Origin of the sequence: Cohnella caldifontis, from assembly GCF_029360585.1 — a bacterium.
Taxonomy (GTDB): domain Bacteria; phylum Bacillota; class Bacilli; order Paenibacillales; family Paenibacillaceae; genus Cohnella; species Cohnella caldifontis.
This window is the reverse complement of the sequence record NZ_JAQZSJ010000008.1, coordinates 1-57,671: the sequence shown is the minus strand read 5'-3', so window position 1 is coordinate 57,671 and position 57,671 is coordinate 1. Positions and strand designations below refer to the sequence as shown.

The 57,671-nt window shown below is 60.3% G+C and carries 51 protein-coding genes (1 of these 51 running past the window's edge); 7 read left to right on the top strand and 44 right to left on the bottom strand.

Annotation, left to right across the window (positions count from 1 at the left end):
• Positions 1 to 177, bottom strand: partial view of an AraC family transcriptional regulator gene (locus PTZ19_RS13165; RefSeq protein ID WP_276355101.1) — the 5' portion only. The gene continues 2,130 nt to the left of window position 1, outside the view; only the first 177 of its 2,307 coding nucleotides appear in the window; its start codon is at positions 175 to 177; its stop codon lies off the left edge, out of view.
• A gap of 272 nt (positions 178 to 449) precedes the next feature.
• Between PTZ19_RS13165 and PTZ19_RS13160 the strand changes: the two genes are divergently transcribed.
• The gene (locus PTZ19_RS13160) at positions 450 to 1,640 is read left to right on the top strand and encodes an MFS transporter (protein ID WP_276355433.1); all 1,191 of its coding nucleotides are present in this window, start codon (positions 450 to 452) and stop codon (positions 1,638 to 1,640) included.
• Positions 1,641 to 1,667: 27 nt separating this feature from the next.
• Here the strand turns inward: PTZ19_RS13160 and PTZ19_RS13155 are convergent, their stop codons facing one another.
• From PTZ19_RS13155 to PTZ19_RS13070, 18 genes are all read right to left on the bottom strand, one after another.
• The gene (locus tag PTZ19_RS13155) at positions 1,668 to 2,996 is read right to left on the bottom strand and encodes an LLM class flavin-dependent oxidoreductase (protein WP_276355099.1); all 1,329 of its coding nucleotides are present in this window, start codon (positions 2,994 to 2,996) and stop codon (positions 1,668 to 1,670) included.
• Between the two features lie 16 nt (positions 2,997 to 3,012).
• Positions 3,013 to 3,549, bottom strand: a complete 537-nt coding sequence (locus PTZ19_RS13150; RefSeq protein ID WP_276355097.1) for a GNAT family N-acetyltransferase — start codon at positions 3,547 to 3,549, stop codon at positions 3,013 to 3,015.
• Positions 3,550 to 3,564: 15 nt separating this feature from the next.
• Positions 3,565 to 4,023: a DinB family protein gene (locus PTZ19_RS13145; protein WP_276355095.1), complete on the bottom strand. Its 459-nt coding sequence runs from the start codon at positions 4,021 to 4,023 to the stop codon at positions 3,565 to 3,567.
• 1 nt (position 4,024) lies between these two features.
• Positions 4,025 to 5,203: an N-methyl-L-tryptophan oxidase gene (gene solA / locus PTZ19_RS13140; RefSeq protein ID WP_276355094.1), complete on the bottom strand. Its 1,179-nt coding sequence runs from the start codon at positions 5,201 to 5,203 to the stop codon at positions 4,025 to 4,027.
• A 3-nt stretch (positions 5,204 to 5,206) separates the two neighbouring features.
• Positions 5,207 to 6,373 carry an amidohydrolase gene (locus tag PTZ19_RS13135; RefSeq protein WP_276355091.1) on the bottom strand — a complete coding sequence of 389 codons (1,167 nt, stop codon included), beginning with the start codon at positions 6,371 to 6,373 and terminating at the stop codon, positions 5,207 to 5,209.
• The gene (locus PTZ19_RS13130; RefSeq protein ID WP_276355089.1) at positions 6,370 to 7,380 is read right to left on the bottom strand and encodes an LLM class flavin-dependent oxidoreductase; all 1,011 of its coding nucleotides are present in this window, start codon (positions 7,378 to 7,380) and stop codon (positions 6,370 to 6,372) included. Before PTZ19_RS13130 ends, PTZ19_RS13135 begins: the two co-directional genes overlap by 4 nt.
• Positions 7,381 to 7,398: 18 nt before the next feature.
• Entirely contained in the window at positions 7,399 to 8,151 is a 753-nt protein-coding gene (locus PTZ19_RS13125) for an amino acid ABC transporter ATP-binding protein (RefSeq protein ID WP_276355084.1), read from the bottom strand.
• Complete coding sequence (locus tag PTZ19_RS13120; protein WP_276355082.1) at positions 8,148 to 8,858, bottom strand: amino acid ABC transporter permease; 711 nt, start codon at positions 8,856 to 8,858, stop codon at positions 8,148 to 8,150. The genes PTZ19_RS13125 and PTZ19_RS13120 overlap by 4 nt, the downstream gene beginning before the upstream one ends.
• Complete coding sequence (locus tag PTZ19_RS13115; protein ID WP_276355080.1) at positions 8,858 to 9,643, bottom strand: amino acid ABC transporter permease; 786 nt, start codon at positions 9,641 to 9,643, stop codon at positions 8,858 to 8,860. The genes PTZ19_RS13120 and PTZ19_RS13115 overlap by 1 nt, the downstream gene beginning before the upstream one ends.
• A 3-nt stretch (positions 9,644 to 9,646) precedes the next feature.
• Positions 9,647 to 10,555 (bottom strand): transporter substrate-binding domain-containing protein, encoded by a 909-nt coding sequence (locus PTZ19_RS13110; protein ID WP_276355077.1) that lies wholly within the window; start codon positions 10,553 to 10,555, stop codon positions 9,647 to 9,649.
• A gap of 142 nt (positions 10,556 to 10,697) precedes the next feature.
• Positions 10,698 to 11,270, bottom strand: a complete 573-nt coding sequence (gene ssuE, locus PTZ19_RS13105) for an NADPH-dependent FMN reductase (protein WP_276355075.1) — start codon at positions 11,268 to 11,270, stop codon at positions 10,698 to 10,700.
• A gap of 29 nt (positions 11,271 to 11,299) precedes the next feature.
• A complete protein-coding gene (locus tag PTZ19_RS13100) occupies positions 11,300 to 12,214 on the bottom strand; it encodes a LysR family transcriptional regulator (protein WP_339329328.1) in 915 nt (304 codons plus the stop codon).
• Positions 12,215 to 12,348: 134 nt separating this feature from the next.
• Positions 12,349 to 13,758, bottom strand: a complete 1,410-nt coding sequence (locus PTZ19_RS13095) for a DHA2 family efflux MFS transporter permease subunit (RefSeq protein WP_276355070.1) — start codon at positions 13,756 to 13,758, stop codon at positions 12,349 to 12,351.
• Positions 13,755 to 14,765, bottom strand: a complete 1,011-nt coding sequence (locus PTZ19_RS13090) for an LLM class flavin-dependent oxidoreductase (protein ID WP_276355431.1) — start codon at positions 14,763 to 14,765, stop codon at positions 13,755 to 13,757. Before PTZ19_RS13090 ends, PTZ19_RS13095 begins: the two co-directional genes overlap by 4 nt.
• Positions 14,766 to 14,802: 37 nt before the next feature.
• Complete coding sequence (locus PTZ19_RS13085) at positions 14,803 to 16,827, bottom strand: dipeptide ABC transporter ATP-binding protein (protein WP_276355068.1); 2,025 nt, start codon at positions 16,825 to 16,827, stop codon at positions 14,803 to 14,805.
• A gap of 1 nt (position 16,828) precedes the next feature.
• Positions 16,829 to 17,731 carry an ABC transporter permease gene (locus PTZ19_RS13080; RefSeq protein WP_276355066.1) on the bottom strand — a complete coding sequence of 301 codons (903 nt, stop codon included), beginning with the start codon at positions 17,729 to 17,731 and terminating at the stop codon, positions 16,829 to 16,831.
• On the bottom strand, positions 17,728 to 18,669 hold the full coding sequence (locus tag PTZ19_RS13075) for an ABC transporter permease (protein ID WP_276355065.1): 942 nt from the start codon (positions 18,667 to 18,669) through the stop codon (positions 17,728 to 17,730). The genes PTZ19_RS13080 and PTZ19_RS13075 overlap by 4 nt, the downstream gene beginning before the upstream one ends.
• Positions 18,670 to 18,689: 20 nt before the next feature.
• On the bottom strand, positions 18,690 to 20,357 hold the full coding sequence (locus PTZ19_RS13070) for an ABC transporter substrate-binding protein (protein WP_276355064.1): 1,668 nt from the start codon (positions 20,355 to 20,357) through the stop codon (positions 18,690 to 18,692).
• Positions 20,358 to 20,642: 285 nt separating this feature from the next.
• Here PTZ19_RS13070 and PTZ19_RS13065 point away from each other — a divergent pair, with 285 nt between their 5' ends.
• The 4 genes from PTZ19_RS13065 to PTZ19_RS13050 all read left to right on the top strand — a co-directional run bounded on the left by PTZ19_RS13065 (position 20,643) and on the right by PTZ19_RS13050 (position 23,941).
• The gene (locus PTZ19_RS13065) at positions 20,643 to 20,978 is read left to right on the top strand and encodes a winged helix-turn-helix transcriptional regulator (RefSeq protein WP_276355061.1); all 336 of its coding nucleotides are present in this window, start codon (positions 20,643 to 20,645) and stop codon (positions 20,976 to 20,978) included.
• Between the two features lie 301 nt (positions 20,979 to 21,279).
• Positions 21,280 to 22,167, top strand: a complete 888-nt coding sequence (locus PTZ19_RS13060) for a MetQ/NlpA family ABC transporter substrate-binding protein (RefSeq protein ID WP_276355059.1) — start codon at positions 21,280 to 21,282, stop codon at positions 22,165 to 22,167.
• 81 nt (positions 22,168 to 22,248) lie between these two features.
• Positions 22,249 to 23,277, top strand: coding sequence for a methionine ABC transporter ATP-binding protein (locus PTZ19_RS13055; protein ID WP_276355056.1), 1,029 nt, complete (start codon positions 22,249 to 22,251; stop codon positions 23,275 to 23,277).
• A 46-nt stretch (positions 23,278 to 23,323) separates the two neighbouring features.
• The gene (locus tag PTZ19_RS13050) at positions 23,324 to 23,941 is read left to right on the top strand and encodes a methionine ABC transporter permease (RefSeq protein ID WP_276355430.1); all 618 of its coding nucleotides are present in this window, start codon (positions 23,324 to 23,326) and stop codon (positions 23,939 to 23,941) included.
• 73 nt (positions 23,942 to 24,014) lie between these two features.
• On the opposite strand, the gene PTZ19_RS13045 is transcribed toward PTZ19_RS13050, so the two are convergent.
• The 3 genes from PTZ19_RS13045 to PTZ19_RS13035 all read right to left on the bottom strand — a co-directional run bounded on the left by PTZ19_RS13045 (position 24,015) and on the right by PTZ19_RS13035 (position 26,372).
• Positions 24,015 to 24,602: a Uma2 family endonuclease gene (locus tag PTZ19_RS13045; RefSeq protein WP_276355053.1), complete on the bottom strand. Its 588-nt coding sequence runs from the start codon at positions 24,600 to 24,602 to the stop codon at positions 24,015 to 24,017.
• Between the two features lie 125 nt (positions 24,603 to 24,727).
• Complete coding sequence (locus tag PTZ19_RS13040; protein WP_276355050.1) at positions 24,728 to 25,804, bottom strand: acyl-CoA dehydrogenase family protein; 1,077 nt, start codon at positions 25,802 to 25,804, stop codon at positions 24,728 to 24,730.
• 46 nt (positions 25,805 to 25,850) lie between these two features.
• Positions 25,851 to 26,372 (bottom strand): DUF4242 domain-containing protein, encoded by a 522-nt coding sequence (locus PTZ19_RS13035; RefSeq protein ID WP_276355048.1) that lies wholly within the window; start codon positions 26,370 to 26,372, stop codon positions 25,851 to 25,853.
• A gap of 136 nt (positions 26,373 to 26,508) precedes the next feature.
• On the opposite strand from PTZ19_RS13035, the gene PTZ19_RS13030 reads away from it, so the two are divergent.
• Positions 26,509 to 26,934 carry a winged helix-turn-helix transcriptional regulator gene (locus PTZ19_RS13030; protein WP_276355045.1) on the top strand — a complete coding sequence of 142 codons (426 nt, stop codon included), beginning with the start codon at positions 26,509 to 26,511 and terminating at the stop codon, positions 26,932 to 26,934.
• 51 nt (positions 26,935 to 26,985) lie between these two features.
• On the opposite strand, the gene PTZ19_RS13025 is transcribed toward PTZ19_RS13030, so the two are convergent.
• The 11 genes from PTZ19_RS13025 to PTZ19_RS12975 form a co-directional block, all read right to left on the bottom strand.
• Entirely contained in the window at positions 26,986 to 27,750 is a 765-nt protein-coding gene (locus PTZ19_RS13025; protein WP_276355043.1) for an ABC transporter permease, read from the bottom strand.
• Positions 27,751 to 27,755: 5 nt separating this feature from the next.
• Positions 27,756 to 28,742 (bottom strand): ABC transporter substrate-binding protein, encoded by a 987-nt coding sequence (locus tag PTZ19_RS13020; protein ID WP_276355041.1) that lies wholly within the window; start codon positions 28,740 to 28,742, stop codon positions 27,756 to 27,758.
• A 13-nt stretch (positions 28,743 to 28,755) separates the two neighbouring features.
• Positions 28,756 to 29,553, bottom strand: a complete 798-nt coding sequence (locus tag PTZ19_RS13015; RefSeq protein WP_422614999.1) for an ABC transporter ATP-binding protein — start codon at positions 29,551 to 29,553, stop codon at positions 28,756 to 28,758.
• A gap of 153 nt (positions 29,554 to 29,706) precedes the next feature.
• A complete protein-coding gene (locus PTZ19_RS13010; RefSeq protein ID WP_276355034.1) occupies positions 29,707 to 30,465 on the bottom strand; it encodes an SDR family NAD(P)-dependent oxidoreductase in 759 nt (252 codons plus the stop codon).
• Positions 30,452 to 31,219 (bottom strand): SDR family NAD(P)-dependent oxidoreductase, encoded by a 768-nt coding sequence (locus PTZ19_RS13005; RefSeq protein ID WP_276355031.1) that lies wholly within the window; start codon positions 31,217 to 31,219, stop codon positions 30,452 to 30,454. Before PTZ19_RS13005 ends, PTZ19_RS13010 begins: the two co-directional genes overlap by 14 nt.
• A gap of 21 nt (positions 31,220 to 31,240) precedes the next feature.
• The gene (locus PTZ19_RS13000; RefSeq protein ID WP_276355029.1) at positions 31,241 to 32,926 is read right to left on the bottom strand and encodes an ABC transporter substrate-binding protein; all 1,686 of its coding nucleotides are present in this window, start codon (positions 32,924 to 32,926) and stop codon (positions 31,241 to 31,243) included.
• A 62-nt stretch (positions 32,927 to 32,988) separates the two neighbouring features.
• Entirely contained in the window at positions 32,989 to 33,867 is an 879-nt protein-coding gene (opp4C, locus tag PTZ19_RS12995) for an oligopeptide ABC transporter permease (protein ID WP_276355028.1), read from the bottom strand.
• Between the two features lie 14 nt (positions 33,868 to 33,881).
• On the bottom strand, positions 33,882 to 34,832 hold the full coding sequence (locus tag PTZ19_RS12990; RefSeq protein ID WP_276355026.1) for an ABC transporter permease: 951 nt from the start codon (positions 34,830 to 34,832) through the stop codon (positions 33,882 to 33,884).
• 18 nt (positions 34,833 to 34,850) lie between these two features.
• A complete protein-coding gene (locus PTZ19_RS12985) occupies positions 34,851 to 35,837 on the bottom strand; it encodes an ABC transporter ATP-binding protein (protein ID WP_276355024.1) in 987 nt (328 codons plus the stop codon).
• Complete coding sequence (locus PTZ19_RS12980) at positions 35,834 to 36,838, bottom strand: ABC transporter ATP-binding protein (protein WP_276355021.1); 1,005 nt, start codon at positions 36,836 to 36,838, stop codon at positions 35,834 to 35,836. Before PTZ19_RS12980 ends, PTZ19_RS12985 begins: the two co-directional genes overlap by 4 nt.
• An 18-nt stretch (positions 36,839 to 36,856) precedes the next feature.
• Entirely contained in the window at positions 36,857 to 38,263 is a 1,407-nt protein-coding gene (locus tag PTZ19_RS12975) for an amidohydrolase (RefSeq protein WP_276355019.1), read from the bottom strand.
• A 349-nt stretch (positions 38,264 to 38,612) separates the two neighbouring features.
• Between PTZ19_RS12975 and PTZ19_RS12970 the strand changes: the two genes are divergently transcribed.
• Complete coding sequence (locus tag PTZ19_RS12970; RefSeq protein WP_276355016.1) at positions 38,613 to 39,101, top strand: cysteine dioxygenase; 489 nt, start codon at positions 38,613 to 38,615, stop codon at positions 39,099 to 39,101.
• 97 nt (positions 39,102 to 39,198) lie between these two features.
• On the opposite strand, the gene PTZ19_RS12965 is transcribed toward PTZ19_RS12970, so the two are convergent.
• The 11 genes from PTZ19_RS12965 to PTZ19_RS12915 form a co-directional block, all read right to left on the bottom strand.
• The gene (locus tag PTZ19_RS12965) at positions 39,199 to 40,440 is read right to left on the bottom strand and encodes an ABC transporter permease (protein ID WP_276355014.1); all 1,242 of its coding nucleotides are present in this window, start codon (positions 40,438 to 40,440) and stop codon (positions 39,199 to 39,201) included.
• A gap of 50 nt (positions 40,441 to 40,490) precedes the next feature.
• On the bottom strand, positions 40,491 to 41,210 hold the full coding sequence (locus PTZ19_RS12960) for an ABC transporter ATP-binding protein (RefSeq protein WP_276355013.1): 720 nt from the start codon (positions 41,208 to 41,210) through the stop codon (positions 40,491 to 40,493).
• Between the two features lie 234 nt (positions 41,211 to 41,444).
• Positions 41,445 to 43,505 (bottom strand): GxGYxYP domain-containing protein, encoded by a 2,061-nt coding sequence (locus PTZ19_RS12955; protein ID WP_276355011.1) that lies wholly within the window; start codon positions 43,503 to 43,505, stop codon positions 41,445 to 41,447.
• A 795-nt stretch (positions 43,506 to 44,300) separates the two neighbouring features.
• A complete protein-coding gene (locus PTZ19_RS12950; protein WP_276355009.1) occupies positions 44,301 to 46,346 on the bottom strand; it encodes a glutaminase family protein in 2,046 nt (681 codons plus the stop codon).
• A 12-nt stretch (positions 46,347 to 46,358) separates the two neighbouring features.
• Positions 46,359 to 48,542, bottom strand: a complete 2,184-nt coding sequence (locus tag PTZ19_RS12945; protein WP_276355007.1) for a hypothetical protein — start codon at positions 48,540 to 48,542, stop codon at positions 46,359 to 46,361.
• A 36-nt stretch (positions 48,543 to 48,578) separates the two neighbouring features.
• A complete protein-coding gene (locus PTZ19_RS12940; RefSeq protein WP_276355004.1) occupies positions 48,579 to 51,593 on the bottom strand; it encodes an alpha-mannosidase in 3,015 nt (1,004 codons plus the stop codon).
• 34 nt (positions 51,594 to 51,627) lie between these two features.
• Positions 51,628 to 53,103: an extracellular solute-binding protein gene (locus PTZ19_RS12935; protein WP_276355002.1), complete on the bottom strand. Its 1,476-nt coding sequence runs from the start codon at positions 53,101 to 53,103 to the stop codon at positions 51,628 to 51,630.
• Positions 53,104 to 53,218: 115 nt separating this feature from the next.
• Positions 53,219 to 54,142, bottom strand: coding sequence for a carbohydrate ABC transporter permease (locus PTZ19_RS12930; RefSeq protein WP_276354998.1), 924 nt, complete (start codon positions 54,140 to 54,142; stop codon positions 53,219 to 53,221).
• Positions 54,143 to 54,145: 3 nt separating this feature from the next.
• The gene (locus PTZ19_RS12925) at positions 54,146 to 55,054 is read right to left on the bottom strand and encodes a carbohydrate ABC transporter permease (RefSeq protein WP_276354995.1); all 909 of its coding nucleotides are present in this window, start codon (positions 55,052 to 55,054) and stop codon (positions 54,146 to 54,148) included.
• Between the two features lie 639 nt (positions 55,055 to 55,693).
• Positions 55,694 to 56,875 carry a GntR family transcriptional regulator gene (locus PTZ19_RS12920; RefSeq protein ID WP_276354992.1) on the bottom strand — a complete coding sequence of 394 codons (1,182 nt, stop codon included), beginning with the start codon at positions 56,873 to 56,875 and terminating at the stop codon, positions 55,694 to 55,696.
• A 327-nt stretch (positions 56,876 to 57,202) separates the two neighbouring features.
• Positions 57,203 to 57,671 (bottom strand): hypothetical protein (locus tag PTZ19_RS12915; protein ID WP_276354990.1); only part of this gene is annotated, 469 nt, incomplete at its 5' end.

The following is a 57,671-nucleotide window of genomic DNA, read 5'->3' as shown; positions in this document are numbered from 1 at the left end:
GCTGACCTGCGTCAGCATTTGCCGGGACGAGCGGTCCACCTCTTGCACCGCCCGCGCGGAGAACATGGCGTACAGAAGGCTGGACAGCAAAGAGATCGTCACGACGGACAGCAGCAAATAAGACAGCACCATCCGCCGGTAGACCCGGTATTGCCTTATGCGTCTTAGAAAAGTCATGGGGATCCGCCTTTCCGATGTCCGTTGACTTGCGCCTGACCGAAGCGGCCGGGTTCCATCTCCACAATTCGATGGAAGATGCCAAATTCCCTCCTCGATGGGAAATTCGCCGCTTCGGACTCAAAACCATCGGAGCGAGGAATGTTCTATAATTCCGATGAGCATAGTAGTATTAACAATGCATCTGCAGGATCGGGATGCCCTAGAGGTGAACCGCTGTGCAAGCCGGCCATAAAGGCGATTTATTCGCTCTCGCCTCCATTCCTTTGATCATGACGCTTGGCAATTCGATGCTCATTCCCATTCTTCCGGCCATCGAGAAACACCTGAACGTCAGCGGGCTGCAGTCCAGCATGCTGATTACGGTGTACTCCGTCATGGCGATTCTGTTCATCCCGGTTGCCGGTTACTTGTCGGACCGGGCGGGACGCAAGGCGGTCATCCTGCCTTGCCTCGCCCTCGCGGGAGCCGGAGGGGCTTTATGCGGCTTCGCTTCCGGATTCCATTCGAACGCTTACGGTTGGATTCTTGCCGGACGGATCCTGCAAGGATTGGGGGCCGCGGGAGCGATGCCGATCGTCATTCCGCTCGTCGGGGATCTGTACCGGGAGAAGGAGCAGGTCAGCGCCGGGCTCGGCATCGTCGAAACGGCCAATACGTTCGGCAAAGTGCTGAGCCCGATCGTCGGCTCCGCGCTGGCCTTGTGGGCGTGGTCCGTCCCGTTCTGGTCCATTCCCGTCTTCTGCGCGATCTCGATCCTGCTTGTCGCGTTCCTCGTCCGCAAGCCGAAGCGGGAGCAAGAGAAACCGTTGCCGTTCAAAACGTTCATCCGTTCCACGTTTCGCCTGTATCTCTCGAAAGTCCGCTGGATTACGGCCCTGTTCGCCATCGGGGGCATCGGGATGTTCGTGCTTTTCGGGACGCTTTTTTATTTGTCGGAGACGCTGGAGAACGAACATCATTTAAAAGGGATCCTCAAAGGCTGCGTCCTGGCCATTCCGCTCACGTTCCTCTGCCTGACCTCTTTCATCGTCGGCAAATGCATCGGCGAGCGCAAAAAGCTGATGAAATGGCTGATCACCTTCGGATTTTTCCTGGCGGCGGCCGCCATCGCCGGCTGCTTGGCTTTCCCGTCCGTCGTCGGGCGCATGGCCTGCCTAAGCGCGGCCGGGATCGGAATCGGCGCCGCGCTTCCCTGCTCGGACGCCTTGATCACGGAAGGAATCGAGAAGGAGCAGCGCGGCACGATCGGCTCCCTATACAGCAGCATGCGTTTCCTGGGCGTCGCGGCCGGCCCGCCGGCGGCATCCTTGCTCATGCGCGGGTCGACTTCCGCTTTGTTCTGGACCCTCGCCATCGCGAGCGCGGCCTCCTGCTTGGCCGCATTATTGGCGATTCGGCCCGGGCGGAAGCCGGAGCCGGAGAGCTCCCCGCGATTGCAAAGAGTCCAAGACCTTTGGTAAGGTCTTGGACTCCGGTAAACCGAGCATTTATTTACCCGCGCGCTGAAGCGCGTAGCGGTTCGCCGGGATCGGCAGCCCCAGGTTGCCGCGCAGCGTGTCCGACTCGTATTCCGTGCGGTAAATCCCTTTGCCCTGAAGAATCGGCACGACCCCTTCCACGAAATCCCGCAGCCCGCCCGGGGTCGCGGAGTGGATGATCAAGCCGTCGCACGCCTCTTCCCGATACCACCGTTCGATCAAGTCGGCGATTTTCTCCGGCGTGCCGAGAAACTCGGGTTTCGGCGTGGCCGCCCTCAAGGCGACTTCGCGCAGGGTCAAGCCTTGCTCCCTGGCGGTCCGCTTGATCTTGTCGGTACCGCTGCGGAAGCTGTTGCTGCCGAGATCGCCGATGTCCGGGAACGGCTCGTCGAGCGGATATCGGGAGAAATCGTGGTGTTCGAAAAACCGGCCTAAGTAATCGAGCGCTTTGTCGATGGAGACGAGCTCCGCGATTTCCCTGTACTTGCGCTCGGCCTCCTCCTCCGTCCGCCCGATGATCGGTCCGACGCCCGGCATGATCACGATGTCGTCGGGGGAGCGTCCGAGGGCCGCCGCGCGGGCTTTGACCTCCCGGTAAAACGCCTGCGCCTCCTCGATCGTTTCGTGCCCGGTGAAGACGGCGTCCGCGCTTTTGGCCGCCAGGTTTTTGCCGCTCTCCGAGGAACCGGCCTGGAAAACGACCGGATGCCCCTGCTTGGAACGCGCGATGTTGAGCGGGCCTTCGACGGAGAAGTACGTTCCTTGATGGTTCAGCCGGTGCATTTTCGACGGATCGAAGAACACCCCGGTCTTCTTGTCGCGGACGAAAGCGTCGTCCTCCCAGGAATCCCACAGCCCGCGCGTCACTTCCAGGTATTCCTCGGCGATCCGGTAGCGCTCGTCATGGGTCGGATGCTCCTTCTTCCCGTAATTGCGGGCCGACCCCTCCAGCGGAGACGTCACGACGTTCCACCCGGCGCGGCCACCGCTGATATGGTCGAGGGAACCGAATTGGCGGGCGACGGTGAACGGTTCGCTGTAAGAGGTAGAGAGCGTGCCCACCAGGCCGATCTTCGATGTAACGGCCGCAAGCGCAGACAAGATCGTCATCGGCTCGAACCGGTTCAGGAAATGGGGGATCGATTTTTCCGTGATATACAGTCCGTCCGCGATGAACACGAGGTCGAATAATCCCGCTTCGGCCGTCTGAGCCTGCTGCTTGTAGAACGGAAAGCTGACGCTGGCGTCCGCCGGGACCTCCGGATGCCGCCAAGCCGAGATGTTGCCGCCGACGCCGTGGATCATCGCGCCGAGCTTCAGTTTTTTCCGATTGGCCATGCCCGTCTCCTCCTTCTTATCCGTGCGTTTGCAGCAGATCGGCCTGCTTCAAATGGAGCCGATAGCTCTTCACCAGGTGCTCGCCGTTGTAAAACTCCTTGTCGTACGCCCGCTCGAACCCCAGCCGCTCATACAGGCGCACGGCGGACGCCATCATGTCGGACGTGTGCAGGTGCAGCGTCTCCGCTCCCCACGCCGCGGCGAGACGCGCGCCCTCCCGGAGCAGCGCGGTGGCGATGCCGCGGCCCCGCGCTTCCGGCTTGACCGCGAGGAGCCGGATGATCGGCGAATCGATCCCGATATCCGTTCCGTATGCGGAGAGCGAGGAATCGAACAAAAGCGCCGTTCCCGCCACGCGGCCGTCCCATTCGGCCACCAGCCTGACCTTGGGGCCTTCCTTCGTCACCGAAGCAACGATATCGTCCTTGTACTGCCGCCAGCGCTCCGCCGGCAGCACGGCTTCATATTGGCCGTACGCGGACAACAGAACGTCCCGGACAGCCTCCCGGTCCGAATCCCGCGCTTCCCGAACCGCGATTTCCCGTTCCCCCATCGCATCCACCTCATCTCATGCTTTTTTGATCCGTTCGATTTGCCCCAAGTGGCGCCCTACATGATCGATGAAGCCTTGAACGACCCCGGCCAGCGTCACGGTTTCCCCTTTGTAATTCACCCCGGGTTTGCTCCAATCTTCCGGATCCAAGCGCACGAACAACTGCGCGTTGTGCACGAGCAGCGCCCGGAACGCTTGCAGGAAGTCGGATGCATTGCCTTGATTCGCTTTTTGCCCGTCGATCCAAGGATCCTGGTTGAACGCCGGCAGGCGGACCCCGGAGCCCGACAAAATTTCCCGTATCCGGAAGGACACCACGATGTTGTGGTCGGCCAAATGCGCGATCACCTCCGTGATGCTCCAATGACCCGGGGCGGGTTTGCGTTTCAGTTGTTCCTCCGTCAGCCCTTCGATCGCGTCTTGCAGCCGATCGTACGTTCCCAAATATTCCGTCAAGTTAACGGCGCCGCTCATCTCATCCGGTACCTCCCGCGCTTTCCGCGCTTTTTGTCGTTTCCGTTCGAAAACGTTCCAGCGAGAACATGCCCACATCCAGCTCCGTCTTCCGGTCGATCGTCAATTCCGCGAGCAGCTCGCCGACGGCGCTGGCGAACTTGAAGCCGTGTCCCGAAAATCCCCCGGCCAGCAGCACGTTCGGATGCTCCGGGTGGCTGTCGACGATGAAGTGCTCGTCGGGCGACATCTCGTATTTGCAAGCCGCTCCGCGCAGCCGTCTGCCCGCAGCCCCGGGGAAGTAACGTTCCAACGCGTCCCGCAAATCGGCTTCGTCCTCCGGATAGGCTCCGAACGGGGCGAAATCCTCTCCCGGTTTCCATTCCCGTCCTCCGTCGTGCCGGCCGATTTTGAACCCCGCGCCGCCGATGTCGGGAAATCCGTAATACGCGCCGTGCGGCGTACCCAGCGTGAAACCCGGGAACGCGCCCTCGGCGTATTCCGCTCCGGCCTCGAACCAGCCGACCGTCTTGCGCAGCGCGCGGACGGGAACGGGCGCGAAAGACTGAAGCCGGCGAAACCACGCCCCCGCGCAAAGGATGACGTTGTCCGCTACGTAGACGTCTTGAACGGTGGACACGAAAGCGAGCGACTGGCCGGCGACCTTCACGTCCGTCACGAACGTGCCGGTCAGCAGCTCGGCTCCCGCCTCCAGCGCCAGGCGGCGATAGGCGGCCACGCATGACTCGCTGTTCAGGTAACCCGCGTTCGGTTCGTACATCCCCTCGTAGGTATCGGGCACCTTCACGCCCGGCCAGCGCTTGCGGATCTCCGCGGCGTCCAGCCGTTCCGCCGGCACGCCGAACAGCTTCGCTTCGCCGATACGCTTCTCCAGAGCCCCGTTAGACCGGGGAACCATGTTCAGCACGCCGGAACGCACGAGCAGCCGTTCGCCCGTTCTCTCCTCAAGCTCCCGCCACAACCGGTCCGCCCGGAGCGCCAAGCGGATATACGCCGGTCCGCCGCCGTACGCGTGCCGGATCAACCGGGGCTCCCCGTGATGGCTGCCATGGGCATGGGGAGGATCGAACGCGTCGATCAGCAGCGTTCTCGTTCCGCGCCGCGCCAAGTGGTATCCCGCGCTCATGCCCATGGAGCCCGCGCCGACGATGATGACGTCGTACGATTTGGATTTCCCCATGCGCTAACGCCCCGCCCCTTCGCCCGCCAAGCCGGCGATCGCATCGACGGCAACGGCGGCCAGCAGCTTGGCCGCGATCGGCAGCGCCCGTTCGTCCGCGTCGAAGGCGGGATGGTGCCACTCGTGCGGTCCCGAAGTGCCGAGGAAGAAGAATGCTCCGGGCACCCGCTTCAAATAGAAGGCGAAATCTTCGCCCGCCGGCGACGGGCGGGGTTCTACAACGGTCAGCCCTAGTCTTTCCGCAGTCCGCCCAACCCGCTCGGCCCAATCGGCGTCGTTATGGACGGGCGGAGGCCCCGGAATCCGCTTCACGGCCGCCGGCGTGCCGTACGCCTCGGCAATGCCTTGGACGACCCGCTCGAATTTTTCCAGCACGCGGGCCCGCACCGACTCGTCGAACGTCCGGATCGTGCCGTCGAAGGCCGCTCGTTCCGGAATGACGTTCCAGGCGGTGCCGGCATGGAACCGGGTGACGCTGACCACCGCGCTGTCCAGGGATGACACGTCCCGGCTGACGATCGATTGCAGCGCCGTCACGATGTGGGCCGCGCTCACGATAGGATCCCGTCCCGCTTCCGGCGAAGCGGCGTGGCTGCCGCGGCCCATGACTTCGACCGCGAATCCGTCGGCCGCCGCCATGATCGGACCGGCCTTCACCCCGACCGTGCCGACCGGCAGATCCGGTTTGTTGTGCAGGCCGAATATCGCCGACACGTCCTCCAGCGCCCCGCTCTCGATGACCAGCTTCGCCCCCGACGCCTTTTCCTCCGCCGGCTGGAAGAGGAATCGCACGGTGCCCGCCAGTTCCGATTCCCGTTCCTTCAGCAACAGAGCCGCTCCGAGTACCGCCGCCGTATGGAAATCATGGCCGCAGGCGTGCATGTATCCCGGGCGTTTCGAAGCGAACGGCAGACCCGTGGCCTCCTGGATCGGCAGGGCGTCGATATCGGCCCGCACGGCCACGATCGGCCCGCCCCGCTTCCCCCCGACCTCCGCGATCACGCCGGTCGGAAGCGGATAGTCCGCGATCCGGATCCCGGCCTCGAGCAGCCAGCCGCGGATCGTAGCCGTCGTGACGTATTCCTCGTGGGCGATTTCCGGCTGTTCGTGCAGCCGCCTCCGCATCTCCGACAGGCGCTGCTCCAGCTCCAATCCCGCGGCGCCGCTCATACCGCCAGCTCCTGGAAAGCTTCCTTCAGCAGCTCGAACGAGCGGATCCGGCGGCCGAAATCCTTCAGAATCGTGGTGAAAATGAATTCGTCGACGGCATATTCCCGCTGAAGCTCCAGGATCCGGGCGCGCACCGTCTCCTTCGTCCCTTTGGCGATGTCGGCGTCCCTCACCTCGGCCGTATACGTCTCTCCGGCCTGCCGCGCGAATTCTTCGGCCTGTTCCAGCGATCCGACGTTCACCGTCTTCCCGCTGGCCAGCGTGACCCGAACGGATTTGAAATCGCCCGCCAGCTCTAAGGCTTCTTCCTCCGTATCCGCGACGATGGCCGACAGGGCCAAGAGGGCGTACGGCCGCGTTCCCTTCCCCGCATTGAACTTCCGCCGGTAAACCTCGAACGCTTGCCGGGCCGTCTCATAGTCGCTGTTGAGGAACAGCGCGAACGCGTACGGGCAGCCGCGCTCCGCCGCCAGCTCCGCGCTCGAGACGCTGGTGCCCAGCAAGTAGAGGTCGGCGGGCTGATCCGGAACCGGCGTCGCCCGGATGCCCGCCAGCGGACCCGCTTCGACCTGCCGGCCGGCCAAATAACCTTCCAGCTCTTCGAGTTTGTCCGCGAGCGACCGCTCCTCCGTCACGCCTCTCTGCAGCGCTTTGGTAGACCGGGGAAGTCCTCCCGGCGCGCGGCCGATGCCCAAGTCCACCCGTCCCGGGGCGAGGCTGGCCAGCACGTTGAAGTTCTCCGCCACCTTGAAGGGGCTGTAATGCTGCAGCATGACCCCGCCGGAGCCGACCCGGATGCGCTCCGTACGGGCGAGGAGGTAGGAGACGAGCACTTCCGGAGACGAGCCGGCCGCGCCCGCGGAGTCATGATGCTCCGATACCCAGAACCGACGGAAGCCCAGCCGCTCCGCGAATTGGGCCAGCTTTACGGTATACTGCAACGCTTCGGCCGGGGTCTGGCCCGGATGCACGATGCTTTGATCCAAAATCCCGAACGGAATTCCCAATGTCCCCCACTCCTTTGGTCAGATGGAATACACGCCATCCGGCGTGATGCGTTTCAGAAATTGGCGGGTCCTCTCCTCCTTGGGCGACGAGAATAGCCGGTTCGGATGCCCTTCTTCCACGACTTTGCCCTCGTCCATGAAGACGACATGGTTCGCGACGTCCTGGGCGAATCCCATTTCGTGCGTGACGACGATCATCGTGATGCCCTCTTTGGCGATTTTGCGGATGACGGACAGAACCTCCCCGACGAGCTCCGGATCGAGCGCCGAAGTCGGCTCGTCGAACAGGATCACTTCCGGATTCAGCGCCAGCGCGCGGGCGATGCCGACCCGCTGCTGCTGGCCGCCGGACAGCTGGCTGGGGTACGCGTCCAATTTGCCCCCCAGCCCCACCTTTTCCAGCAGCTGTACGCTTTGCTCGCGCGCCTCGCGTTTCGGCAGCTTGCGGACGACCAGCAAGCCTTCCATCACGTTCTCCAGCGCCGTTTTGTGCCGAAACAGGTTGTATTGCTGGAACACCATCGCGGTCCGGAGCCGGAGCTGCTGGATCTCCTTCTTGCCCGCCGTCCGGCAATCGACCTCGTAATCGCCGACGCGGATTCGGCCCGCGTTCGGCTTCTCGAGGAAGTTCAGGCACCGAAGCAGCGTCGTCTTCCCGGATCCGCTCGGTCCCAAGATGACGACCACCTCGCCCGTGCCGATTTCGAGGTCGATTCCCTTCAGCATCGGATGGCGCCCGAAGCTTTTCTCGATGCCTTGCAGCCGGATCATGCGACCCCTCCTCGGTTGTACAATTGGATCCTTCGTTCCAGCAGGCCGGCCGCCCGCTCGATCAGCACCGTCAGCCCCCAGAAAATCAAGGCCGCCGCCAGGTAGGCGTCGAAGAACTTCCAATTCGTCGCCGCCACGATCTGCGCTTTGGCGTTGATCTCCACGACGGATACGGCGAACGCCAGCGTGCTGCCATGGAGCATCCCGATGAACAGCTGCGTGATATTGGGCAAGCTTGCCGCGAATGCCTGCGGAAACACGATTCGCCGCAGTGCCTGAGGCGTCGTCATTCCAATGGAATAAGCCGCTTCCAGCTGCCCCTTGCTGACGGCGATGAGGCCCGACCGCACGACTTCCGAAGCGTAAGCGCCGGCCGTAATGGAGAAGGACAGCAGCGCGAACGCGATCATCGGGATCGCGGAAGACCGGAACGGCCAGCCGAAAAAGGCGGAAACTCCGTCGACGATCAGCGGCATTCCGAAATAGATGAGCAGCAAATGCGTGATCATCGGCGTGCCCCGGAAGAAGGTGACGTACGCGGCGGCGACCGGATGCAGGACCGGCACCCGGAACGTGCGGATCAAGGCGATCGCCGTACCGATCAGGAGGCCGCAAGCGACCGAGACCACCGTGATGAGCAGCGTCGTCGGCACGACGGACAAGAGTTCCACGAACGCCTTCCAGATGAACGAGGGATCCAGCTTCATTACGCATCGCCCCCTTTGCTTCTCAATTTGAAGGCTTGCGGCAACCCGAACGGCAGCCATTTCGTCCGCCAGGATTCGAAGGATTTGGCCGGGACCGGCCGGGCTTCATGGCGAAGCAGCCTCCGTTCCAGCACGCGGAGCAAGCGCTCCAACACCAGGCAGACGGCCAAATAGATGAGCGCGAGCGAGAGATACGCTTCGACGAAATGCTGGGTCAGCGTCGTGAGCGAGGACGCCTTGCCCGTCATTTCCATCACGCCGAGCGTAAAGGCGAGAGAGGTGTCCTTTAGCAGCGCCAACAGCAAATTCGCGAAGACCGGCACCGCGATCGCGAGCGCCTGCGGGAGCACGATCCGGGTGAACGCCTGAACCCCGTTCATTCCGACGGAATAGGCGGCTTCGACTTGCCCCCGGTCGACGGATTCGACGGAAGCCCGGATCATCTCGGACACGTAAGCGGACACGTGAAGGCCGTAGGTGAGGATGACGAATACGAGAACGGGCGTCTTGGAGAGGTCGATGTCCGCTTGCTTGAGCAGCTCAGGCAGCCCGTAATACAGCAGGAACAGCTGGATCAGGATCGGCGTGCCCCGGAAGAACGAGACGTAGACCTGGCTGACCCGCCGAAGGAACGGGATTTTGTACAGCCGGGGCAAAGCGGCCAAGAGCCCGGCCGCAAGCCCCAGCACGAGGGAGCCGCCCACGATGGTCAGCGTCGTGCCCAGCGTGGACAGGATCTTCGGGATGAACTGCAGCACGTAGGTAAAATCGAACTCCTGCTCCATGATTTACTCCGTGAAGTCCTGACCGAGCCATTGTTTGCTAAGGTTAGCCAGCGTGCCGTCGGCTTTCACTTCTTTCAGCGCGAGGTCGATGGCGTCGGCCAACTCTTGGGAAGCCGGGTCGTTCTTGCGGAAGACGAACAGGATATCCGCTTCGCTGAGCGCGTCCCCGGCCGTCTTGAGCTTACCTTTCGGATCGAGGAGCGGCAGCGCGAAGTCCGCGCCGATCGAGGCGACGACGCGCCCCGTGGTGATTTGGCTGACCATGTCGTTGGCCGCCCCGCTCTGGTAGACGATGTTGATCTTTTTGTCGTGGGACTTGTTGTAATTCTCGAGGATCTGCGCCTCCGCGCTCGTCGCGCCGGTGAGCACCTTCTTGCCGACCAGATCGTCCAGCGTCTTAATGGAATCGTTGTCCTTGGCCACGATGATTTTGTTTTTCCAATGCGCGTAAGGCTCGCGGTTGAACAAATATTTCTCCGAGCGCTCCGGGTTTTTCTCGAACTCGTGCGCGCCGAAATCGATTTTCTTCGTCTCGAGGCTGAGCAGGATGTTGGAAAAGTCGAGCGTCTGGAATTCGAACTCGTACTGGGGCAGACGTTTGTCGATCTCCCGGACGAGCTCGACGTCGAACCCGGTCAGCTTGCCGTTCTCGTCGATGAAGCAGACGAGCGGGAATTGCGTGCCGGTGCCGACGACGATTTTCTTCGCTTCGGCCGGTGCGTTCGGCGACGCCGTGCCGGACGTGGCGGCGCTTGGCGATGCATCGCTCGGCGTTGCCGAGCTCGGGGATTCGGCGCTTGGCGTCTGGGCGGCCGAGGACGACGGGGGAGCCGATTCCGATTTGCTGCCGCATGCGGTCGCGATCAAGGCAATCGCGAGGACGGCGATCCACCATCCTGCTTTTTTTCTCATGGTTCTCTCCTCTTTCTTGCGGGGATTTAATTACAACAATTCCTACCTGTTAAGTAAGAATTATAGGTATGGCTTTACTTTACCATCCGCCGCAAGCGGGGGCTAATAGAGAAATTCGATTCCCGGATTCAAATTCCCGATCTTACTCCGCCGCGTGGGCAGGCTGTCTGCTTCTGCGGTATTCCAGCCATCTCAGCTCTTCCGCCAGCTCATCCGCCGCGCGGTCGAGCCGGCCTTGGAGTTCTTCCGACAAGGCGAATCCCCCGTCTTCGAGGCGATTGACCCATTGATCCACCGCGTAAACGCCGCCCAGCACGTGCCTTCCCCCCAGCGCCGAAATGACCGGTTTGAGCGCGTACTCCACGCTGAGCAGATGGGCGATCGTTCCCCCGATGAACAGCGGCAGCGCGATTTTCCCGGCCAAGCCCGTCTGCGGAAGCAAATCCAGGAACGATTTGAGCAGCCCCGAATAAGCCGCCTTGTACACCGGTCCCGCAATGACGACGCCGTCCGCCTGCTCGACGGCCGACACCGCCTCGGCGATCGCGGATTCCGCATAGCGGGCGCTCAGCAGCGCTTCCGCCGGCAATTCCGCGACTTGAATCGTTCCCGTTTCGATGCCGGCCTGCTGCCAGCGGCGCACCGCGCTTCCGATCAGTCCGTTCAGCCTGGATGCCGGATTCGGGCTTCCCGCAATCACGACGATTTTACTCATTTTCGATCTTCCTCCATTCGTTATTTTCGCTAAGATTGGGCCAAGCGGCGGAATGCACCGTTTCTCCGCAAATCGCGGCCGATTTGCAATAAGGCATCCAGAAGCGGCGTTTGTTCTCCATGGCGGTAAATGAGATTGGTTTGCAGGGAGATGCCTTCGATTTCCGGAACCGCAACGGGAAACAGCTTTTTGCCGAACACCTCCTGTTCCGCCGACAAGCCGGGCAAAAACGCGATCCCCGCTTTCTGGACGATCAATTTTTTCGCCATTTCCGAATTGTCCGTCTGGATGAGAATGTTCGGCGGACGGTTCAAGTTTTCGAAAATCCGGTGGATCCTTAACCAGTCCAACGCCCCGCATTCGAAAAAAACGAGGGGCTGCTCCGCGATCGCTTCCACCGTCACTTTTTTCTCCCGCAAGAAGGGGTGTCCTTGAAACACGTAGAGACGGATGGGATCCTCGTAGAATTTCTCGGACTGCAAATTCGGATGATCGACATAGCGGACGAATCCGATGTCGACCTCCCTGCCCAGCACCTTATCCGCGATCTCTTCCGTTCTGCCGGTGGAGAATTTGTAGGTCGTCTCCGGAAATTGGCGGCTGAGAACCGGCAAAATCCGAGGGATCAGGTAGTTGGAGACGGAAACCGTGCACCCGATCCTCGCTTCGTCGGGGACGGCCTTCTTGCTGCCGATGAGCTGCCTGCCCTTGCGATAGGTCAGCATGAGCTGCTGGGCATAAGGCAGAAACCGCTTGCCTTCCTCCGTGATCCGGACTTGTTTGCCGTTGCGGTCGAACAGCTTGCAATCCAGCTCCCGCTCCAGCGATTGGATTCTCGCCGTTACGGAGGGTTGGGACAAATACAAAGCTTCCGCCGCTTTGTTGAAGCTGCCGTAGTGCATTACGTAGACGAATGCCTCGATGTTCTCGAGATTCACTTCCATCACCTCCTTTCGTAATGCCGGAAAACAAAAAAGGAGACGCACTGTGGGCAACAGCACATCTCCGGTGGTCCGGTCAATCGGTTTGGGTTTTCCATGATCATATCACCATTATACCGCGGGAACAAGGGTGTGTGTCATTGCCTGGGAACTTCTTGGCGGCGCATTGTCGCGCTCAGCGCGAAACCGATCAGGGACAGAACGGCAAGGACGACGAATACGTCCCGGAACGTCGGCGTCCAGGCCGCCGCCGCGGGATCGCCGGCCTGCACGTAATAGCCTTGCCGGCTCGCGATCAAGTTCGCCAGCAGCGAGATCGCGAGGGCCACGACGACTTGCTGGACGGAACTCGAGAGCGAACTAACCCGCCCGGTCAGATGCTGCGGGGAAAGCTTCAGCAAATTCATGTTCAAGGGAACGACGCAGAACCCGACGCTGGCTCCGATGACGACCATGTAGATCCCGATCGTCCACACGCTCGTGCGATCCGTGACCGTGGACATGAGGAACATCCCGACGCTGAGAATGGCGAAGCCGGTGAGCGCGACGCTTTTGATTCCCCATTTGTCGTACAACCGTCCCCCGATTTGGTTGGAGATCCCGGCGAACACCACGTACGGAAGCATGATCAGGCCCGCTTCGAACGCGCTGAACCCTCTGGCGTTCTGCAGCGACTGGGGCACGAGGAACAAGGAGCCGAACTGGACGAACACGGCGATCCACGCGATCAGGATATTGCCCGTGAACGCTCTGGAGCCGAAAACGCGAAGCTCCAGCAACGGGTCCGGTCGGCGCAGCTGCGAGACGACGAACGCAAGCAGGAAAACAAGGCCGACCGAGAGGCTCGTTACGGTCCTTGCCGCTCCCCAGTCGGCTGCCCCTTCGCTGATTCCGTAACAGATGCCGGCGAATGCGATCGGAGCCAGCAGCATGCCGAGGAGATCCAGCCTCACGACCGGCAGCCGCTCGAGCTCCGGAAGTTTCAGGATGCCCAGAGCGATCGCGGTCGCGCCGATCGGCAGGTTCACGGCGAAAATCCAGCTCCATGACGCGTGATCGACGATCAACCCGGACACCACCGGTCCTAAGGCCGGCGCCAGCAGAATCGGAATGACGACGACGGCCATGATTTTGCCGACCCGGTCGGGAGGACTGATCCGGTAAGTGTAGGCGAACATGATCGGCACGACCATGCCGCCGCCCAACCCTTGAATGACGCGGGAAGCGATCAGTTGATCGATTCCTTGGGCGAGCAGGCACAATAAGGAGCCTAACGTAAACGTTCCGATCGCGAGCAGCAATATCCTTTTCGTGCCGAATCGGTCGCACAGCCACCCCGTCAGCGGAATGATGGCGGATTCGGCGAGCACGTAGCCCGTAATCACCCACTGGACGACCGGATACGAGCCGCCGTATTCCCTGACCAGAAGCGGAACGATCAAATTCATGGCCGTGCTGTCGAACATCACCATGAAGGCTCCCGTGATCAGAACGGCCAGCGGGGCGAACAAAGCCCTCATGGATGCCGTCCCTGCGGTATCTGTCATTGGGTGCACCTCCCAACCGCTTGAATCAACAACTCATAGGACCTCAGCCGGGCGGCAAAATCGGCTACCACGGTGGAGACGATGAATTCGTCCACGCCGTACTTGGCCTGCAGCCGAAGCAGCCGATGCCTGACCGACTCGGGCGATCCGTACACGTCGGCCGCTTCCTGCACGGTTGTCGGATAACGTTCCCCGATCCGCCGGATGAACGCCTCGGCTTCCTGCCGGGTTACGGCCGTATAAGCAAGTCCGTCCGGAAGATGGAATTTGATCCGGACGTTGTCCGCCGCCAGCCGGGCAGCCTCCTCTTCCGTGTCGGCCACGATGACCGACAGCGCCAGCAGCGATCTCGGCTGCTCGCCCGCCCCATGACGGTACGCTCGGCGGTAATGATCGAAAGCCCTCGCCGCGACATCTTCGTCCTTGTTGATGATTAAAGCATACGCGTAGGGGAGGCCGAGCTCCGCCGCCAGCTTTCCGCTGTCCGCGCTCGCGCCCAACATGAAGATTTGCGCCGGGATTTCAGGCACCGGTTGGGCGCGGAGCCCGGCGAGCGGACGCTCCCCTTCCGGCGGAACCTGAAGGAAGCGCTGCAGTTCCCGAAGCTTATCCGCCACGTCCGGGATGTCCCCGCTTCCCCGTCTCAGCGCGCGAGTGGACCGGGGGAGACCGCCCGCGGCCCTTCCGATCCCAAGGTCCACCCTCCCGGGAGCCAGAGTGGCCAGGGCGTTGAAATTTTCCGCCACTTTATACGGACTGTAGTGCTGCAGCATCACTCCGCCCGAGCCCACGCGAATGCGCGCGGTATTCGCGAGCAAGTACGAAATCAGCACTTCCGGCGACGAACCGGCGATATTCGGCGTATCGTGGTGTTCGGACACCCAGAACCTGCGGTATCCCCATTCCTCGGCCCGCTTGGCTAACTGAACCGTCTGGCGGAAGGCTTCGGCGGGCGTATCCCCATGAAAAATCCAGCTGTGATCCAGCACTCCCAATGGGATGTCGATTTTCATTCATCTCCTTTAGTTCGACCGGCATGCGCGGTCATACAGGATAGTGGCAAGCGACGGCGCGCGCAGGTCCGATCTCTCTCCACGCGGGTTCTTCTTCCTTGCAGCGGGAAGTCGCGAACGGGCAACGGGGATGAAATCGGCACCCGGAGGGAGGATCCAGAGGCGACGGAATTTCCCCGCCGACGGCTTGCTTCCAGGGCGTCCAGCCCGGAACGAGCGGAGGCACGGAATCGATCAGCGCTCTCGTATAGGGATGGGCGGGATGCCGGAACAGTTCCTCGCTCGGGGCGATTTCGACGAGCTTGCCCAGATACATCACCCCGACCCGGTCCGACAGATGGCGTACGGCGTTTAATCCGTGCGCGATCAAGAGATAGGACAAACCGCGCCGATCTTGCAGTTCTTGCAGCAAATTGAGGATTTGCGACTGGACGGACACATCGAGAGCCGAGATCGGCTCGTCTGCCAGGATGAACGCCGGATCGAGCGCCAGCGCCCGGGCGATCCCGACCCTCTGCTTCTGCCCGCCCGACAGCTCGTGAGGCCGGCGTTCGCGCCAGGACGGATCCAATCCGACAGAAAGCAGCAATTCCTTCACCTTGTCGGTTTTCTCTTTGCCGCTCCAATTCTCGTGGATCGATAAAGGCTCCCCGATGATCTGCCCTACCGTCCACCGGGGATCCATCGAACCGTACGGATCCTGGAAAATCATCTGCATGCTCCGGCGGACCTCGCGAAGCCGCCTTCCCCGCAGCCCCGTCAATTCGCGGCCTTGAAACGCCACCTTGCCCGAGGTCGCCTGCTCCAACTGCAGAATCACCCGGCCGAGCGTGGATTTGCCGCTGCCGGATTCGCCGACGAGACCGAGCGTTTCCCCTGCGGACAGGGAGAGGGAGACGCCGTCGACCGCCTTGAGCCGCTTGGGGGGCGCGAACCCGGTTCTCTTCATCGGATAATGCCGTCTCAGATCGACGACTTCAAGCAGCGGCGCCCGCGCTTGCCCGTCTCCCTTCATCGGCAACCGCACCGACCGGTTCGGCGGAGGGGTTGCGCCAATCGAGAGCGGAGCTTGAATCTCCGAGGATTGGGCCAGCTTCGCGGCGTGCCAGCACGCGGCCTGCCGGCCGTCGATCTCGGCGAGCGGGGGACGCTCCGCGCATTCGGAGGTCGCGAACGGACAACGCGGCCGAAAGCCGCAGCCGCTCGGATATTCCGCCGGCCCCTGGATCGATCCGTCCATCGACGGCAATTTCGTACGGCGCGGACCGTCCAGGCGGACGACGGCATTCAACAGCCCGCGCGTATAGGGATGGTACGGCCGGGTGAGGATTTGTTCGGCCGTTCCCGATTCCGCCACCCGCCCCGCATACATCACGACGATCCGGTCCGCCATCGCCGCGGCAACCCCAAGGTCGTGCGTAATCAATAGCAGGGCCATCCGGAATTCCGCCTGCAGATCCTTGAGCAGAGCGAGGATTTGCGCCTGGACCGTGGCGTCGAGCGCCGTCGTCGGCTCATCGGCGATCAGCAGTTTCGGATCGCAGGACAATGCCATGGCGATCATGGCCCTCTGCAGCAGACCTCCCGACAGTTCTCCCGGGTACTGCTTCATTCGGACCTCCGGCTCCGGGACGCCGACCTTGCGTAGGAGTTCCACGACCTTGGCCCTGGCCTGCCTTCGCGATCCTTGCCGATGGCTGACGATCGCCTCGGCGATTTGGCTGCCGATCGTGAAGGCCGGATCGAAGGCCGACATCGGTTCCTGGAACACCATGGCCATCCGGCTTCCGCGCAGCGGCCGAACCTCGTCGGCAGGCAGCCGGGTCAGGACCGTATCCTCGAATTTGAGACTCCCGCCGACGATCCTGCCGTTCTCTTGATCGATCACCCGCATCACGGTTTTGGACAAGACCGTCTTGCCGCTGCCCGACTCTCCGACAAGGCACACCGTTTCTCCGCTCCGAATCGCGATCGAGACGTCGTCGATCACCCGAAGTTCTCCGATCGGCGTGGAGAGTTCTACCGTAAGATGGCTGGCTTCGAGCAGCAGCTCCATGCTATTTCCCCCTCGCGTTTTTCTTCGGATCCAGAAAATCCCGCAGCCAGTCGCCATAGAGGTTCACCGAAAGCACGAACGCCGTAATGGCGAACCCGGGAAACGCGCTGATCCACCAGGCAACCGTCATATATCCTCTTCCTTGGGACAGAATTGCGCCCCAGTCAGGGCTCGCGTTCCAATCTCCCAACCCTAGAAAGCTGAGCCCGGAGCCCGCCAGGATGGAAGCGCCGATTCCCAGGGTGGACATCACGTACAGAGGCGACAACGAGTTCGGCAGCACGTGCGTCCAAAAAACGCGGGAAGGCGAGGCGCCGATCGAGGCGGAAGCCCGTACGTACGGCCGGACTTTGACGCTCAGGATCTGACCGCGCATGACGCGCGCATAGCCCGGGACCGAAGCGACCGCGACGGCCAGCACGATGTTCCATCGTCCGGGACCGAGGGCGGCCGCGACCGCGAGCGCAAGCAGCAGGCCGGGGACGGTCATGAGCACGTCGACGGCGCGCATGATGACGGCGTCCACGAGTCCGCCCGCATAACCGGATACCGCCCCGAGGAGCGCGCCGGACAGGCCGCCGGCCAGAACGGACGCGATGCCGACCAGCAAGGATTGGCGGCTTCCGTACACTACGACGCTGTACAGATCCCTGCCGTAATAATCGGTGCCGAACCAGTGGGACGGCCCCGGGGGGAGCAGGCTTCGATCCATCCTCATCTCCATCGGCGGGAAAGGGGCCAGCCATTGCGGAACGATCGCGCATGCGAGGAAATAAATCACGACGGCCGCCGCGCCGTACAACAGCAGCCGCTGCGTGCCGCCCCTTCTCGCCGCCGAAGGCTTTCGGCCGCGCGCGATCCGCTCGCGGCCTATCCATCTTGTCAATGCGGTTTCTTGTCTCATGTTCCTCTCCCTATGCCCGTTCTTCGGATTCGGGGATCAATCAGCATGTAGGACAGATCGACGAGCAAATTGACGAGAACGTAAAGGCCCGCCGAGAATACGACGACTCCCTGCACGACCGGCAGATCTTTGCCGGCAATCGCGTCCGCCAGAACCCGGCCGATGCCTTGCCTGGCGAACACCGTTTCCACGACGACGGCTCCCGCCATCATCTCTCCGACCAGCATGCCCAGCATCGTGACGGCCGGGATGAGCGCGTTGCGCAGCGCATGGCGGTACATGACCGCCCGCTCGCTTAATCCCTTGGCGCGCAAAGTGACGATAAACGGTTCCCGGATCGTGTCCAACACGCTGCTTCTGACCATGCGGAGGATCAAGCCCGTTCCGACGATTCCCAAAGTCAGGGAAGGCAAAATCAACGTTCTGACGCCATCGGACCCCATCGGCGGCAGCCAGCCCAGCCGAACGGAAAAAAGGAGAATGAGCATGATGCCCGACCAGAACGCCGGCATGGACACGCCGAACAATCCGACGATCCGGACCGCGGCATCGACCGCTCCGCCGCGATGGAATGCCGACCATACCCCCAGCAGCACCCCCAGCCCCGCGGAGATCGCGGTGCTGGTCAACGCAAGCGCGAGAGTGGCCGGGACATGCTCCATGATTTTCGGCAGAACGGGTTCGGCGCTCACGAGGGATTCCCCGAAATCTCCGCGGAACATTCGCCCGAAATAAACTCCGAATTGCTGATAGAATGGAGCGTCCAGCCCGAGCCCATGGCGAATCTCGGCGATCCGCTCGGGCGAGGCCGTGCCCAGCGCCAACCGGCTCAGCACGGCGTCGCCCGGCAGCCAATACAAGATGCAAAAAACCAGCACGGAGGAACCGCAGATCACGAACAACGACGCGGCCAAGCGGAAGACGATGAACTTGAGCATGGGTCCAGCACCCCGATCGGTTAGTTCCGGACGGTCGTATCATGCAGCAGCAGATACCCCAGCGCATCGTATTTCAGGTTTTCCACCTTCTTGGATACGGCCGAGATGCTGGGAGACACGTAGATGGGAATCGTCACGGCATGGTCCACGATATAATGCTGGGCTTCTTGATAAATCTCGAGCCGCTTGGCGTCATCCAGCTCGGTCTCGCCCCGTTCGAGCAGTTCATCCAATTTCGGATCGTCGAAGCCGGAGAGGCTCGGCCAGCCTGTCAGGCCGTGGGTATGATAGAAAGTCGTCAATGCGCTGGGATCCAATCCCGCCGTGCCGCCTCCGAACAATTCGTACGCATGGTCCATCAGCACGACTTGACTCACGTCCTTCGTGAAATGCAACTCCACGGCAACGCCGATTTCTTTCAACTGCTGCTGGACGATGGCCGCGATGTCCTGCTTCTTGTCTTTGTTCGGAATCGACTCGACGTACCGGATCGTCAGCTTCTTCCCGTCCTTTTCGCGAATCCCGTCTTTCCCGGGCTTCCATCCCAATTCGTCCAACAGCCGTTTGGCCTTCTCCTTGTCCGATTGAATCCCGTTTTCCAAGGCTGGATCGTAGCCGAACGTGCCGGGAGCGAGCGGAGACCACGCACGCTTATAGACGCCGAAATACAACGTCTTCACGATGGCGTCGACATCGATGCCGAGCTGCAGGGCCTGCCTTGCCTTCAGATCGTTCCAAGGCGCCTGCCGCTCGTTGATGAACAACGCGAACGGCAGTCCCAACGCATCGTGCGACGCTATCGTGAACCGGGAGTCGTTCTTCAAGGCGGCAACGTTCTGGGCCGGCACCGTCTCGATCGCCAATACTTGGCCGCTTTGCAGGCTTCCGATTCGGGTCGCTTCTTCCGGAATGATCTTAAACGTGACCGTATCGAGGTACGGCTTCCCTTGATTGTCGAACGCGTCGGGAGCCCAATTGTAATCCGGGTTGCGTTCCAGCTTGATTTCCGAGTTCTCCTCCCACTTGACGAACCGGAAAGGCCCCGTTCCGACCGGGTGCTGGCCCAACTGTTTCCCGTACTTCTCGGCGGCGGTCGGTGATACGATGGCCAGCGATGGCTGGCTCAAGTTCCTCAGAAACGCGGCGGACGGTTTTTTCAGATTGAATCTGACGGTATAGGGATCCACCACTTCCGACGATTCGTACTGGGTGAGGTAGGACAATGCGATGCTAGCTTCAGTGGAAGGATCCACGATCCGGTCGAAGTTCTTCTTGACCGCTTCGGCGTTGAACGGCGTGCCGTCATGGAACTTGACGTCTTGGCGCAGCTTGAACGTATAACGCTTGCCGTCCGGCGACACCGACCATTCGGACGCGAGCCAGGGCTTGATCTGATTGTCCTCAGTCAGGAAGACCAGGCTGTCATAAATGCTGCGGAACACTCTTGAAGCGACGTCGAGCCCGCTGACGTGCGGATCCAGCGAATCGGGACTGGTGGCGAGCCCATAGGTCAAGTCGCCGCCCGAGATCGGAGCTTGCGAAGCCGCAGATCTGCCCGGTTCGGCGGAGGCGCTTGCCGAGCCGCTTTCTGCGGAGCTGCCGGCGGACGCCGAGCAGCCGGCGAACAGCAGCAAGGAGACCAGGGCGAACGCGGTCATCGGATTTCGGTTCCTCTTCAACAAAGTCATGGTTAACCTCCCGTATGGATGGATTTGGATGGGGTAAATGCGATCACGATTATACCAATCGATTTAATCGGATTTATGGTATAAAGAAAGAGGCGAAAAAAAGTTGCCGGGTTCGCCTCCGGTTGTCCGGTCGATCGTCTGATTCCGCGGCTGCCGCCTCTTGGAACCGCCATCGATTGACATTATAAGGTGGATGCTACAGGATGAGAAGAAGGCAAAATATTATGATAATATCACTTCGTTCTGACATACTATACTTTTTGAAGTGAGCACGGAGGTGTGCCAATGCAATCGGTAGCCAACGAACTGTGCAATTCGGTCATCGAAGACGTGTTGAATGTCGTTGGGAGCAAGTGGGCGTTCCTGGTGATCGGACATCTGTATTACGGACCCTGCCGGTTTAACCAAATGAAAAAAACCATCCCCGCGATCAGCACGCAATCTTTATCTTCGGTCTTGCGGCAGCTGGAAGAGAACGGCGTCGTCACGCGGCGGGCGTTCGCGACCGTTCCGGTGACCGTCGAATACAGTCTGTCCGACAAAGGGCGGGATTTCGTGCAGGTCATCGATGCCATGCGGCAGTGCGGCTATAAATGGAGGCATCAATCGGGCACGGAGTAAAACTCCCCTGTCCAATCGAGTAAGAGGGGGGCTAGTCCCCGTCCTAGAGATGACGCCCATGCTGGCGTACTACTAGATGACCTGTCCGCCTTAGGGGCAGGTTTTTTTGCGCCATTCACGACACGACCGCCTGACCCCGCGAACTGTTATCGAGTAACCTTATCAGTTAATAGAAGTATTCGATTTGCGCTTCAATCCATCTTGACGGAATCGATTCCGTTGCTCTATATTTTAATCCATACTTTTCCGATGGGATATATAGAATTAGAAAGTATCAATCTGGACGAAAGCGGTGATCGGCATGGTGAAAAAATCTCTTTTCCTCGTGATGTTGGTAATGGTGACGGTGATTGCCGCCGCTTGCGGTCAATCGAAGGAGAAGACGAGCGATAGCAGCCCCTCGGCAAGCAACGTCGCAAGCGAAAGCTCCCCCGGCGCCAGCACAAGCCCCAGTGCAGGCGCGTCCGAGCCGGCCAAATTGAAAATCGGCGTCATGGCCGGCGCGGAGGAAGAAATCTGGAAAGTGGCCAAAGAAGTCGCGGCCCAAGACAACCTCGACCTGGAGCTTGTCGTGTTCAACGATTACGTGCAGCCGAACAAAGTGCTGGAGGATGGCCAGCTTGACGCCAACGCGTTCCAGCATGTTCCCTATCTCGACGAATTCAACAAGTCGAACGGCACCCATATCGTCAAGCTGGCGGACACCATCAACTATCCGATCGGCGTTTATTCCAAGAAGATCAAGGACCTGTCGGAGCTGAAGGACGGCGACACGCTGGGATTGCCGAACGATCCGACGAACGGAGCCCGGGCGCTGATCCTATTCCAGAGCGCCGGCCTGATTAAGCTGAAAGACGGCGTCGGCATTACGGCGACGGTTCGCGATATCGCGGAGAACCCGAAGAACCTGAAATTCAAGGAACTGGATGCCGCCTTCATCCCGAAAGCGCTGGGCGACCTTACCGCGGCCGTCATCAATACCAACTACGCGATCGACAACGGGCTCTCCCCCAGCAAAGACGCGATTTACAGGGAACCGAAAGACTCCCCGTGGGTGAACATCATCGCGGTGCGCGAAGGGGAACAAGACAAGCCGATCTTCCAACGTCTGGTCCAAGCGTTCCAATCGGAAGAAGTGAAAAAGTTCGTGACGGAAAAATACGGCGATTCGATGGTGCCGGCTTGGTAATCGCCGGTTGATCCCATGCAGGTCTCTCCCCCCGGGGCAGACCTGCCGTTTTCCGTTATTGCCGAAAGCGGGGAGGCTGGCATGATCCAACTGGAGAACGTAACCAAAGTGTTCCATCAAGGCAGGCAAAACGTCGACGCGGTGAAGAACGTCTCGCTGCACGTGGGAAAGGGAGAAATTTTCGGCATCGTCGGGTTCAGCGGCGCGGGGAAAAGCACGCTGATCCGCTGCATCAACTTTTTGGAGCGGCCTACCGGGGGGACGGTTCGGATCGACGGCGTGGATCTTGCCGGTTTGAACGATGCCGAGCTGCGGAGGACTCGCCGTAAAATCGGCATGATCTTCCAGAACTTCAATTTACTCTCCTCGAATACGGTGTTCGAAAACGTAGCCGCGCCGCTGCGCTTGGCGAACGCGCCGAAAAGAGAACGCGTGCGGAAAGTGCGCGAACTGCTAGATATGGTCGGCTTGAAAGAGAAGGAATCCGTCTATCCTGCCCAACTTTCCGGCGGACAAAAGCAACGCGTCGCAATCGCCCGGGCGCTGGCCAGCGATCCGGAAATCCTGCTCTGCGACGAAGCGACTTCGGCGCTGGATCCGCAAACGACGGAGTCCATCCTCGAGTTGCTTCTGGAAATCAACCGCAAGTATAAGATCACGATCGTCTTGATCACCCATGAGATGCATGTGATCCGGAAGATATGCGATCGGGTCGCCGTCATGGAGAACGGCGAAGTCGTCGAGCAGGGCGACGTGTTGGACGTCTTTTCGAACCCTCTTCAGCCCGTCACCCGGAACTTCATCCGGACCGTTTTCGACGCGAGCCTGCCGGATTCGCTGCTGAAAAAACTCCGGGAGTTGGAGCAGCCGGGACAACTGCTGCGGATCTCCTATGCCGGCGAGCATGCGGCCGAGCCGATCTGGGCCGATTTGGCCGGCCGTTTCGGGCTGCGGCCGAACATCCTGTACGGGAATATCGCGCAATTGAAGGACACGACATTCGGGACGCTCGTCGTTCGCGTCACGGGAGAGCCGGAAGCCATTCGGGCGGGGATGGATTATTTGGCCGAACGGGAGCTGAAAATCGAGGTGATCGAACTTGCTGATTGATTTTATCGGCAGCTTCGGGGAATTCCGGGACTTGTATTGGCAATCCATGAGAGAGACCGGGATCATGGTCGGGTATGCCTTGCTCCTCTCGGCGGTCATCGGACTCTGTCTGGCCGTCGTCCTCGTGGTCACCCGGCACGGGCACCTTTATCCCAACGCGTTCGTCTATCAAAGCCTGAACGTCTCGATCAATATTTTAAGGTCTCTTCCGTTCATCATCCTGATGGTATCCATCATTCCTTTCACGAAAGCGATCGTCGGCACGACAATCGGGGTCAAAGGCGCCATCGTGCCGCTGGTCGCGTATACGGCGCCCTATCTGGCCCGCCTGATGGAATCCGCGCTGCTGGAAGTCGACCGCGGCGTCATCGAGGCGTTCCAAGCAATGGGCGCGACGCGGAGGCAAATCATCATGCGCGTACTCCTGCGGGAGGCGAGACCCGGATTGGCGCTCGGGTTAACCATCGGGACGATCAGCCTGGTCGGCGCTTCCGCCATGGCGGGCGTCGTCGGAGCGGGCGGTCTCGGCGATGTCGCGATCCGTTACGGCTATCAACGATGGGAGCCGAATGTCATGGTCACCTGCGTGATCCTGCTCATTCTCTCCGTCCAGTTCGTGCAGTCGATCGGCAACGTGATCGCGAGACGATTGCGTAAGCATTGAAAGGAAAAGCGGCGCTTGGGCTCGAACCCAACACCGCTTTTTTTTGCTGGGCGATTTTACGCTTAACGCGCGACTATAATCGCTGGATGTCCTTGAAAATCTCGGCAAGAACGAATGATACGCAGGGCAGCTTGTCGGAAGCGACGGTATCGGATTCTTCAAATAGGTCGTTCAACTCATAGCTCCCGAGATTTCTGAGCTCGTACCGTTCGAGCGTCCTAGAGCCCGAATCGACGATCCAATACTCCGGAACGCCATACTTGGCGTAGGTTTTCATTTTCTTGATTTTATCCCGGGTCCGGGAGCCGGGAGAAACGATTTCCACGACGAGATCCGGCGCCCCCTCGATTCCCCTCTCCGTCACGATCGACGATCGGCTGCGATGAATCAGGAGGATATCGGGCTGCACCACGTCCGTTTGACTCAAAATCACGTCCAAAGGCGCATGAAAGATCAAATAATCCGATCTGCAACTCTGCATGAAAACGAATTCCATTTCCCTACTCACCGATTGGTGGGATACGGAAGGCCCCGGAGACATCGCCTCCAGCACGCCGTCGATGATTTCGTAACGCTGTCCGTCATCCGGCATCTCCGCATAAGCCTCGTAGGTCACCGGATGCACCCGTACGCGATCCTCCGTCTTCTTGCGATGATTCACCGCTTACGCTGCCTCCCTTGCAAAAAAGCACCCTTCCATAGCAAACACGTTGTGTTCTGCCGAAGGGTGCTTCCCGGTTATATAGGTTCATTATGTCCGGAATGCGGACGAACTGTCAACTCCGTCTAGACTTGCAAAGAGAACTCCGCGTTCATCTTCTCCAAATGGCGCACCGTCGGCGTCAGATTCGCCAAGAAGTAGGCTTCTCTCAGCCGTCTCGACGCGTCGCTCCCCATCTTGTAGCCGGAGCTTCCCGTATGAAGCATCCCGCATTGCGCGGCGCGAAGCGCGGCGTACACGACATCCAGCCGCAGGCGCACCAAGTCTCGCCAGAGGTCCTCCTGGTCTAACCGCTCTGCTTCCATGAGACGGCACAACCGCTCGTTCAGAGCGCTAAAGTCGCTCTCCAAATCGTCGGCCTGCACGCGAAGATACGAATTGCAGCCGCCCTGTTTGCCGCTCATGCCGCGTACGCCGTCCGCACTGCTCGCGATCAGGCCGAGACCCAGCGGGATCTGATAAAGGATGAAAGACGGACGGATTTTCCGCACCAGCTCATCCGCCTGCTCCGACAGCACGTATTCCGCAGGCAGATGTACGTCGTCGAAACGGCAAGCGTAAGTCGCGCTGCCGTTCAAACCGAGAAAACCGAGTTGCTCCGTCCGGGTCAAGCCGGCCGATGCGCATGGAACGAACGCCATGATTCTGTTGCTCCCGGCGTCCGCCACGATGCCGAACCAATGGTCGTCTCCGAGGTTCGACACCATGGGCAGGGTCCCGGTCACGCGATAGCCGCCGCCGTCCTTTTCCGCGCGAAGATAAATCTTATCCAGCCCCGCATAGAACTTCATCGGATTGGAGAGACCGGTTCCTCCGAGCAACGACCCGTCCGCGAGACGCGGAAGAAGCCGCTCGCGCAGCGCCGGGCTTTCCCCGTATCTCACGTAAGTCAAGGCCGCCATGTGGCACCAGAGATTGAAACCCGTGGTCAAACACGCGCGCGAGGTTTCCCGAATCGCGGTCACGCCGGCACGCAACGTTTCCGCTTCGTCCGCCTCCGGACCCGGGAGATGACCTTCGCCGCCAAGCGCCCGCAAATAGGCTTCGGGATAGAATGCCTCCCCGTCAATGCGCTTAACGTAAGGCTTCAGATGCTCGTCGACGAGGTCGGCGATCCGTCTGAGTCGATCCTGTTCCGTCATCGTGCGATTTCCTCCAACATGATCTTGTCTGGCCGGGCGGGCATGATCAGTTGCCGGACAGCTTCGTAATGGAATCGATCGGCGTGCTGACGGCTTGCCGGGCCCGTTTAACGGCGGATTCGTCAGGAGCTTGATAGAAGCAGAGGCATTTGGTCATGTCCTCGCAAACATACGTCCTCGAGAAGGTCACTTCGGGCACTTCCGAATAATGAACACTGTTTTTCAGCTTGCGTTCCAGATATTGCTCCATCGTTAAACCTTCCGGGATATTCCATTCGACAAGATAGTTGACGTTTTCTCCCTGAGTGACTTGCCCCACGTCTTTGCCGATCAGCCTCACCGGTTTAATCAGCGAGATCGGTACGTCCGCGCCGCGAAGGATCTCCGTCACTTCCGCGCGGTCCCCGCCCTCCAGAATGAAGAACGCTCTCGAATAATTCTCGGCAGCCTGGACCTCGATCAGCCGGACACCGCGCCCCTCCGCCTTCGACTGAATGGCGCGGACCTTCTCTTGGAACAACGTCCGATCAAGCGTACCTAAAACAGATTCAACCAAATACAACGCCATATGGATCACTCCCGTATATTTTGGTGAACGACAAGAATGAAGCAACAGTTGCCCTGCTTTACTAAGTAAATTTAAATTACTTAATATCTTTTGTGCTATACTGATGAAGCCATTACTTCCGGAAAGGAGACTTCCCGTGAAAGACCGCTACGATCTTCCTTGCAACATCGCCCAGACGCTGAATATCATCGGCGACCGTTGGACATTGCTGATTCTGCATGAAGTCCTGGCCGGCCATCATTCCTTTAACCAGATCAAGCGCGCGTTACAAGGGCTTTCTTCGCGCTTGCTGTCCGAACGGCTCAAATACCTGGAAGCGGCCGGGTTGCTGCGGGCGGAGCTGGTTTCCGAGCATCCGCCGCGCTTCCGCTATGCGCTGACCGAGAGCGGACAGGCGCTTGAGCACGTGTTCAACGCCCTCATTCTATGGGGGCGAGACCATCTGCAGCCCTGTTACAAAAAACTCGTTCACGCGGAATGCGGCCACGAGGTTCGGATCGCTTACCGATGCAGCCATTGCGGCACGGACGTGAGTGAACTGAACGTCATTCCCGTAGGCTAAGCTTCCGGCGATGCCGCCCAAGGCCGATAAACCGGCCGCCCGGCGAACCGTCTATTGCCTCACGATGCCCCAATGCTTCCCGACCCAAGTTTCCAACAGCCCGACCAGACGATCGAGGAGCAGCCCGAACAGCCCGATGCAGATGATTCCCGCCAGGACGAGGTCCAGTCGAAGCGTATTGCGGCTGTCCACGATCAAATAACCAAGTCCGGACTGCGATCCGACCATCTCGCCGGAGACCAGGAAAATCCAAGAGGTTCCGATCGCGATATGCAGACCGTTCGCGATGGTGGGAAAGGCGGAAGGCAGTACGATCTTCGTTAAGAACGCCATCCGCCCCATTTCCAGGTTGCGGGCGACTTTCGCGTGCGTCGGATCCACCTTGCGCATGCCCGACACCGTCGACAACAAGACGGGAAAAAACGCGGCCAGGAAAATGATGACGATGGCAGGCGCGTTGCCGATCCCGAACCACAAGACGATGAACGGCGACCAGGCGATCGGAGACACGGGACGGATGAGCTGGACGATCGGATCGAACAGCCGCCATACGCGCGGCAGTTGGCCCAAGGCGAGACCCGCCGTCACGGCCGCCGCGCACGCGCTCAAATAACCGGCCGCGAAACGCATCAGACTGATGCCCATATGCTGGGCAAGCGTGCCGTTCTTTACCAGCTCGGCGATGCCTTCGGCCACCAGCAGCGGAGGGGGCAGCAGCGAAACGTCGTACTTGCCGATCGCGACGATGAGCTGCCAGACCGCGATAAGAACCGCGATGCCGAGCACGACGTTGCCGGTACGATTCAGGCTTCGCATCCGTCCTAGCTGCCCTTCGCGGCGTCGATGAACGAATTGTCGACGAAGTCGGCGAATGACGGCGGATTTTGGGACAGTCCCATTTCCGCTAAATAGTCGCGCAGCGTATCGTAAGACTTTTCGTCCAGACGCAGGTCGTCGTACTTGATCCATTGCAGCGATTGGTCCAGCACCTTGTCGTCTACGTTCATGTACGTTTTCAAAATCCGCTTGTCTTCCTCGTCCTTCGCTTCCGCCTTCCGGCCGGCCTCGACGTATGCGTTGACGAATGCCTGAACGGCGTCCCGGTTCGCGGAGATAAAGTCGCTTCTCATCACCAAGCCGCAGTCGACGGAGTCTTGCCAAATCTCGCCGGACTGATACAGCACCTTGCCTTTGCCGATGACGACCGACTTGGCGCCGAACGGTTCGGCCACCACGTAACCCGAGATCCTGCCTTCCGCGAGCGCGGCCGGCATCTCGGCCGGCGCCAGTTCCACCGCCTTGACGTCCGAATAGGACATGCCGGCATTCTTCAGCATCTGATACAACAGCACGTTATGGGTGGAAAATTTGCTGGGAATCGCGAACGGCTTTCCTTGCAAATCCTGCACCTTCGAGACGTCGTTCGCGACGACCAGCACGTTCCCGTCCTTGTGTCCAAGCGCTAACGCCGTAAGGCCGATCCCCTGCTCCTTCGCCTTCATCGCGAGTTCGATGAGAACGGAAGCGCCCTCGATTTTCCCCGTATTGAGCGCGTCCATCAAATCCGGCCAGGAACCGAATTTCACCAGTTCCAACTGAAATCCCTTATCCTTGTCCTTGGTTAATTCCTTCTCGATATATAAGGGCGCGGCATGCGTAATCGGCAGGTAGCCGATTCGGATCGAAGGCGAATCCCCGCCGGACGCTCCGCCCGCTTCCGTTTGCGCGTGATCCGCCTTCGCACCGCAAGCGGCCAGTAAGACAAGCAATGCCGCAATAGCCGGTAGGAAAGCCTTTTTCCAAGTCATATCGCAGGTCCTCCTAAATGGTAAACTCCGGATCATCGTCCGTCCCCGACAGATGGAATAGATCGAAAATCAGCTTGCGGTAATGCTGGAATTGCGTGCTGCCACGGTCGCGCGGCTTGGCGTCCGGAATCCGGATCTCCTTCCGGATGCGTCCCGGGGCGGATTCCATGACCAGAATGCGGTCCGCCAGAAAAACGGCCTCATCGATGTCATGCGTGACGATCACGACGGTAAGGCCTTGACCGTTCTGCAGGCGGAGAAGCTCGTTCTGCAGATGGTAGCGGTTGAACGTGTCCAGCGCGCCGAACGGCTCATCCATCAACACGGCTTTCGGGTCGATCGCGAGGGCGCGGGCGAGCGCGACCCGCTGTTGCATGCCTCCCGAGAGCTGATGCGGAAAATGATCGATCCTGTCGGATAACCCGACGAGATCGACATAGGCCGAGGCCCGCTCCTTCCTCTCCGCGGCCGTGTAACCGGACGGCTCCAATCCGATCTCCACGTTCTTCCTGACCGTACGCCATGGCAGTAACCCGTAATTTTGAAAAATCATGACGCATTGACGCGTCGGCCGCTCCACCGGCCGTCCTTCGAACAGCACCCGGCCTTCGTCGGCCCTTTCGAATCCGCCGATCAGGTTCAGCAGCGTGCTTTTGCCGCAGCCGCTCGGACCGAGTATCGCCACGATTTCGCCTTGTCCGATTTCGAACGACAGGTCCTGCAATACCTTCTCGGACGACTTTGCGTTCCGATAGCTTTTACTGGCCCGGTCGACTCGAATGATCGGTTCCACTTCATGTCCTCCTCTCATTCGCTTCAAGTTGACTTGTCAGCAACAAATATGTACAAAACCAATTGATTTAGTTGGTTTTATGGTTATTTTAATATACTTAATTTCTTTTTACAATCCTGTGGAAGTAAAAAAAGGAGCCGTTGACTTAACGGCTCCTTCAGAAAAGATGCGTTAGGCGTAAACCGCGATGCCGCCGTCGATCACGAATTCCGCTCCCGTGACGTAGGCGGACTCGTCCGAGGCCAAATACACGACGGCTTCCGCGACATCGTCAACCGTACCGAACCGGCCCAGCGGGATGACGGATAAGTAATCGTCCCTTCTTTGCTCCATCGCTTCGCGTACCAACGGAGTCTCGATCAGACCGGGAAATACGGCGTTCACCCGGATGCGGTCCGGCGCCAGCTCGACGGCCGCGCCCTTGGTGAAACTTCGAAGCGCCCCTTTCGCGGCCGCATAGGACGTAACCGGACCTCCCAGCGACAGCATGCCCGCCACGGAGGAGATGTTGATGACGGACCCTCCTCCCGCTTCGCGGATCAACGGGACCGCATGCTTGATTCCGAGAAAAGCGCCTGTCAAATTCACGGAAAGCACGCGCTCCCAGACCTGTTCGGGCCGAAGTTCCCGGAAAGCCGGCGACGTGCTGGAGACGGCCGCGTTGTTGACGAGGATATGCAGCGTCCCGAATGTCTCCGCCGCGGCTGCGACGACTTCTGCCCAGTCGTCTTTCGATGAGACGTCCTGCCGGAGCGCGATGGCCGTCCCACCTGCTCGCCGAATTCGCCCGACCGTGTCTTCGGCGAGCTCATATTGAATATCGGTGACGACTACCCGCGCTCCCTCGGCGGCGAAACGTTCGGCCTCCCGGCTTCCTTGGCCTCTTCCCGAACCGGTCACGATCGCCGTTTTCCCCTCAAGCCTGCCCATCTTCTTCCCTCCCTGAACCGGAGGAACGATCGGCAACGATGTCGCGGCGCGCCCGGACCCCGTTCCCCCCGTCGATGACCCACTCGCTGCCGTTTACGTAAGAACTTTCTTCCGAAGCCAGAAGCAGAACGGCGTTCGCGACATTCTCCCCGAGATCTGCGCGGCCTGCCGGAAGATTCCAGTGCTCGGATGCGCTCGTTTCCCCGGCAAACACGGCATTGAATCGAACGCCGGAGGCCGCGTTCGCCGCGGCCGATCCGGCGGACAACAGGCGGATCGCGCCGGACAGGGCCGCAAAGGCGCTGCCGGCCTGCGGCTTCAGGGCATCCGTCGTGAGGACGCTCACGACGGAGCCGCCCTGCGGCATTTTCTCCACCGCGGCCCTTAAACCAAGCGCCAATCCCGTAAGGCGCTGATGCACGATTTGCTGCCAATCGGCCACCGTTTCATGCTCCAAGCCCTTCTCCGCCAGCCTGGGCAACGAATAGACCACGATGTCCAGTCCGCCATGCAGCCTGACCGTTTGTTGAAGCACCCTTTCCCAATCCGACCAACGAACGGCCTTCCCGACGTCGGCTGCCATGCCGCCCAGCGAGCGGATTCCCTGAACCAAATCCGGAATCCCGGACTCGCCTTGCCCGCCGGAGGCGAGAGCCAGAGCGGCGCCTTCCTTCGCAAACCGCCGCGCAACGTCACGGCCCGCAGGGGAGTCGGCCCCGACGATCAGCGCGCGTTTGCCGTTCAGCCGCCCCATCCCGCCCCGCCTCCTTCCGTCTCATCGCGAGATCAAGTCCCATTCGTTGACTCGATTGAACATGCCGAGATTGAGCGGTTTGCCGACCGACACGTTTTTGGAGACCGCCTGAATCCTTTTTTCCGAATAGACGCTGAGCGTCGGCAGATCATCGTGAAGGATCTGCTGAAGCGCGTCGTAGATTTGACGGCGCTTGGCCGAGTCCGTCTCGGAAGCTCCCTGAACGATCAGCTCATCCGCCTTGGGATTGCGGTAGAAAATAAAGTTGTTCGCATTGTCGCTCTGGAACAGAGAGAAGTAATTGCTCGGCTCGATGTAATAGTCGCGGTTGAAGATCGTCAGATCGTAATCCGCCTTCAGCACTTTCTGGACCAAGGTCCCGAAGTCGTACTTTTGCACATCGATCTTGAACCCGGCATCTCTCAGATTCTGAACGAGGATGTCCGCCGCTTGTTCCCGGATTTTGTTGCCGGACGGCACGAGGAAACGGAGCGTCTTGTTCGCGTCCCAGCCCGATTCTTCCAGAAGCGCCTTCGATTTATCCGGATCGTAGGAATAGCGTTTGATGTTCTTGTTGTAGTAAGGATTGTCGCTCGGCATGCTCCCGTCGATCACCTCGCCTTGTCCTTTGAGCAGCTGCTTCACGATCAGCTCCCGATTGAGCGCGTAGGCGATCGCTTGCCGCACCTTGGCGTCGCTGACCGTCTTGTTGTTGAAGAAGATCTCGGCCGGTTCGGACGGGCCGCTCGAATCGACGTTGACGTCCGGAAGCGCCTTGACTTTCTCGTAATCGGTGATCGGGATGAGACCGACGGGCAGGGAGTTCATTTGAATGTCTCCCGACTGCAGCTGAGCGGCCAAATTGGCGGCCGGCAGCACTTTAACGAAGATTCGGTCCAGCTTGGCGATCGGACGGTAGTAGTTCTCGTTGCGCACGACTTCGGTATACTGGTCTTTCAGGAAATTGGCGTATTTGAACGGACCGATCGTGACTTCGGGTTTTTGGAAATAGGCGTTCGTGGCCAATTGCTCTGGCGGAACCCCCTTCAAAACGTGTTCGGGCAGGAAATAAACCTTGGTCGCGAACGTCTCCTTGAAAATATTCGGATCGATCGGTTTCTTGGTCTTCACCTCGAAGGTGCGTTCGTCTATGATCTTAAGCCCCGACAGCTCGCTCTGCCCTTCGGGGAGTTTGCCAGCGTCGTCCGTCCCTTCGATGAAGTTCAGCCGGAACGAGCTTTCCACCTTGGGGCTCAGCGCGGTGTTCAACGTGAACCGAACATCGGAAGTCGTGAACGGCTGGCCGTCGTTCCACTTGGCCTGCGCGTTCAATTTTACGACGTAAGTTTGATTGTCCTTCGTCTCGACCGAATCCGCCAGCTTCGGCAGGAACTCGAACGAATCGTTGATATCCAGCAGCGAGTCGTTGATCAGCGCTTGAACGGTCTTGGAGGCCGAATCTCCCTGGTCGTTGATCTGATTTAACGAGATCGGCGAATTGACGATTCCGATCGTAACGGCTTTGGGCTTGGCCGCCGCAGCGGAAGTTGCCGAACCGCTTGCTGCGGCGGCCGGTTGGCTGGAGCCCGCGGAAGCTTGGGAATCGCCGCTCGGAGCGCTTCCGTTATGGTTGTTTCCGCATGCGGCTAAGACGGCCAGCATCGCGGCCAGCACCGTCGTTACGATTACGTGTCTCTTTGTTTTCATTTTCATTTCCTCCTTGAATGGTAGTGGATGATCCGATGACTTTGCGATTTCCTTCCGTCCGTTCATCCGTTCGGATCCAGCGCGTCCCGCAGCCCGTCTCCGACGAAGTTGATCGCCAGCACGGCGATCAGCAGCATGAGCCCCGGAGGCAACCACAGCCATGGCTGGTCGGTCAGGACGGTCAAAGACTGGGCATCGCCGAGCATGTTGCCCCAGCTTGCGGCGGGCGGCTGCACCCCCATTCCGAGAAAGCTGAGCCCCGACTCGCTTAAGATCGCGCCGGCCACCCCGAAGGTGGCGTTGACCACGATCGGAGCGAGCGCGTTCGGCAGCAAATGACGGAACAGAATTCTCGGCGCACCGAAGCCGAGCGCCCGCCCTGCCTTCACGAAATCCTGTTCTTTGAGCGACAGGACGCTGCTTCGGACCAGCCGGGCTACGGTCGGCCAAGAGAACAGCGCAAGAACGAAAACGATGGTCTGCAAGCTGGCACCTAAGACGCTCACGACGACCAGGATGACCATCAGAAAAGGAAACGCCATGAACATGTCGGTCACCCTCATCACGATGAGATCTACCCATCCGCCGACATAGGCGGAGACGAGCCCGATCAGCGTACCGGCCGTCACGTATAGCGCCACGGTCGCGAAACCGACCGCCAGGGAAACCCGCGAAGCCGCGATCAAGCGGCTGAACACGTCCCGCCCGACAGGGTCGGTGCCCAGCCAGTGCCGGCTCGACGGCGGAGAGGAAAAGGTGTCCGACACCGAGTAGGGGGAATGCGGCGAAAGCAGGGGGGCCAACAAGGCGGTGAGAATCAACGCCGCGGTGACGGCCAGCCCGACGACTGCCAATTTATGCCGGCAAAACCGTCCGGCGAATTGGCGGAACGGGCCGGCGCTTCCCGTCCTCGCCCGCTCGGGTTCGATCGCTTCGCTCATACGGCCTCCTTGTTTCATCGGTATTGAATTCGCGGATCGGCCATCGTATACAGCGCGTCCGTCAGCAGATTGGAAGCCAGCACGACGATCGCGGCCACGAGATTGAGCGCCATCAGCGTCGGGTAATCCCGGGACAGGATCGATTGCAGCGCCAGTTGCCCGATTCCGGGCCATTGGAAAATTTGCTCGACCAGGATGCTGCCCCCCAAAAGAACGGGAATCTCCGCGCCGAATACCGTCAGGATCGGAAGCAGCGCGTTTCGCAGCGCGTGTTTGCCGATGACGAGGGATTCGCGGACGCCTTTCGCTCTCGCCGTCCGCAAATACTCCTTTTCCAACACGTCCAGCATGCTGGCCCGGATGTAACGGATTTTTTTGCCGACGATGGCGGCCGCCAGCACGCTGGCCGGGAGCACGAGATGATAGAGCGCGTCTCCGAGTCCCCCCTCGCCGCCGAGCGTGTGCATGCCTCCCGTCGGCAGCAGCTTGGTCTTGAGGGAAAACCAATAGATCAGCCCCAGTCCCAGGAAAAACGGAGGCAATGAGATCCCGACGAACGACAATCCGGTCAGCGCATGGTCGAGGGCGGTGTTGCGCCGAACGGCGCCGGCGATTCCGAGAGGAAGCGCGATCAGCATCCCGCCGAATAGCGACGCGAAGGCGAGCAGCAGCGTGGGCCCGATCCGCTGCGCGATCAGATCCGCCACCGGAGCATAAGAACTGAACGAATAACCGAGATGGCCGTGCAGCAAACCGAGCAGCCATTTCCCGTATTGAACCGCGGGCGGGCTGTTCAAGCCGAGCATCGCTTTTTTGGCTTGCAGCAGCTCGGGCGGCGTGTTCGGGTCGATCAGCATATCGACCGGGTTGCCGGGCGCCAGCTTCATGAGGATGAAATTGATGACCGTGATGCCTAGCAGTACCGGCAACGAAATCAGCAGTCGCCGCGCGATGTAGGACAGCATCGGACATCACCGCCTTTCTCACCCGAGCGGGTAGTGGCAAGCGGCCGCATGGCCGTTGCCTGTAAGTGATGGCGCTTCGGAGAAGCAGCGTTCCCGCGCGAAAGGGCAGCGCGGGTGGAAACGGCAGCCCGGCGGCGGATTTTCCGGATTGGGCGCTTCACCCTGAAGGACGAGACGCTCGCGCAGCCTTCTTCTGGGATCCGCGACAGGAATGGCTTGCAGAAGCAGGCTCGTATACGGATGCCTGGGGGCATCGAACACGCGGTTCGTTTCCCCGAGTTCTACGATTTTGCCGAGGTACATGACCGCGACCCGGGTGCTGATATAGCGGACTGCCCCCAGCCCGTGCCCGATGAATACGTAAGTCAGTTTCAGTTCATCCTGCAAGTCTTTCAGCAAATTGAGGATTTGCGCTTGGACGGATACGTCGAGAGCGGATACCGGCTCATCGCACACGATCAGCCTCGGCTTCAGGGCCAGCGCACGGGCAATGCCGATCCGTTGGCGTTGCCCGCCCGAGAACTCGTGGGGATAACGGGAGCGGCTGGATCGGGGCAGTTGAACCAGATCGAGCAACTTCCCGACGCTCCGCCTCGCGTCTTCCCCCCGTGGTAAGCCGTGGGCGATCAGCGGCTCCGCGAGAATATCTTCGACGCGCTGGCGCGGATTCAAGGAGGAATAAGGATCCTGGAAGATCATCTGCATCTGCGTTCTGAGCGGCCGCATTCGGCGGACCGAATAGGCGGTAATTTCCTCTCCGTCGTACAGAATCCGGCCGGCGTCGGAATGCTCGAGGCGTATGATCGTCCTTCCGAGCGTCGATTTGCCGCAGCCCGATTCGCCTACCAGGCCGACCGTCTCCCCCGCATGAACGTCCAGCGTGACGCCATCCACCGCTTGGATCCGGCCTTTCGCGAATAGGCCCTTGCGGGACGGATAATATTTTTTGACGCCTTCTAATTGAAGCAGCGGGCGACTCGCATTCGATTCCGTTATGACCGTCATCCGCCTTGTCTCCCCGCGAACCGCCGAATCTCGCCCGATGCCGCCCAACACCGGACGCGGCGGCTAACCTCCGCCGGCTGAAGCTCCGGCTCTTCGGACTCGCAGATCGATTCCGCCATCGGACAACGAGGGTGGAAACGGCACCCGCGGGGAAGCCGGCTCAACGGGGGCACGGCTCCGGGGATGGCCGAAAGACGACCCTCCCTTTCGCTCCCGAACGCGGGCAATGAACGCATCAGCCCCCGGGTATAGGGATGAAGGGGATTTTCGAATAACGAATAGACGTCCGCCGTCTCGACGATCTGTCCCGCATACATGACCGCGACCTGATCCGCCATTTCGGCTACGACGCCCAGATCGTGGGTGATCAGGACGATGGAAGTTCCGCTTCCGGCTGCGAGCCGCTTCATCAATTCCAGGATTTGGGCTTGCACGGTGACGTCCAGCGCCGTCGTCGGTTCATCCGCGATGAGAAGCCGAGGCTCGCATGCGACTGCCATGGCGATCATCGCCCTCTGCCTCATCCCCCCCGACAACGTATGGGGATACTCGCCGTAAACCGCTTCAGGACGGGGAATGCCCACGCGGCGCAGCATTTCGACCGCATGCGCTTTCGCCGCCTTCCCTCTCCGATCGGTATGCAGCCGGATCGCTTCCGTTAGTTGATGGCCGATCGTGAACACCGGGTTGAGCGAAACCATCGGCTCTTGGAAGATCATCGCGATATCCCTTCCCCGAATGCTCCGCATCTCCGTCTCGGACTTCCGCGTCAACTCCTCGCCGTTCAGCCGAACGCTTCCTGCCCGGATCCCCCCGTTCTTCCCCAGCAGCCGCAGGAGCGAGAGGGCGGCGACGGTCTTGCCGCTTCCCGATTCACCGACGATGCATAAGGTTTCCCCGGGTTTCACGGCAAACGTCAGCCCTTCAACCGGACGCACTTCTCCTAATTCCGTACGGAATGCCACGGTTAAATTCTCGACCTCAAGCGTATATCCGCTCATCTTATCCACGCCCCTGTCTTACCCTCGAACGGGAGGCCGCGTTTCCGGCGGAATCGCGGGCTTGTATATACGGCCGCCGGTCGCGGTCCGGAACTCCGCCTTGGCCTTCGACAGCGTATCCCCGCCGTCGGTGAGCAGTTCGTAAACGGCCAATCCCATTAATTTGGCGGCGTAATGCATGCCCTTGAGCCCGATCGAGGATCCGAACGCGGCCGTTGCCTGCCAGGTATGCAGCTGTACGCCGATCGGCGCGCATGTCGTCGATATCGTCCCTACCGGAGCGATCCAGGAAACGTCTCCGAGATCGGTGGATCCACCCAACCCAGAGGACGACTTCCAACGGCCGAAACCGACGGGAAGAGGCCCAGACGCGGATATGCCGGCCCGTTCATAAAAATCGGCGGCCTGCCGCAGCGCTTCGCGATCCAGCGATTCCGCCAAGGAAGCCGCCCATGCCGACTCTTCGTCGCTGAACGCGAAAATACCGGCATCGTCCTTCTGCCTGAACAACAAGTCGATCAGCGTCTCATTCGGCAAGAAGTCGTAAGCGCCTGCCTTGACCGCCCAATCGACCTCGGTTTCCGTCATCATCGCCGCACCCTTGGCGACCTTGATCAGCCGTTCCTGCAAGTCGTCGACGAGCGCGCGGTCGTTCCCGCGCAGAAAGTACCAGACGTTTGCTTTCTCAGGGACGATATTGGGTACGGATCCGCCGTTCGTGATGACATAATGGATTCGGGAGCCTTCGGGCACGTGTTCGCGCAAATAATTGGCCCCTACGTTCATGAGCTCCACCGCATCCAACGCGCTTCTTCCGAGATGAGGCGCTGCTCCCGCATGCGAGGGTTTGCCTGCGAATCGGAATTCCACGGACGTGAGCGCCGAGGTTTTGCCGACGAGCGCCAAATTGGCGGTGCCGGGATGCCAGGTCAGCGCGGCGTCTAGATCGCCGAAGACCCCTTCGCGGGCCATGAACGTTTTGCCCGAAAGCACTTCTTCTGCGGGGCAGCCATAGTAACGGATCCTTCCGCTCAAGCCTTCCTCCGCCAATCTGACCCCGACTGCGATCGCCGCCTCGACCCCCGCGGCCCCCAGCAGATTGTGCCCGCACCCGTGCCCGGGTCCGTCAGCCGCGGCGGGCAGATAGACCGCGCTGACCTGTTGCGACAGTCCTGGAAGCGCATCGAATTCGCCGATGATTCCGATGACCGGTTTTCCCTTCCCGGCTTCCGCGATGAAGGCGGTCGGAATGCCGCCAACGGCTTCGGTAATGCGGAACCCTGCTGCCCGCAGGACGGATTTCTGCGTTTCGGCCGCAAAACGTTCTTCATACGCCACCTCCGGCCGTTCCCATATTTGCCGGGCAAGCTCCTCGAATACGAGCCCATGGTCTTCCACCCATTGCGCAAGCTTCCGTTTGCTCATGCCTGCCCTCCAAACGCGAACGCCCCAATATTCAAACAATTCGCATCTTTTTAGTCGGGTATTTAACGATTGAATTCAAGTTACCACCCGGTTACACAAGTGTCAATTACATCCATAATAGATGGCTTTTATTTAGGAATTTGATTTTTTTATATCCGCAAAAAGGGCCAAACCACCCTGTTCAAGGCGGTATGTCCCGACGTAAAAATCGTTGTCTTGATGCGGCGTTTGAGAAAATGACGCTGCCGAACCCGTTACTCACGTGTGATAGGCCAATACCATATATTGTAACCTGGGAACGGTCTTCGGCAGTCCCGTTCCGACAAATTGCGATAAAGGGAGTTGTTATATGGATCTGGTTTCATTGCTGGCCGCGCGTTTCGGAAGGTTAACCAACCCGACGCTGGACGAATTGAAGGAGGCTCTGCTCGGCATTCCCGATCTGGCAGAATGGACGCTGCCCCACGTGACGGAACCGTCGGCGTATCCGTATGGAAGAAACGTCGTTTACGCGAATGAAGAGGTTGAAATCATCGTCGTTCATTTGCCCGCCCAATGCCGGACGTATATTCATGACCACGGAAAATCGGCCGGCTGCGGCCGGGTCGTCCAAGGCGAACTGACCAACGCGGTATTTGAAGCCGTGGACCGAACGACCGCCGTGAAAACGGCAGAGCACAAGGTGGCGGCAGGCGAACGGTTCGTGACCCCGCACGGGATGATTCATCAGATGCGGAACGACAATCAGGAACGCGTCGTTTCCGTCCATGTGTACTCGCCGCCGCTGCAGGGGTTGAAGTTGTACGAAGAACGGCAGGAAACCGCCTTTGTTACTTGACGGCATCTTTCTATGAAACAATCGCCGACTCGACCACGAGAGGCGATAGAGGAAAACCTTGCTGCATACATATGTCTTGAAGTCGGTCTGGACTTTACTATGGAAAAAACCGCAGCTTTTCCATCAGCTTGAGCAGCGCGAACCCGTAGGCCAAGCCGCATACGGCGCCGATCGGGAGTCCGGGCCAACCGGCCATCCCCCCTCCTGCCGCGGCCGCCAGCCAGACGAATCCGGCGATCAGCAGCCAGAAGCCCGATCGCGACGATCCCTTGCGGAGATCCTCCCCGCTCCATGGAAATTGGGAGATGAACGGTTCGGCCGCCCATTCCCGCCACTGCTCCCGAATCCAGGCTGCCGCGATGAACGGCAATACGGCGGCGACCGCGGGGGCGAGCCAACCGGGCGACATCAGGATCGCGGCGGTAGATGCGCTGTGGAAAGAGAACCAGAGCTGAACGTTCGCCCATTTGCGCAGGAACGACTTGATTCGCGCTTCGCCCAGCACGGTTCCCGCGTCCGTCCCGCGGAACAGCCGGCCGGACCGGCGGAATAGCAGCGGGCGGGCCAGTTGTACGGTCGGCTTGCGTTCCATCACGCCCTGCAGCAGCAAGTCCGCGGTGGCCAGCTTGGCTTGGCGTTCCATCAGCAGGTCGTTTGCGAAGGTGCCCTTCGCCCCGAGCTTGAACGCCGCGGCCAAAGCCGCCGCCGCAAGCGTAATGGCCGCCGCTCCCCACAGATAGGCGGGGTCGCGGGCGGCAAGAAACCCGCTGACCGGCAACAGGTACAAGCCTCCCGCCAGGATGACCGCCGCCGTCAAGACGGCATACCTGCGCCATCCCCTCCAATAAGCGCGGATCAAGTTGCCCGCAACGGAGAACAACGTCCGATACGCCGCGGTATACAGCGCCCAAGCGGCGATCGGCCCCGCGCCAAGGCCGATTATGCGTACTAGCCAAAGAGAAAGGAGGCCGAACGCGAGGGCGGACTGCAGCACATGCATGAGAAACGTGTACGCGGCCCCAATGCCCATGATGCTCCGCATCCAGTCCAGCCTCTGCCGCAGAAAGAGAATATCCGCCTCTTCGACCAACACCCGCAATTGCCCCGTCAACGCCAGCAACAACGTCGGCAAAGCGGCCAAACCGGCCGGCAGGCCGGTCAGCCAATCGGGCGGGTACAGCCACCACGCCCGGTAGGTCCCGACCGCGTACAGCAGCCCCGGCACGATGAAATAGATCCACACCGTCCAATCCAGCGCCGTTCTCCACGCCCGTGCCTGCAAATTCCAAAATCGGAGGATCCGATCCAGGGCCAGCGATATCGGCGTCCATGCTTTCAAATCGGGATTCCTCCTTACATCGGGAGTTTAACGAGTCGAACTCTCCCCGCTTAGGTCAGCGCCAGGAAACAATCGAACAGCGAGGAATCGGCGAGACCCGCCGTCTGCCGAACGTCCGGCAGCGTTCCCTGCGCGACGACGGAGCCCCCGTCGATCAAGACGAAGCCGTCGCAAATTTTCTCCGCCGTATCGAGCACGTGCGTGGACATGAGGATGCCGGCTCCGCGGCGGCGCTCCGCTTCCAAGAAGTCGAGCAGATCCTTCGTGGCCCTGGGATCGAGGCCGATGAACGGTTCGTCCACGATATACAGATCCGGTTCCAGCATGAAACCGGTCACGAGCATCAGCTTTTGCTGCATGCCTTTGGAGAATTTCGCCGGCAGCTCATGCCGGGCTTCCGACAGGCGGAAGCGTTCGAGCAGCGCCTCCGCTTTCGCGGCGAACGCCGCCTCCTCCATGCCGAAAGCGGCCGCGGCCAACCGCAGATGCTCCCACAGCGTCAAGTACTCGTACACCACCGGATGCTCGGGCACATAGGCGTATCGGCCGGTCGGCCCGCCGAAGGCGACTTCCCCGTCGCGGTGCCGCAACAGTCCCAGAATGGATTTGATCGTCGTGCTTTTGCCCGCTCCGTTCGGTCCGATCAGGCCGACCAGTTCTCCCGAATGAACCTGGAAGCGGACGTTCCGAATCGTGTCTTTCTTCTCCTCATAGCCGGCGGAACGGAGGTTCACGTCCAATCGCAAGTCCGGCTGGATCGATGGTTCCAAGACCTTTCGCTCCTCTTATTAGGAAGTTTGGCGGTGCCCCAACTTTCACGGATCGGGTTTCGTCCATTCCCGGTTTTCCTATTTTGTACGAATCGGTCCCGCCGCAGGTTGCGGCGATTCTCCCATTTCGAAAATTGACGCCCCGTCCGCGATAAAGAAAGAGCTGCCGCATGTCCGGCAGGACGATGGGCAGCTCTTTGGCGTTTCGATGGCAGACTCGAGCTTTCTATCGCTTCAAGGTTGGCGCGGCAAGCCGTTCGCTTCGCGGATGAGCGAGAAATACTGGTCCGCCCGCACGGCTTGGAACTCCGGTCCGAGCGATTCGTTGAGCGCGGCGACGTCCGTCGGCGTCATGCTCCAGGCCAGCACGCCCAGGGAGACGAACAGCGGGGAGTTGCCGTCCCAGTTCGCTTTCGCCGCCTCGAGCACGTTCTTCCCGTCCTGCACCGTGCCGATCCCCCGGATCGTCGAGACCGGCAGGCCGTTGTCCAGCACTTGGGCGCCGAACCGGTCTTCCCAGCTCAGGAACAAGCCCGTCGCGTGGTACCGGTCTTTGTAGGCATCCGCCTTTTCCGCGCTGAGGGGAACGTTCTCTCCGTTTATCCGGTTCAGCACGTAAGGGATCGTCATGCCCGTTTTCTGCAGGTACGGATACGTCCGGCGCAGGTAATCCGAGAACGAGCTGTCCGGCCAAACGTTCGGGTAGAAATATCCCGCTCCAGAAGGTCCGGCAATGAACTGGTCGTTCTCCGTCGCCGTGCCGTAATAGTAGTTCAGGAAAGCCGGGGCGGCGTCATAGAGCAGCGGATTCGACGTCCAGTTGATCGGGACTTTGCCGCGGTTCGGATCGTCCCAAAGCACCCGCATCCGGTGTTGGTTGTATTGCAGATTGTCCCCTTCGCTGAACGTGTAGGTCACGTAGATTTTGTTTTCGAGCTTCGGGGCTTCGACCGGTTTCGGCGCCGGCTCGGTCAGCTTCGTGCCGGAGAAGACGGTCATGTTGCTGAACCAATCGGCCGCCAGCACGTAGACGCCGTGGCTGGCCGTAATCTCGACGCCGGTGAATTCCCCGGCCACGTCGTTGCTGAACCAGCCCAGGTAAGGCGTACCCGGCTCGACGGAGGACAGGATCTTCTCGAACAGCGCCCGCTCCTCCGGCACGTTCGACTCCAGCCAGAACACCATCGCTTTGTTCGCGACCGCGTAATCGCGGAGATAGCCGTACGGTTCTTTCCGCTCCGAGCTTGGCGGCTGTTCGTTGCCGGCGGACACCTTGAACTGGTTCCACATGTCCACGGAAGCCGTCAGCTGCGTCGTGCCGGCCGGCGGCGTGAACCGATAGACGAAGTAGCGGCCGTTATCGGCGAACCGGTGGCCTCCGCTGCCCGAAGACAGCTGGGATTCCTGGCGGTCGTACAGGAACGGCTCTTCCTCCGGCGTGCCGGGCACGAATCGCGCGATGATTTGCCCGTCGGCCTTCACCGTCACTTCGTGCACGGCCGGTCCCCAGCCATCCTGCGGGAAGGCGTCGTCGAAACGGAGGTACACCGATTCTTGGCCCAGGTAGGCGGACAAGTCGAGATCGTACACTTGGCGGTTCTTCGCGTCCCGCTCCTGCGTGGTCTCCTCGGCGATGACCTGGAAGGATGCCGGGATTCCGGGCGGAATGCGGATCGACGTGTTCGGGCTGAGGCCGATCAGCATCCGGTGCGTCGTCTGGTTCCACAAGTGCTCGTATTGCCACGTATACGCGTCGAGGCGGTTTTTGAACCGACCCTGCAGGTCCTCCAGCACCGGCAGGTTATAGGGAGCCGCCCCCAGCGTTTTCGCCAGCTCCGGACTGACCGCGACCGCGTCCTTTATGCCGGCCAATGTCGTGGCTACGTTGATCGAGTCGGGAATGGCCGGATCGTAGACGATGGCGCCTCGGACCTCGTCTTTGAACATCCGGACGATGTCCCAAGCATCTTCATGCACCGTATAGGGAACGTGCAGGTCGTTCAGCCAGGCCGTTTTCCCTTCTTCTTGGCTTTCGATCAGATAAATGCGGGGTAACGCGCGGTTGACGATTCCCTGCAGGGTCGACAAAAGCAGCTTGAGGTCGCCCGGGGCGTCGTACACATCCGCGACTTCCAGATGTTTGGGCTTCCCGAAGCTGGGCAGGGCACCGGCTTGCGGCCAAACGACATGATCCGGTTGCATGGCCGGGGCCTGCGGATCGGCGGCGGATGCCCCGAGCGGCAAAGTCAGCATCAAAGCGATTGCCGTGAATGCGGCGGTCAGCCTGCGGTACATCATCTCATCTCCTCGCGATTCGTCGATTGCGGAGCCGTTGCCCGTGCACCCCGCTTCACCTCCTGTTGGCGGCTTCCGATTTCGGAATACGGCCCTCATTAAAATATGTTAAATATGTTGTATATATTATACAAGTCCTTCGACACAATTTCCCATGAAAATGGAACTTTAGGCAGGGGATGCGGATGTCGAGAGGTGTATCTCCTGTTCGGGGAGCATCGGCAGCTAACAGCCGGCGAGAAACTGTTGCATTTGCTCCGCCGCAGCGGAATCGAGCCCCGGCCCCGCCGCTATCCGGCGTTTTCAGCGATAGAGGCACGTCCACGGAAGCAACGCGCGCCTCCAACGCAAAGACTCCCCCGCAGCCGTGTACGGGAGAGTGTACCAGTTGTTGACGCCCAACAGCTTCCGAGGGGGAGGAGGAGATGAGTAAAATGTTTCTTAACTGCTCGGATCCGAGAGGGAAGTCGAGACGTTGAGCAATAATGTTTCTTAACTGCTCGAATCTGAGGGGGGAAGTCGAGACGTTGAGCAATAATGTTTCTTAACTGCTCGAATCTAAGGGGGGAAGTCGAGGCGTTGAGCAATAATGTTTCTTAACTGCTCGGATCCGAGGGGAAAATTGAGGCGTTGAGCAATATTGTTTCTTAACTGCTCGGATCCGAGAGGGAAGTCAAGACGTTGAACAATAATGTTTCTTAACTGCTCGCACTCTCCCAAATCGAAATGCAGAGGGAATTTCTCCCTCTGCACGGCAGGATCGAGTGCGATTGAGATCGTCGAGCGGCCGTTCGCTTATTTGACGTGGCCGCCGGCCCGAGCGAATGAAGCGCCGGCCGCGCCCAGCCCTTTCTCCTGCAGGAGCCGGATGAAAATGCCGCCGACCACGCTGCGGTGCTGAAACCCAATTTGCCGCGCCGTGAGCGTGTCGTACCAGTCCGTGAACGGCACGCGGTCAGGCGTGTCATTCAGCGCCTGCCAGAGCGGCTCGATCAGGCCGGCGAACGTCTCGCGGTCGTCCGCCAGCGACGCCGCCCAGACGAGCCAGTCGGCCTTCGTATACGTTGCCCGATTGTCCAAGGGCACGCCGTACCGGTTCTGCTTCCCGGCGTACCAGTTGACTTCCCGTTTCGCGACGGAATCGCCGAACAGACGGGTCCCGAAAAGGGAATCCCAAATCATGTTATACTTCAAGCTCCAGGTACCGGGCGACCCGAATGCGAGCACGGTATGGTCCCCTTCACCCGCTATCTCCTCCCACCTGGCCGCCATGTCCGCGGCCGCGGATCTCCAGCGCTCCGCTTCCTCGGTACGGCCCCTCATGCCGAGCAGCAGCGAATATGCGGCGACGCCCATGACCGCTTTCACCGACAGATTGGCGTTGCGGGCCATATGGCCGGCGAAATCGTCCGTGCACAGCTGGTTTTCGGGATCCTGGCCGTTTTCGCGCAAATACTCCGCCCACCGGGACAGCAGCGCCATGTGCTCCTCCGCGAAATCCGCGCTCTTCTCCGCCAAGCTAACCGCCGCGGCCATGATCAGCATGTTGCCGCACTCTTCGACCGGCATTTGCCCATCCCGGGCATTCCCCGCATACACCTGCCCGTTGGCCAGCGGATACTGCCCGACGTCGTGCGGCGCGAATTCGAACGGCCAAGCGTCGCTTGCCGCGTATTTGAAAATCGGCCTCATCATCCCTTTGACGAGCTCCGGTTGGCAGAGCAGGAACAGGGGGATGGAGGGGTAGCTGACGTCCACCGTGGCGATGCAGCCGTTGCTGAAACACTCTTTGGACAGGAACAGGACGTTCCCTTCCCGATCCGCGACCAGCTTGTGCGCGGCGATCGCCTGCCGGTACGCCAGCGCCAGCAGGTCGGCGTACTTCCCGCCGCCCGCGCGTATGCCCTCTTCCCGCAGCTTCCGGTCGAAGTCTGCGCAGCGTGCCGACAGTTCCCCGTACTCCCCGAACGCCGCCGAGACCATCCCGAGGGCCGACAACCCGCTTCTTTTCCAGTACGCCTGCAGCTTCTCGCCGAAATACTCGACGGCATACACATCGTCATAGGCGAGTACGGCAACGCTCGATACGGCTTCCGTCCCGACCTCGCCGCAATCCCAGGCGAAAGCGAGCACGGGGTGGCGGTCTCTCGCTTCCCGAGGCATCTCGAACCTTTCCGACGGCGTAATCTCCCCGTTTCTCGCGAACTGCTTCCGGATGTCCGCCGACTCGATATACGTCCGGATGGCAGGGTCCCGTTCTACCGCCAAGTAGAATTGTCCCCAGTCGATCCGCAGATCGTCCCCCGAACGATTCAAATAATCCTGCCGCACGTGACTGAACTGAAGAAAGTTCAGCCGCTCCGTCTCTTCCCGCCGCCACGCGACCCTCTGTTCGCTCGTATCGACGCACCATTCCGCCGTCACGTCGAAGTAGATTCGCACCCGGTGAGGCTTGCCGTCCGTCGAGCGGACGGAGAACGCCGCGTAAGACGCCGGCCGGGACAGCAGCTCCAGATCGTCCGGCAGCAACGGGGTCGTGAACTTCAATTCCAACCGAACCCCCGACTCCTCGAACCGATAGACGCTCGACAGAGGCGTGATTTCCAGCTCGACCTGCGTCATGGGCGCCGGTTCCGCATAGTAAAGCTCCGCGTTCGGCTCCACCTTGCCGGCGAATCTCCATGGCGCGCCGTCGATCCGGATCAAGCCCGTCAGGGCATTCCTTCTGCCGGTCCAATGCCGCGTGAAATCGTCGGTCAGGCGGTCCGCCATCGACCAGACGCTGAAATAAGGATCCACCGTCACGAGCGGCACGGCCGGCGGGCGAAGCGTCGTCTCCATGTTCCTCTCCCCTTATGTCCGAATCGTAATGCGAACGCCCGCCGGATCGTTGTCATAACGGACCAGCAGCGTCCGCGTCTCTCCGTCCCACCGGTACGGCAGCGCAACGCGCGTCCCGTCGCCACTCTCGGCCTCCACGGCCGAAGGCATCGCCGGGCAGCGGATCCGCGCCGCCGCTTTCACCGTTCGCGGGCCCCGCGCGGTAAAGGCAATCGAGCGCGCCTCTTCCAGAAATTCCTCCACCCGGGAAGAGGCCGCGATGATCCCGCTCGTTTCCGCCGCTCCGTAATCCAAATCGTACAGGAAAGCCTGGCGGCCCGGCGGAAGGACGACTTGGCGCATGATCGGCAGCCCCGGCCCGAACAAGTCGACGAATCGGCCGTTCAGCTCGAGCGGGCGGTCATGCACGGACTCCTCCATCACCGAAGCGATGACGTACGGCCCCCGGCGGATGCCGAAATGGTTAGCCGGAGACCAGCGAAGGCTCGGATCGCCCAAGCTCTCCATGGCCGCCTTCACCATGTCCCGCAGCCGCTCAGCCGCTTCGGCGCTGTCGGCGAACCGGTCCGGACGCATGCGCAAATAAGCGAGCGCCCCGCTGCCGACGCGCGCGACCCCTTCCGGCAATTCCGCCTCCACGCCCAAGTTTTCGAACAGGTGCTCCCTGGGAGAACGGTAAACGCGCCGGCCCCTATTCCACCATTCTCTCACGCGATGGTAGGGATCGCCGTCGTCCCCGACGTACACGAGCGCGCCGCCGTCCCGCACCCATTGCGCCAGCGCGGGGTGCAAGTCCGGGTGCTCCGGCTTCATGAACTCATAACTGAGCACCAGCACCCGGTAATCGTCGAGGTACCCGGGGAACCGGCGGACGTTGTCCAATTGTACCGGCCGAACGGGCATGCCATGTTTCAGAAGCGGCAGCGTCAAACCGTAAAACGGGGAAAAGTTCAGCAGTTCCAGCGCGTACTCGTCCGTCAGTTCCACCGCGTTCGTCCCGTCGTATTTCATCATGAAGCCGGCAGTGTCCACGCCCGGCCGCATCCGTTGGTACATGGCCGAGTCGGCCAGCAGGACGCCGATCGGCCCCCCGCCCCCGAATGTCTTCAGGTCCGTCTGGTCCATATCGCCCAGCGCATGCATTACCGTGAGCAGCACGGTCGCGTAGTCCGCCGGGATGCCTTCTTTGCCGCTCCCGTCTTCGCTCGGATACCGCCCCTCGAAAACGCGTCTGGGCCAAGGCGCGACCTCGTAATGCGACACTTCGGGATGCAGGAGCGACGCCGTCAGCGTTTTGAGGTAGTTTTCCTTGTAGTCGCGCCACGTCCGCTTCGGATCGTCTTCGATCGGATCATGCAAAAACCACATCCGCCGGTCCGTTCCGCGCACCAGTTCCTGCATGATCCCGTACTCCAAATACGCCGTCTCGAACGTCCTTTCCGCCCGGCGCCCTTCGTAGACGTTCGCGGTCCGGGACGTCCCCGTCCAAATCTGCGCGATATACCCGTTAATCGAAGGCAAATCCAGCAGCTTCGATTCCGGGCTGACGATGCGCCATTGCGCATAGTTGATGAGGCTGTGCGTCGGCACGTAGAACCGGAGCGGCCGGCCGTAGCGCAACATCGAATATTCCTTCAGCGCCGAGCAGAGCCGGTCGAGGCAGCGGGCGTACAAATACGCCTTCAGCTTGGACGCGCGATACTGCGCATCTTCCGACTCGTGGGGCGGAATCCAAGGCTCGCCGTAGTAATTCCGCCACTCCCGCCGGAACGCTTCGGAGTACCCCCCTTCTACCCAGAACTCCGGTTCCTCCAGGTGGATCGCGTCGACGCCTTCGTCCACGGCGGGACGGATTCGCTCGAACAGGAAATCGGAATACGCGATCGTCGGCACCATGTACGGGATGTCGGCCGACGTGCCATGGATGATGTTCTCGCCGTGCTTGTACCGCTGCGCCTCGTCCCAATGGGGCCGGCCGTCGAATTTTCCGTCCAGGTAGTCCCGATACCCGCCCCAGGAAACACCGGTCATGAGATGCACGCGGTATCCTCGGCTCCTCCATTGCCGAATTCTTTCCGGCATGGAATCGTTAATGCCGTAAACCATCACGAAATCGGTCTGCAGATCGTACGTTTCCCCGTACGCCGATCCCTCTTGAAACCCGGTGCGTTCTTCCTCCCGGTTTCTCTCCCGCATGATTCCCCTCCTTGCCCCGCCGGCGTCCGCCCGCCTTCAACCGGGGAACCGGACGCGAACCGTTTTGATTTCGAAAGGAGCGAACCGCAGCGCCGCCCGCGATGCGTTCGTGCCCAAGACGGCGATCGGGTTTTCCATCAAATCGGTTTCTTCGATCGATTCGCAAGGCAGACCGACGGACACGGCCGCGTCCGCTTCGGTCCCCGCCGTTTCGTAGAGCCGAACGATCAGATGGTCGCTGTCCTCGGCTTTTTTAACCGCTTCTACCATCACATAGGGATGATCGACCCGAACCAACGATATCGGCTCTTTTACGTTACCGTCACCATCCGCCCGCCCCTGCGCCTCCACGATCGCAAGCGGGACGTTCAGCTCGTATCCATGGCGATAGACGGCGGCTTCGACGAAATCGCCCGCATGCGGATACAGCGCATAGGTGAACCGATGCACGGCGCGGTCCGCCGTCGGATCGGGATAGGACGGGCTCCGGAGCAGGTTCAAATCCAGCACGCCGCCTAGCGCGCTGTGCCCGTATTTGCAGTCGTTCAGCAGCGCCACGCCGTAGTCCGGCTGGGACAGGTCGATATACCGGTGCGCGCAGATTTCGTCCTTCGCGAACTCCGTCATCGTATTGCGGTGCGTCGGCCGCTTCAAATAACCGAACTGGATTTCGCAGTTCGCGAATTCGGTTCGGATCGCCGTCGGAAACGACACGCGCAGCATTTTGCCCGACTCCCGCCAATCGGCTTCCGTCGCGAACTCCAGGAGCGGGGAGCCGCTGGTCAACGCGATCCGCTGCGTCAGCACGGAATCGCCGAAACGGTACGTCTGCTCCACGGTCGCTTTCGGTCCGTCCACGTAAGCAGCGATTGCCTCCAACCGCATCGTGCCGGCGCCTTTCTCGCGGTAGTCCCGCGGGAAATCCCAGGCGTCTCCGTCGTCATGGTAGACCGCGAAAACGTTCGCCCGGCCCCCGGGCGCCAGCGCTTCCCGCCCGGCCGTCTTGTCGAAAACCGAAACGATGCTGCCGTCCTCGCCGAACCGGACGCGCAGCCGCTCGTTCTCCAGCATGCGCTCTCCGGCCAGCAGCCCTTCGATTTGCCTCGGCGGCAGGGAGGCTTCCGCGAGCTTCCGGTATCCCATGGCGGGCACCCGAACCTCGCGCCATTCGCCGTTCCATTGCACCCATGTCTCCCGGTCCCAAGGGAGGGAGTTGAACACGACCGGTTCTCCGTACCAGCCGGACAGAGCGCCCACGCGGCCGTATACGTCCCGGGTTATGCCCTGGACCCGCTCCAGCAAAACCTCGTATCGAGCCAGCGACTCCTCGTACACCCGCGTGATCGAGGACCCGGGCAAAATATCGTGGAATTGGTAGAGCAGCACTTCCTTCCAAATCTCCTCCAGCCTCTCGGCCGGATAGTCTCCGCCGCCCAGCGCCCAGAGCAGCGACGCGGCGAATTCGAGCTCGCGCAAGCCGATTTCCATCAAGCGGTTGTACCGTTTGCTGCGGCCTTGCGTTGTGAGCGTTCCCTGGTGCTTCTCGAGGTAAAGCTCTCCCCGGAACGCCTGAAAGCGAGTCGCCTCCTCCTCCAGCCGGCGGAAGAAGCGTTCGGCGGGCTCCTGGACGACCCGCGGCAAGCCGGACAGGTTCTTTACCCGGGCCAGCCGCTCCAGATGCTCCTCGCCGGGCCCGCCGCCGCCGTCGCCGATGCCGAACAGCATCAGCGCGTGCTTCGACACGTTCTTGTCCGCGTAGTTCCGCTCGATCTTCGCCAGCGACCGCGGCGCGGCGGGGCTGTTGTACGTATCCTCCGGCGGAAGATGCGCGAGCACCCGGGTACCGTCGATGCCTTCCCACCAGAAGCTGTGGTGCGGGTGCGCGTTGTACGCGTTCCAGGACAGCTTCTGGGTCATCATGAAGTCGACTCCGGACTTCTTCAGGATCTGGGGGAGGCTTCCGGCGTACCCGAAGACGTCGGGGAGCCACAGCACCCGGACGTCCCGGCCGAACTCCTGCCGAAAAAACCGCTTGCCGTACAGGACTTGCCGGACCAGCGCCTCGCCGCCGGGCACGTTCGCGTCCGGCTCCACCCACATCGCGCCCTGCGCCTCCCAGCGGCCTTCCCGAACGCGCTCTTTGACCTGCTCATACAGCTTCGGATAGCGTTCCTTGATCCACTGATACAGCTGCGGCTGGCTGGCTCCGAACACGTAGTCCGGGTATTTCTCCAGGTTGCGCAGCGCGGTGGAGAACGTCCGGGCGCCTTTGCGGATCGTTTCGCGGATCGGCCACAGCCACGCCAGGTCAATGTGCGCGTGGCCGATCGCGCTGACCGTCAGCTCCGGATCCCCGCCGCGCTTGGCCAGCTCTTCCGCCACGATCTCGGACGCGCGGCGGACGCTTTCGGCGTCGATCGAGGCGAGCGCGTTCGAAGCCTCGTACAAGCATTGGCAGACGCGCGCTTTCCTCGCGCTGCCGTCCGGCAATTGATCGGCGAGCTCGATCAGCACTTCGAAATCATGGTACAGCCGCCGGACGTCTTCCCGGCAGACCGCGATCTCCGCTTCCTTCAGCGTGCCGCTCCGATACCGGCCGAACAGGTCGTTGCAGCCCGCGTCCCCCCACAGATCGATGATCTCCCCGCCTTGGGCCGACGGGCTGACGTCCACGACCCTCTTGCCCGGCAAGCCGAGGCTGAGGTCGAATTCCGAGTTCACGTTCGTGAGGCCCTGGAGGGGAGTGCCTTCGCCGTCCACCAGGCACAGCTCGCCATTCACGTCGATCAACAGCACGACTTTACGGCCCTTCAGGGAATTCGGCACGACCCCCTCGAACCGGAACCAGGCGCAGTCCCACAAGTCTCCCCATTTGTCTCCGGGCCGCAGAGTGATCCGCCTGCCGCTTTCCCGCTCCGAGTAAGGCACCGGTTCTTTCGTCACCCATGCGGTTACGGCGAGCGCCGCCATCGGCTCGTACACGGCTTCCTGCAGTTCGGACAACGTCCGCCTCGCCTTGTTCATGATGGTCGGATTCGGTTCGTACGGCATGCTTCATGCTCCCATCCTGTGGATCCCGGGGGATTTATTTAATAGAGGCCTCCGCCTTCTGCTGCGCGTCGTCCAGGATCGATTTGACGTCGCCTTTGGTCATGATGGCTTTCGTGACGGCGTCCCCGAATATTTGCCACACCTTCGAGCTTTCCTTCGGGAATGTCGGGAGTCCCTGCACATTGCCGGCCATGGCCAGGTAGTGCTGGTACATTTCCGGATGCTTCTGCTGATAATCCGACGATTCGGCGACCGATTTCAGGACCGGGGACCGCACGCCGGTGTCGGCGATCAACGTCTGGATTTCCGGACTGTACATCGCTTTGATGTATTCGAACGCGGCTTCTTTGTTCTTGGCCGATTTCGGCACGGAATGGAACGCCGCCCCGATCGTGATGTTGCCGGGTTTGCCGTCGGAGGAGAGCGGGATGGGCGCCATGCCGTAGTCGATGCCGAGCGAGGCGCTTTCGATGGCGCGCCACGGTCCGTCGATCAGGTAAGCGATTTGTTCTTTCTTGAAGGCGTCGAAATAGGTGCCTTCGTTCGTGTTGACCATCAAGCCTGCGGGGTGGTACTGGCCCAGCTCGCGCAGGAACGTGACCGTCTCCACGTTGGCGTCGCTGTTGAACGTCGGTTTCCCCTGTCCGTCCGCGAAGCCCCCGTTGTTGATGACGAGAAGGGTTCCGAACCGCAAGTAACCCCCGGCGTTCGGTCCCGCGTATACGCCGCCGCCGTAAAACTTGCCCTTGCCCGCTTCCGTCACCCGGCGGAGGTTCGCCGACAGTTCCTCCCACGTAGCCGGCGCCTTGTCGGGATCCAGCCCCGCTTCCTTAACGAGCTTCTTGTTCCAGAACAGGCTGTTCACGCCCGGCTGCGAGGCGAAGCCGTAGATCTTCCCGTCCACCTCCATCGGCTTCCAGGCCGCCGGCGCGATATTGTCGCGGATATATTGCGCCATGTCGTCCGGGAACGGCTCGAGCAGTCCCTGCTGGGCGAAACCGGGCATCTGGGTTTCCCCGACGATGATGTCGGGCATGTTGCCGGCCAGGAAGCCCGCCGTCTGCTTCTGGATCAGCGGCTCGCCCCAGCCCCAGTCTTCGGTTTTCAGCGCGATGTTTTTGCTTTTCAGCTTGTCGTTGATGATCGATTGATACAAGTACGGGAAAACGTTCGGGTTGACCGGGTTGCCGGGCGTGTAGTTGAAGTCCGCTTCCTGAGGCTTCGGCTTGAGCGTTTCGTCCGCCATCAACGATTTCTTTTTCGCCGGCAGCAGGTCGGTGACCGCGCCGACGCCGATGCCGACGGCCCCTTCGTTCAGCACCGTTATGGCGACGCCGCCGTTCGATCCGGAATCGGAAGTCTGGGCGCCCCCTTGGCTGGCGCTCGGATTCGCGCTTGGGCTTCCGCTTTGGCCGGCATCCGAGTTCGAACCGCCGCCCCCTCCACAGGCCGCCAAGCCGATCGACAGCAGCATGGCCAGCGCGGCTGCCCCCGTTTTCTTGAACTTCATCCCGAAACCCTCCATTTCTAGAATCATTTTCAAGCCTACGATACCACATCGTTTTACCATATTCAATATGTCTTATATATCTTTTGTAGTACAAATATTATTTTTGATCGAATGTCTATCCCTTGATCCCCGTATTCGCCAGCCCCTGCACGATGTACTTTTGGAAAAAGAAAAAAATGAGCAGGGCCGGCAGCGTGATCCCGAGGCTCAGCGTAATGATCATGGGGTAGTTGATGACGGCTCCCGGGCTGGCCCCGACGGAAGAAATCCGGGTGATGGCGGCGGGAAGCGTCTGCAGCCCGTCGCTGGTCGTATAGAAGAACGGCGTCACGAAGTCGTTCCACGTCCCGAGCGCCGTCGTGATGGCGATGAACGCCATGATCGGCAGCTGCAGCGGCAGCAAGATCCCGAATATGATCCGCATCGTGCCCGCCCCGTCCATGATCGCCGCCTCGTCCAGCTCGATCGGCACCTTTTCCAGCGATTGCTTGACCAGGAAGGTGCCCATGATATTGATGGCGGGGCCGCCGATCAAATACACCCACCACGTGTTCAAAATGCCCGTCCCGCCGGTGAAAACGTCATTGCCTCCGGCAAACGGGAACCTCGCGAATTCCAGGTAAGTCGGAATGATCGCCAGCGTCCCCGGGATCATTTGCGTGGCGAGCAGGACCAGGAACAGCTGGTCCTTGCCTTTGAACTTCAGCCGCGCGAACACGTAGCCGGCCAGAAAAGACGTCAGCAGCGCCCAAATCGTGTTGTAGGCCGTGCGGATGACCGAGTTCGCGAGGTACGTCGTGACCGCCGCGTCTTTCGAGCCCAAGATCAGCGACTTGTAGTTGGCGAGCGTCGGTTCCTTGGGGGTCGGGAACACGCCGAGGATCGTTTGCATGAATTCGGTTTTGTTGAAGAAGCCCGACAACACCATGAAGACGAGCGGATAAAGCAGGACGAGCCCGAAGCCGAGCAGCACCGCATGCCCCAGCAGATGGATGGGCGCGAGCCGTTTTTTCCATTTGATCCGCAGCGGTTCGTTCACGGGTTACCTTCCTCCTTTCAGCGGCTTGACCGGAATCGTCGTCCTTCGATCCGATTGGGTCGACCAGGAGTAATAGATCACCGTGACGACGATGACGATGATCCCCATGATCAGCGACGAAGCGCCGGCCATGCCCAGATTGAAATCCCAGAAACCGTCGCGGTAGATCCGGAACACGAGCACCTCCGTCTGCCCGTACGGACCGCCGTTCGTGATGAACAGCACCTGCTCGTAGATTTGGATGGCGCCGATCAGGCTGGTGATGACGATATACGTCGCGATCGGCTTCAGCCCGGGCAGCGTAACGTACCGCAGCCTCCCCCACCGCCCCGCGCCGTCGATGTCCGCCGCCTCGTACAGGACGGGATCGACAGACTGCAGTCCCGCCAGCCAGATGAGCGCGGCTCCCCCGACCCCTTTCCAGACGGAGTACACGACGATCCAGAAAATGCCCCAGGACGCCGAATACTGCCAGACGATCGGCTCTTTGCCAAGCGCTTTCAAAATGTTGTTGATCACGCCGTTGTTGGTGTCCAGGAAGATGTTGAACACTTGGGTCGTGGCGACCGTGGACGTAACGGCGGGAATGTACCAGATCGACCGGTACACCCCTTTGCCGAACAGCGGCAGATTCATGAGCAGCGCCGCGCCGAAACCGGCGGCGAGCGTGACGGCCGTCACGAGCCCGCCCAGCCAGATCGATCGCCACAGCGCGTGCGTGTACACCGGGTCGCGGAAGAAATGGGCGAAGTTGTCCAGCCAGATGAAATTCGGCTTATCGTTCAAGCCTACCCAATCGAAGAAACCGAGGAAGAAACCGAATAACGTGGGGAATCCGGACACCACCAGCCAAAACAGGAACATCGGCGTCAGGATCGCCGCGGCAATGACGCCGTCCCTATGCCTTCTCATCACAGCACCCCTTTGGAAAAAGACTCCATCCCTTAATTGTATTATTTACTATATTTATATATGTCATTTAAGTCAAGGTGTGATCGAATCGAGGATGGGTGAAGCGCATTTTCGTGAAACGGCGCGGAATGTGGGGGGACCTAGAGGAAACGACCTCCTTTCGAAGGCATGATCGGATTCCAAGGACAAGGGTAACTTCACCGCATAGGATAGATATGAAACCGACCGGGCATGCCTATTGCATGCGGGAGATGCACCGCAGATTCTTTGTCCTTAAACGCCCCCCTTTCGTTCGCACTGCCCGTCTCTAGATAAGCAACCCCCGCGAAGTTGAACCCTTTCGCAGAACCCGCCAACTTCACGCAGTTAAGCAACTTTTTTACACAACTCCTTCGCAGAACCCGCCAACCCCGCGTAGTTATGTAACTTTTTTACACAACTCTCCACGAAACCCGCCAACCCCGCCAACCCCGCGTAGTTATGTAATTTTTTTACACAATTCCCTCGCAGAACCCGCCATCAATGCGCTGTTAGGAAACTTTTTTACACAATTCCCCGCCCCATGCGTAAGCCCAATCCGAATAAAAAAAGCACTTGCGCATGAAATCTCGCAAGTGCGAAAAATGAACCCTTTCCCTATTACTTCTTCCCGACCGGAACCGGCCCGGTCGAACGGCGCTGGACCAGTTCAGGCTGCAAGACGATTTTGCGGAACTTCGTTTCTGCCGAATTTCCCGGATCCCGAAGAATATCCAGCAGGATATTGACCGCCTCCGCTCCCATTTCGAACTCGGATTGGGCGATATGCGAGAAAAAGCTGGAGTCCTCGAGCTCAGGCGAAGGATCGTCGAAGCTGAGAATGGAAACGTCCTCCGGAACCCGAAGGCCGAGCTGGCGGCAGATCGCGGAAATGTGCAGGCCTAACCGTCCGTTCAGCGTAATGTAGGCCGTGGCCATCCGGTTTTTGACGAAACGGAACAACGGATGCCCCTTGTCGACGCCTTTGTAGTCGACGGTGAACTCGGTCAGGATGAGAGCCGGGTTGATCATGGCCTTCTTCTGTTTCAACGCTTCCATGTACCCGTTGATCCGGTCCTCTACCGTAATCGTCGCGAGCGGGGAGTCGGAGCAAATCGCGATATCCCGATGTCCGAGTTCCCAGAGGCAATCCACGGCCAGCTTTCCGCCGATGAAGCCGTCGCTGCGGACGACGTTCGTCTCTACCCCATGGAAATATCGATCGATCAGCACGAACGGATATCCCCTCAGCTTAAGCGCCAAAATTTCTTCGTTATAGGTTTCCGCGTCGCACGGGAAGATGATGAGTCCGGCCGCTCCTTTGTCGATCAGATCGAGGATCGCTTCTTTCTCCCGCTCGACGGAGTTGAACGTTTGCACGATCTGCAGGCGATAAGGGCTTTTCTCCAGAATACTGTTCATGCCGTGAATCAATCGCAGCGCGAAATAATCGACCAACACGGGCATGATGAGCCCGATGATCTTCGCCGGGGACGACCGGTACGAAGCCGCCGCCGGTGAAACCGGCAACGCCGCGCCGGTCTCCGGACGGGAATCCGAAGCGGACAAGCGCCGGCCGAGGTCCGGACTGACAAAGCTCCCCCGCCCCGGGATCCGGTAAATCCAGCCGTCCTTCGCCAGTTGAATCAGAGCGTTGGCGACCGTGATCCTGCTGACCTCGAACTGTTCCATCAATTCTTTCTCGGACGGAATTTTATCGTTCTCCTTCAATCGGCCTGTCTGGATCAAATCTTTGAAATGCTCTTGGATCTGCATATATAACGGTTGCCGGTCGTTGTTCATCGGGGATCTCCTTTTGCGATCTGTATTGCTTCTAATGTTATGTCATTTATGTCATTTAGTCAATCCGACCCACCGGCAAAAAGCTGAAATCCCGCGTCTGAATGGGATAAGAAACTTTGGGGAGATGGGATATCCGACGATTGAGAAGGGAAAACAGAAGTTCGAGATGGGAAACGGATGTTACGCCGATGCGGCAATCAGGCTGTTGGAAGGATCGTGATATTTCTCGGGTCGATGTACGGAAAAGTCGGACAACGCCGGCACTTTCGGTCGATTTCAAGCTGGATGTCCGAGAAAGTCGGACAACGCCGGCACTTTCGGACGATTTCAAGCGAGATGTCCGAGAATGTCGGACAACGCCGGCACTTTCGGTTGATTTTCAATTGAGATGTCCGAGAAAGTCGGACATCGCCGGCACTTTCGAGGGATTTCAAGCGGGATGTCCGAGAAAGTCGGACAACGCCGGCACTTTCGGACGATTTCAAGCGAGATGTACGAGAAAATCGGATAACGCCGGCGCTTTCGGACGATTTCAAGCGAGATGTACGAGAAAATCGGATAACGCCGGCGCTTTCGGACGATTTCAAGCGAGATGTACGAGAAAATCGGACAACGCCGGCACTTTCGGTTGATTTTCAATTGAGATGTCCGAGAAAGACGGACATCGCCGGCACTTTCGAGGGTTTTCAAGCGGGATGTCCGAGAAAGTCGGACAACGCCGGCACTTTCGGTCGATTTCAAGCGAGATGTACGAGAAAATCGGATAACGCCGGCACTTTCGGACGATTTCAAGCGA

What these genes read in the sequence shown, in the direction of transcription:
- PTZ19_RS13160 (WP_276355433.1), top strand. Translation starts at nt 450, where the DNA reads ATGACGCTTGGCAATTCGATGCTCATTCCCATTCTTCCGGCCATCGAG.
- PTZ19_RS13155 (WP_276355099.1), bottom strand. Translation starts at nt 2,996, where the DNA reads ATGGCCAATCGGAAAAAACTGAAGCTCGGCGCGATGATCCACGGCGTC.
- PTZ19_RS13150 (WP_276355097.1), bottom strand. Translation starts at nt 3,549, where the DNA reads ATGGGGGAACGGGAAATCGCGGTTCGGGAAGCGCGGGATTCGGACCGG.
- PTZ19_RS13145 (WP_276355095.1), bottom strand. Translation starts at nt 4,023, where the DNA reads ATGAGCGGCGCCGTTAACTTGACGGAATATTTGGGAACGTACGATCGG.
- solA (WP_276355094.1), bottom strand. Translation starts at nt 5,203, where the DNA reads ATGGGGAAATCCAAATCGTACGACGTCATCATCGTCGGCGCGGGCTCC.
- PTZ19_RS13135 (WP_276355091.1), bottom strand. Translation starts at nt 6,373, where the DNA reads ATGAGCGGCGCCGCGGGATTGGAGCTGGAGCAGCGCCTGTCGGAGATG.
- PTZ19_RS13125 (WP_276355084.1), bottom strand. Translation starts at nt 8,151, where the DNA reads ATGATCCGGCTGCAAGGCATCGAGAAAAGCTTCGGGCGCCATCCGATG.
- PTZ19_RS13120 (WP_276355082.1), bottom strand. Translation starts at nt 8,858, where the DNA reads ATGAAGCTGGATCCCTCGTTCATCTGGAAGGCGTTCGTGGAACTCTTG.
- PTZ19_RS13115 (WP_276355080.1), bottom strand. Translation starts at nt 9,643, where the DNA reads ATGGAGCAGGAGTTCGATTTTACCTACGTGCTGCAGTTCATCCCGAAG.
- PTZ19_RS13110 (WP_276355077.1), bottom strand. Translation starts at nt 10,555, where the DNA reads ATGAGAAAAAAAGCAGGATGGTGGATCGCCGTCCTCGCGATTGCCTTG.
- ssuE (WP_276355075.1), bottom strand. Translation starts at nt 11,270, where the DNA reads ATGAGTAAAATCGTCGTGATTGCGGGAAGCCCGAATCCGGCATCCAGG.
- PTZ19_RS13100 (WP_339329328.1), bottom strand. Translation starts at nt 12,214, where the DNA reads ATGGAAGTGAATCTCGAGAACATCGAGGCATTCGTCTACGTAATGCAC.
- PTZ19_RS13095 (WP_276355070.1), bottom strand. Translation starts at nt 13,758, where the DNA reads ATGACAGATACCGCAGGGACGGCATCCATGAGGGCTTTGTTCGCCCCG.
- PTZ19_RS13085 (WP_276355068.1), bottom strand. Translation starts at nt 16,827, where the DNA reads ATGGAGCTGCTGCTCGAAGCCAGCCATCTTACGGTAGAACTCTCCACG.
- PTZ19_RS13080 (WP_276355066.1), bottom strand. Translation starts at nt 17,731, where the DNA reads ATGAGACAAGAAACCGCATTGACAAGATGGATAGGCCGCGAGCGGATC.
- PTZ19_RS13075 (WP_276355065.1), bottom strand. Translation starts at nt 18,669, where the DNA reads ATGCTCAAGTTCATCGTCTTCCGCTTGGCCGCGTCGTTGTTCGTGATC.
- PTZ19_RS13070 (WP_276355064.1), bottom strand. Translation starts at nt 20,357, where the DNA reads ATGACTTTGTTGAAGAGGAACCGAAATCCGATGACCGCGTTCGCCCTG.
- PTZ19_RS13065 (WP_276355061.1), top strand. Translation starts at nt 20,643, where the DNA reads ATGCAATCGGTAGCCAACGAACTGTGCAATTCGGTCATCGAAGACGTG.
- PTZ19_RS13060 (WP_276355059.1), top strand. Translation starts at nt 21,280, where the DNA reads ATGGTGAAAAAATCTCTTTTCCTCGTGATGTTGGTAATGGTGACGGTG.
- PTZ19_RS13055 (WP_276355056.1), top strand. Translation starts at nt 22,249, where the DNA reads ATGATCCAACTGGAGAACGTAACCAAAGTGTTCCATCAAGGCAGGCAA.
- PTZ19_RS13050 (WP_276355430.1), top strand. Translation starts at nt 23,324, where the DNA reads ATGAGAGAGACCGGGATCATGGTCGGGTATGCCTTGCTCCTCTCGGCG.
- PTZ19_RS13040 (WP_276355050.1), bottom strand. Translation starts at nt 25,804, where the DNA reads ATGACGGAACAGGATCGACTCAGACGGATCGCCGACCTCGTCGACGAG.
- PTZ19_RS13035 (WP_276355048.1), bottom strand. Translation starts at nt 26,372, where the DNA reads ATGGCGTTGTATTTGGTTGAATCTGTTTTAGGTACGCTTGATCGGACG.
- PTZ19_RS13025 (WP_276355043.1), bottom strand. Translation starts at nt 27,750, where the DNA reads ATGCGAAGCCTGAATCGTACCGGCAACGTCGTGCTCGGCATCGCGGTT.
- PTZ19_RS13020 (WP_276355041.1), bottom strand. Translation starts at nt 28,742, where the DNA reads ATGACTTGGAAAAAGGCTTTCCTACCGGCTATTGCGGCATTGCTTGTC.
- PTZ19_RS13015 (WP_422614999.1), bottom strand. Translation starts at nt 29,553, where the DNA reads ATGAGAGGAGGACATGAAGTGGAACCGATCATTCGAGTCGACCGGGCC.
- PTZ19_RS13010 (WP_276355034.1), bottom strand. Translation starts at nt 30,465, where the DNA reads ATGGGCAGGCTTGAGGGGAAAACGGCGATCGTGACCGGTTCGGGAAGA.
- PTZ19_RS13005 (WP_276355031.1), bottom strand. Translation starts at nt 31,219, where the DNA reads ATGGGGCGGCTGAACGGCAAACGCGCGCTGATCGTCGGGGCCGACTCC.
- PTZ19_RS13000 (WP_276355029.1), bottom strand. Translation starts at nt 32,926, where the DNA reads ATGAAAACAAAGAGACACGTAATCGTAACGACGGTGCTGGCCGCGATG.
- opp4C (WP_276355028.1), bottom strand. Translation starts at nt 33,867, where the DNA reads ATGAGCGAAGCGATCGAACCCGAGCGGGCGAGGACGGGAAGCGCCGGC.
- PTZ19_RS12990 (WP_276355026.1), bottom strand. Translation starts at nt 34,832, where the DNA reads ATGCTGTCCTACATCGCGCGGCGACTGCTGATTTCGTTGCCGGTACTG.
- PTZ19_RS12985 (WP_276355024.1), bottom strand. Translation starts at nt 35,837, where the DNA reads ATGACGGTCATAACGGAATCGAATGCGAGTCGCCCGCTGCTTCAATTA.
- PTZ19_RS12980 (WP_276355021.1), bottom strand. Translation starts at nt 36,838, where the DNA reads ATGAGCGGATATACGCTTGAGGTCGAGAATTTAACCGTGGCATTCCGT.
- PTZ19_RS12975 (WP_276355019.1), bottom strand. Translation starts at nt 38,263, where the DNA reads ATGAGCAAACGGAAGCTTGCGCAATGGGTGGAAGACCATGGGCTCGTA.
- PTZ19_RS12970 (WP_276355016.1), top strand. Translation starts at nt 38,613, where the DNA reads ATGGATCTGGTTTCATTGCTGGCCGCGCGTTTCGGAAGGTTAACCAAC.
- PTZ19_RS12955 (WP_276355011.1), bottom strand. Translation starts at nt 43,505, where the DNA reads ATGTACCGCAGGCTGACCGCCGCATTCACGGCAATCGCTTTGATGCTG.
- PTZ19_RS12950 (WP_276355009.1), bottom strand. Translation starts at nt 46,346, where the DNA reads ATGGAGACGACGCTTCGCCCGCCGGCCGTGCCGCTCGTGACGGTGGAT.
- PTZ19_RS12945 (WP_276355007.1), bottom strand. Translation starts at nt 48,542, where the DNA reads ATGCGGGAGAGAAACCGGGAGGAAGAACGCACCGGGTTTCAAGAGGGA.
- PTZ19_RS12940 (WP_276355004.1), bottom strand. Translation starts at nt 51,593, where the DNA reads ATGCCGTACGAACCGAATCCGACCATCATGAACAAGGCGAGGCGGACG.
- PTZ19_RS12935 (WP_276355002.1), bottom strand. Translation starts at nt 53,103, where the DNA reads ATGAAGTTCAAGAAAACGGGGGCAGCCGCGCTGGCCATGCTGCTGTCG.
- PTZ19_RS12925 (WP_276354995.1), bottom strand. Translation starts at nt 55,054, where the DNA reads ATGAGAAGGCATAGGGACGGCGTCATTGCCGCGGCGATCCTGACGCCG.
- PTZ19_RS12920 (WP_276354992.1), bottom strand. Translation starts at nt 56,875, where the DNA reads ATGAACAACGACCGGCAACCGTTATATATGCAGATCCAAGAGCATTTC.